The 46,857-nt window shown below is 70.4% G+C and carries 50 protein-coding genes; 29 read left to right on the forward strand and 21 right to left on the reverse strand.

From position 1 onward, the window contains the following. On the forward strand, positions 1-685 hold a 685-nt coding region (proB, locus tag VNW53_RS05340), incomplete at its 5' end, for a glutamate 5-kinase (protein ID WP_325554068.1). Positions 686-754: 69 nt separating this feature from the next. On the opposite strand, the gene VNW53_RS05345 is transcribed toward proB, so the two are convergent. Continuing rightward, a complete protein-coding gene (locus VNW53_RS05345; protein WP_325554069.1) occupies positions 755-1,315 on the reverse strand; it encodes a nucleotidyltransferase family protein in 561 nt (186 codons plus the stop codon). Positions 1,316-1,383: 68 nt separating this feature from the next. On the opposite strand from VNW53_RS05345, the gene moaA reads away from it, so the two are divergent. From moaA to glp, 6 genes are read left to right on the forward strand one after another with little or no spacing between them, the layout of a single operon-like run. Further along, a complete protein-coding gene (moaA, locus tag VNW53_RS05350) occupies positions 1,384-2,412 on the forward strand; it encodes a GTP 3',8-cyclase MoaA (protein WP_325554070.1) in 1,029 nt (342 codons plus the stop codon). A gap of 3 nt (positions 2,413-2,415) precedes the next feature. Next, positions 2,416-2,655 carry a MoaD/ThiS family protein gene (locus VNW53_RS05355; protein WP_325554071.1) on the forward strand — a complete coding sequence of 80 codons (240 nt, stop codon included), beginning with the start codon at positions 2,416-2,418 and terminating at the stop codon, positions 2,653-2,655. 11 nt (positions 2,656-2,666) lie between these two features. Beyond that, a complete protein-coding gene (locus VNW53_RS05360) occupies positions 2,667-3,122 on the forward strand; it encodes a molybdenum cofactor biosynthesis protein MoaE (protein WP_325554072.1) in 456 nt (151 codons plus the stop codon). After that, positions 3,119-3,667: a molybdenum cofactor biosynthesis protein B gene (gene moaB / locus VNW53_RS05365; RefSeq protein ID WP_325554073.1), complete on the forward strand. Its 549-nt coding sequence runs from the start codon at positions 3,119-3,121 to the stop codon at positions 3,665-3,667. Before VNW53_RS05360 ends, moaB begins: the two co-directional genes overlap by 4 nt. A 13-nt stretch (positions 3,668-3,680) precedes the next feature. Beyond that, the gene (gene moaC / locus VNW53_RS05370) at positions 3,681-4,151 is read left to right on the forward strand and encodes a cyclic pyranopterin monophosphate synthase MoaC (RefSeq protein WP_325554074.1); all 471 of its coding nucleotides are present in this window, start codon (positions 3,681-3,683) and stop codon (positions 4,149-4,151) included. Between the two features lie 26 nt (positions 4,152-4,177). Further along, positions 4,178-5,368 carry a gephyrin-like molybdotransferase Glp gene (glp, locus tag VNW53_RS05375; protein ID WP_325554075.1) on the forward strand — a complete coding sequence of 397 codons (1,191 nt, stop codon included), beginning with the start codon at positions 4,178-4,180 and terminating at the stop codon, positions 5,366-5,368. On the opposite strand, the gene VNW53_RS05380 is transcribed toward glp, so the two are convergent. After that, complete coding sequence (locus VNW53_RS05380; protein WP_325554076.1) at positions 5,314-6,297, reverse strand: XdhC family protein; 984 nt, start codon at positions 6,295-6,297, stop codon at positions 5,314-5,316. The two genes, glp and VNW53_RS05380, sit on opposite strands and share 55 nt — an antisense overlap. Positions 6,298-6,396: 99 nt before the next feature. On the opposite strand from VNW53_RS05380, the gene VNW53_RS05385 reads away from it, so the two are divergent. Then, positions 6,397-7,272, forward strand: coding sequence for a bifunctional regulator KidO (locus VNW53_RS05385; protein WP_325554077.1), 876 nt, complete (start codon positions 6,397-6,399; stop codon positions 7,270-7,272). A 188-nt stretch (positions 7,273-7,460) separates the two neighbouring features. On the opposite strand, the gene VNW53_RS05390 is transcribed toward VNW53_RS05385, so the two are convergent. Further along, positions 7,461-8,672, reverse strand: a complete 1,212-nt coding sequence (locus VNW53_RS05390; protein ID WP_325554078.1) for a Xaa-Pro peptidase family protein — start codon at positions 8,670-8,672, stop codon at positions 7,461-7,463. Positions 8,673-8,889: 217 nt separating this feature from the next. Between VNW53_RS05390 and VNW53_RS05395 the strand changes: the two genes are divergently transcribed. Continuing rightward, positions 8,890-9,801 carry an aminotransferase class IV gene (locus tag VNW53_RS05395; RefSeq protein WP_325554079.1) on the forward strand — a complete coding sequence of 304 codons (912 nt, stop codon included), beginning with the start codon at positions 8,890-8,892 and terminating at the stop codon, positions 9,799-9,801. Next, a complete protein-coding gene (locus tag VNW53_RS05400; RefSeq protein WP_325554080.1) occupies positions 9,798-10,526 on the forward strand; it encodes a hypothetical protein in 729 nt (242 codons plus the stop codon). Before VNW53_RS05395 ends, VNW53_RS05400 begins: the two co-directional genes overlap by 4 nt. A gap of 59 nt (positions 10,527-10,585) precedes the next feature. Here the strand turns inward: VNW53_RS05400 and VNW53_RS05405 are convergent, their stop codons facing one another. From VNW53_RS05405 to VNW53_RS05415, 3 genes are all read right to left on the reverse strand, one after another. After that, a complete protein-coding gene (locus VNW53_RS05405) occupies positions 10,586-11,260 on the reverse strand; it encodes a PEPxxWA-CTERM sorting domain-containing protein (RefSeq protein WP_325554081.1) in 675 nt (224 codons plus the stop codon). Positions 11,261-11,469: 209 nt separating this feature from the next. Further along, positions 11,470-12,306 carry a dienelactone hydrolase family protein gene (locus tag VNW53_RS05410; protein WP_325554082.1) on the reverse strand — a complete coding sequence of 279 codons (837 nt, stop codon included), beginning with the start codon at positions 12,304-12,306 and terminating at the stop codon, positions 11,470-11,472. Between the two features lie 226 nt (positions 12,307-12,532). Next, positions 12,533-14,032, reverse strand: a complete 1,500-nt coding sequence (locus VNW53_RS05415; protein WP_325554083.1) for a sigma-54 dependent transcriptional regulator — start codon at positions 14,030-14,032, stop codon at positions 12,533-12,535. 205 nt (positions 14,033-14,237) lie between these two features. On the opposite strand from VNW53_RS05415, the gene VNW53_RS05420 reads away from it, so the two are divergent. Then, on the forward strand, positions 14,238-16,058 hold the full coding sequence (locus VNW53_RS05420) for an alkaline phosphatase family protein (protein WP_325554084.1): 1,821 nt from the start codon (positions 14,238-14,240) through the stop codon (positions 16,056-16,058). 217 nt (positions 16,059-16,275) lie between these two features. On the opposite strand, the gene VNW53_RS05425 is transcribed toward VNW53_RS05420, so the two are convergent. The 4 genes from VNW53_RS05425 to selD all read right to left on the reverse strand — a co-directional run bounded on the left by VNW53_RS05425 (position 16,276) and on the right by selD (position 19,253). Then, positions 16,276-16,785, reverse strand: a complete 510-nt coding sequence (locus VNW53_RS05425) for a hypothetical protein (RefSeq protein WP_325554085.1) — start codon at positions 16,783-16,785, stop codon at positions 16,276-16,278. 11 nt (positions 16,786-16,796) lie between these two features. Beyond that, complete coding sequence (locus VNW53_RS05430) at positions 16,797-17,741, reverse strand: M56 family metallopeptidase (RefSeq protein ID WP_325554086.1); 945 nt, start codon at positions 17,739-17,741, stop codon at positions 16,797-16,799. Beyond that, on the reverse strand, positions 17,731-18,102 hold the full coding sequence (locus VNW53_RS05435; RefSeq protein WP_325554087.1) for a BlaI/MecI/CopY family transcriptional regulator: 372 nt from the start codon (positions 18,100-18,102) through the stop codon (positions 17,731-17,733). Before VNW53_RS05435 ends, VNW53_RS05430 begins: the two co-directional genes overlap by 11 nt. 80 nt (positions 18,103-18,182) lie before the next feature. Then, on the reverse strand, positions 18,183-19,253 hold the full coding sequence (gene selD / locus VNW53_RS05440; RefSeq protein ID WP_325554088.1) for a selenide, water dikinase SelD: 1,071 nt from the start codon (positions 19,251-19,253) through the stop codon (positions 18,183-18,185). Between the two features lie 62 nt (positions 19,254-19,315). Between selD and mnmH the strand changes: the two genes are divergently transcribed. The 4 genes from mnmH to VNW53_RS05455 all read left to right on the forward strand — a co-directional run bounded on the left by mnmH (position 19,316) and on the right by VNW53_RS05455 (position 22,989). Then, complete coding sequence (mnmH, locus tag VNW53_RS05445) at positions 19,316-20,368, forward strand: tRNA 2-selenouridine(34) synthase MnmH (RefSeq protein ID WP_325554122.1); 1,053 nt, start codon at positions 19,316-19,318, stop codon at positions 20,366-20,368. Positions 20,369-20,478: 110 nt separating this feature from the next. Further along, entirely contained in the window at positions 20,479-20,604 is a 126-nt protein-coding gene (locus VNW53_RS05450; RefSeq protein WP_325554089.1) for a hypothetical protein, read from the forward strand. Between the two features lie 23 nt (positions 20,605-20,627). After that, complete coding sequence (locus VNW53_RS19890; protein WP_414693244.1) at positions 20,628-20,738, forward strand: hypothetical protein; 111 nt, start codon at positions 20,628-20,630, stop codon at positions 20,736-20,738. Positions 20,739-20,895: 157 nt separating this feature from the next. Next, positions 20,896-22,989: a PQQ-dependent dehydrogenase, methanol/ethanol family gene (locus VNW53_RS05455; protein WP_325554090.1), complete on the forward strand. Its 2,094-nt coding sequence runs from the start codon at positions 20,896-20,898 to the stop codon at positions 22,987-22,989. Positions 22,990-23,152: 163 nt separating this feature from the next. Here the strand turns inward: VNW53_RS05455 and rocD are convergent, their stop codons facing one another. Next, complete coding sequence (gene rocD, locus VNW53_RS05460; RefSeq protein ID WP_325554091.1) at positions 23,153-24,373, reverse strand: ornithine--oxo-acid transaminase; 1,221 nt, start codon at positions 24,371-24,373, stop codon at positions 23,153-23,155. Between the two features lie 12 nt (positions 24,374-24,385). Continuing rightward, positions 24,386-25,258, reverse strand: a complete 873-nt coding sequence (locus VNW53_RS05465) for a dimethylarginine dimethylaminohydrolase family protein (protein WP_325554092.1) — start codon at positions 25,256-25,258, stop codon at positions 24,386-24,388. 124 nt (positions 25,259-25,382) lie between these two features. On the opposite strand from VNW53_RS05465, the gene VNW53_RS05470 reads away from it, so the two are divergent. Both VNW53_RS05470 and VNW53_RS05475 read left to right on the forward strand, forming a co-directional pair. Continuing rightward, a complete protein-coding gene (locus VNW53_RS05470) occupies positions 25,383-25,808 on the forward strand; it encodes an Lrp/AsnC family transcriptional regulator (protein ID WP_325554093.1) in 426 nt (141 codons plus the stop codon). A gap of 303 nt (positions 25,809-26,111) precedes the next feature. Next, a complete protein-coding gene (locus VNW53_RS05475; RefSeq protein WP_325554094.1) occupies positions 26,112-27,902 on the forward strand; it encodes a M3 family oligoendopeptidase in 1,791 nt (596 codons plus the stop codon). Positions 27,903-28,318: 416 nt separating this feature from the next. Here VNW53_RS05475 and VNW53_RS05480 read toward each other — a convergent pair whose 3' ends face one another. Next, positions 28,319-29,053: a peptidase gene (locus VNW53_RS05480; protein ID WP_325554095.1), complete on the reverse strand. Its 735-nt coding sequence runs from the start codon at positions 29,051-29,053 to the stop codon at positions 28,319-28,321. Between the two features lie 107 nt (positions 29,054-29,160). On the opposite strand from VNW53_RS05480, the gene VNW53_RS05485 reads away from it, so the two are divergent. Continuing rightward, the gene (locus tag VNW53_RS05485; protein WP_325554096.1) at positions 29,161-29,820 is read left to right on the forward strand and encodes a YceI family protein; all 660 of its coding nucleotides are present in this window, start codon (positions 29,161-29,163) and stop codon (positions 29,818-29,820) included. A 15-nt stretch (positions 29,821-29,835) separates the two neighbouring features. Here VNW53_RS05485 and VNW53_RS05490 read toward each other — a convergent pair whose 3' ends face one another. Continuing rightward, positions 29,836-30,066, reverse strand: coding sequence for a hypothetical protein (locus tag VNW53_RS05490; protein ID WP_325554097.1), 231 nt, complete (start codon positions 30,064-30,066; stop codon positions 29,836-29,838). 152 nt (positions 30,067-30,218) lie between these two features. After that, positions 30,219-30,989 (reverse strand): HpcH/HpaI aldolase family protein, encoded by a 771-nt coding sequence (locus tag VNW53_RS05495; protein ID WP_325554098.1) that lies wholly within the window; start codon positions 30,987-30,989, stop codon positions 30,219-30,221. Between the two features lie 167 nt (positions 30,990-31,156). On the opposite strand from VNW53_RS05495, the gene VNW53_RS05500 reads away from it, so the two are divergent. From VNW53_RS05500 to VNW53_RS05515, 4 genes are all read left to right on the forward strand, one after another. Beyond that, positions 31,157-31,801 (forward strand): methyltransferase family protein, encoded by a 645-nt coding sequence (locus tag VNW53_RS05500; protein WP_325554099.1) that lies wholly within the window; start codon positions 31,157-31,159, stop codon positions 31,799-31,801. 56 nt (positions 31,802-31,857) lie between these two features. After that, positions 31,858-32,280, forward strand: coding sequence for a cupin domain-containing protein (locus VNW53_RS05505; RefSeq protein WP_325554100.1), 423 nt, complete (start codon positions 31,858-31,860; stop codon positions 32,278-32,280). Between the two features lie 3 nt (positions 32,281-32,283). Further along, positions 32,284-32,604 carry a hypothetical protein gene (locus VNW53_RS05510; RefSeq protein ID WP_325554101.1) on the forward strand — a complete coding sequence of 107 codons (321 nt, stop codon included), beginning with the start codon at positions 32,284-32,286 and terminating at the stop codon, positions 32,602-32,604. Positions 32,605-32,673: 69 nt separating this feature from the next. Continuing rightward, positions 32,674-33,141, forward strand: coding sequence for a hypothetical protein (locus VNW53_RS05515; protein ID WP_325554103.1), 468 nt, complete (start codon positions 32,674-32,676; stop codon positions 33,139-33,141). Between the two features lie 590 nt (positions 33,142-33,731). Here the strand turns inward: VNW53_RS05515 and VNW53_RS05520 are convergent. Further along, positions 33,732-35,228, reverse strand: a complete 1,497-nt coding sequence (locus VNW53_RS05520; RefSeq protein ID WP_325554104.1) for an amidohydrolase family protein — start codon at positions 35,226-35,228, stop codon at positions 33,732-33,734. A gap of 145 nt (positions 35,229-35,373) precedes the next feature. On the opposite strand from VNW53_RS05520, the gene VNW53_RS05525 reads away from it, so the two are divergent. From VNW53_RS05525 to VNW53_RS05555, 7 genes are all read left to right on the forward strand, one after another. Beyond that, the gene (locus tag VNW53_RS05525) at positions 35,374-36,429 is read left to right on the forward strand and encodes an alpha/beta hydrolase (protein WP_325554106.1); all 1,056 of its coding nucleotides are present in this window, start codon (positions 35,374-35,376) and stop codon (positions 36,427-36,429) included. Between the two features lie 6 nt (positions 36,430-36,435). Beyond that, complete coding sequence (locus VNW53_RS05530; protein WP_325554107.1) at positions 36,436-36,738, forward strand: aa3-type cytochrome c oxidase subunit IV; 303 nt, start codon at positions 36,436-36,438, stop codon at positions 36,736-36,738. Between the two features lie 84 nt (positions 36,739-36,822). Continuing rightward, entirely contained in the window at positions 36,823-37,956 is a 1,134-nt protein-coding gene (locus VNW53_RS05535; protein ID WP_325554109.1) for a Re/Si-specific NAD(P)(+) transhydrogenase subunit alpha, read from the forward strand. 150 nt (positions 37,957-38,106) lie between these two features. Further along, positions 38,107-38,451 (forward strand): proton-translocating transhydrogenase family protein, encoded by a 345-nt coding sequence (locus tag VNW53_RS05540; protein ID WP_325554111.1) that lies wholly within the window; start codon positions 38,107-38,109, stop codon positions 38,449-38,451. After that, positions 38,448-39,866, forward strand: a complete 1,419-nt coding sequence (locus VNW53_RS05545) for an NAD(P)(+) transhydrogenase (Re/Si-specific) subunit beta (protein WP_325554112.1) — start codon at positions 38,448-38,450, stop codon at positions 39,864-39,866. The genes VNW53_RS05540 and VNW53_RS05545 overlap by 4 nt, the downstream gene beginning before the upstream one ends. 156 nt (positions 39,867-40,022) lie before the next feature. Continuing rightward, complete coding sequence (locus VNW53_RS05550; RefSeq protein ID WP_325554113.1) at positions 40,023-41,072, forward strand: aldo/keto reductase; 1,050 nt, start codon at positions 40,023-40,025, stop codon at positions 41,070-41,072. Between the two features lie 5 nt (positions 41,073-41,077). Then, positions 41,078-41,956 carry an alpha/beta hydrolase gene (locus tag VNW53_RS05555; protein WP_325554115.1) on the forward strand — a complete coding sequence of 293 codons (879 nt, stop codon included), beginning with the start codon at positions 41,078-41,080 and terminating at the stop codon, positions 41,954-41,956. Here the strand turns inward: VNW53_RS05555 and tilS are convergent, their stop codons facing one another. From tilS to VNW53_RS05580, 5 genes are all read right to left on the reverse strand, one after another. Continuing rightward, positions 41,957-43,144, reverse strand: a complete 1,188-nt coding sequence (tilS, locus tag VNW53_RS05560; protein ID WP_325554116.1) for a tRNA lysidine(34) synthetase TilS — start codon at positions 43,142-43,144, stop codon at positions 41,957-41,959. Further along, positions 43,135-44,013: a tol-pal system protein YbgF gene (gene ybgF, locus VNW53_RS05565; protein WP_325554117.1), complete on the reverse strand. Its 879-nt coding sequence runs from the start codon at positions 44,011-44,013 to the stop codon at positions 43,135-43,137. The genes tilS and ybgF overlap by 10 nt, the downstream gene beginning before the upstream one ends. Continuing rightward, the gene (gene pal / locus VNW53_RS05570; protein WP_325554118.1) at positions 44,013-44,585 is read right to left on the reverse strand and encodes a peptidoglycan-associated lipoprotein Pal; all 573 of its coding nucleotides are present in this window, start codon (positions 44,583-44,585) and stop codon (positions 44,013-44,015) included. Before pal ends, ybgF begins: the two co-directional genes overlap by 1 nt. A 123-nt stretch (positions 44,586-44,708) precedes the next feature. Beyond that, positions 44,709-46,013 (reverse strand): Tol-Pal system beta propeller repeat protein TolB, encoded by a 1,305-nt coding sequence (tolB, locus tag VNW53_RS05575; RefSeq protein ID WP_325554119.1) that lies wholly within the window; start codon positions 46,011-46,013, stop codon positions 44,709-44,711. After that, positions 46,013-46,810, reverse strand: coding sequence for an energy transducer TonB (locus VNW53_RS05580; RefSeq protein WP_325554121.1), 798 nt, complete (start codon positions 46,808-46,810; stop codon positions 46,013-46,015). Before VNW53_RS05580 ends, tolB begins: the two co-directional genes overlap by 1 nt. Positions 46,811-46,857 lie beyond the last annotated feature (47 nt).

Consider the following 46,857-nt stretch of genomic DNA (forward strand, 5'->3'; position numbering starts at 1 on the left):
CTACGGCGACAACGACCGCCTGGCCGCCCGGGTGGCCCAGATGATCGGCGCCGACCTGCTGGTGCTGCTCTCCGACGTGGACGGGCTCTACACCGCCGATCCGCGCATCGATCCGTCGGCGGAGCATCTGCCCCGCGTGACGCGCCTGACCCCGCAGATCGAGGCCATGGCGGGCGGCGCCAACGCCGGCGCGGGCGTCGGCACCGGCGGCATGACCACCAAGCTGGCCGCCGCCCGGATCGCCAGCGCGGCGGGCTGCGCCACGGTGATCACCCTGGGCCACCGCCCCTCGCCGCTGCAGGCGGTGGAGGACGGCGAGCGGGCCACGGTGATCGAGCCCTCGACCACGCCCGCGGCGGCCTACAAGGCCTGGATCGCGGGCTCCCTGGCGCCGGCCGGGACCCTGGTGGTGGACGAGGGCGCGGCCCAGGCCGTGCGGCGGGGCAAGAGCCTGCTGGCGGCGGGCGTACGCCGCACCGAGGGTCGCTTCGACAAGGGCGACGCCGTGGTGATCCGCGACGAGGCCGGCCATGAGATCGCCCGCGGCCTCGTCCGCTACGAGGCCGACGACGCGGCGAGGATCTGCGGCCTGAAGAGCGAGGCGATCGAAGCGACCCTGGGCTACACTTCCGGACCCCTGGTGCACGCCGACGACCTGGCGCTGGGCGCGCACGCCCCGGCGTGACTCGCTCCCACCGTTCGTCATCCCCCGGATCGGCCTGCGGCTGACCGGAGGATGGCGGTGTTTGGCAGGCTAGCGATTGAGGTCACCTGGCCGATCCACGTCGAACAGCACCCCGTCATCAGGGCTTTCGACGAGGGCCAGGCGGCCGCCCAGGGCCTGCAATACGCCGCGCGCGCCGGCGTCGCCGGTCAGGGCGAGAAGGTCGGGGAAGAGGGCGCGGCTGAGCAGCACGGGATTGCCCCGGCGGCCTTCGAACACCGGAGCGGCGGCCGCGGCGCCTCCAGCCAGGGCCTCGGCCATCCGGCGCAGGATCGCCGTCGGCACGCGCGGCATGTCGCCCAGGAAGACGAAAGCGCCGGCGGCGTCGGGCGGCAGGCTGGCGATGCCGGCGCGCAGGGACGCGCCCATGCCCTCGGCGTGGTCGGGGGCGTGCACGACCAGCACGCGGGGGTCGAAGGACCGCGCCGCGGCGGCCACCGCCTCGGCGTCCGCCCCGATCACCACGGTGACGCTGCGCACCGGCGCGGCGAAGGCGGCGGCCAGAGCGCCCTCCAGCAGCAGGCCCGCGCCCCACGACGCCAGCAGCTTTCCGCCGCCGAACCGCGAGCCGGAGCCGGCGGCCAGCACCACGGCTTCTAAGGTTTCCTCAGAGGCTTCCCCTGTCGCCAAGGCCTGTTCCCCTCTATGTTAGCGGCTGCATGACGCCCTACGACGCCTCTTCGCCGCAAGGCTCGCGTGGTTTGACCGACAGCCTCGGCCGCACGGTGACCTATCTGCGCGTCTCGGTCACCGACCGCTGCGACTTGCGCTGCGTCTATTGCATGAGCGAGCACATGACCTTCCTGCCGAAGGCGCAGGTGCTGACGCTGGAGGAGCTCGACCGGATCGCCAGCGCCTTCGTGGGCCTGGGGACCCGCAAGCTGCGGATCACCGGCGGCGAGCCGCTGGTGCGCAAGGGCGTCATGGAGCTGTTCCAGAACCTGGGGCGGCATCTGAGGTCCGGGGCCCTGGACGAGATCACCCTGACCACCAACGGCACCCAGCTCGCGCAGTTCGCCCGGGGCCTCGTCGACGCGGGGGTCAAGCGGGTCAACGTCTCGCTGGACACGCTGAAGCCCGACCTCTTCCGCACCCTGACCCGCGGCGGGGACCTGGGAAAGGTGATCGCCGGGATCGACGCGGCCCAGGCCGCGGGCTTGAAGGTGAAGATCAACGCCGTGGCGCTGAAGGACGACAACGCCGCCGAGCTGCCCGACCTGATCCGCTGGGCGCACGCCCGCGGCGCGGACATGACGCTGATCGAGACCATGCCCCTTGGCGAGGTCGAGGCGGACCGGACCGACCAGTACCTGTCGCTGACGGCGCTCCGGGCCGAGCTGGAAAGCTTCTGGACCCTGACGGACCTGGCGGTCACGACGGGAGGCCCGGCGCGCTATGTCGAGGTGGCCGAGACTGGTGGGCGACTGGGCTTCATCACCCCGCTCAGCCACAATTTCTGCGAGGCCTGCAACCGCGTGCGGCTGACCTGCACCGGCACCCTGCACACCTGCCTTGGCCAGGAGGACGCCGCCGACCTGCGCGCCGTGATCCGCGACGGGGCCGACGACGCGGGCCTCATCGAGGCGATCCGCAACGCCGTCGACGCCAAGCCCAAGGGCCACGATTTTCACATTGCCAGAGCTTCGCCCCCAGCGGTGGCGCGGCACATGTCGACGACCGGAGGCTGAGCCGTGGCCCGGGTGCTGCTGTTCGGGCGGCTCAGCGACCTGGCCGGCTGGCGCGAGCGGGAGGTGGAAAGCCCCTTTCTCTCGGCGCTGAAGGCGCGGCTGGCGGACGAGGACGCGGGCCTCGGCGAGGCGCTGGCCGGGCCCGGCGTCCAGGTGGCCCTCGACCAGGTGATCGTGCGCGGCGACGCGCCGCTGAACGCCGTCACCGAGGTCGCCTTCCTGCCGCCGATGAGCGGCGGCTAGGGGCGGGCCGCATGATCCGGCTGACGTTCGACCCCTTCGATCCGGGCGCCCTGCTCACCGAATTCTGCCGCGGACGCTCCGAAGTGGGCGCGGTGGCGAGCTTCACCGGCATCGCCCGGGCCGAAGCCGGCGCGACCGTGGCCCTGGAGCTGGAGGCCTATCCCGGCTTCACCGAGGCCGAGATCGGCAAGATCGCCGACGGGGCCAAGGCGCGCTTCGCCCTCGACGACTTCGCCATCCTGCACCGGGTGGGCAAGATCGCACCCGGCGAGCCGGTGGTCTTCGTGGCCACCGCCGCGCGCCACCGCAGGGCGGCCTTCGAGGCCTGCGACTTCCTGATGGACTACTTGAAGTCCAAGGCGCCCTTCTGGAAGAAGGAACACGGCCCCGACGGCGCCCGCTGGGTCGAGCCGCGGGCCCAGGACCACGCCGACCTCAAGCGGTGGGAGAAGGAGACCTCCAGATGAACGCGCTGACCCCCGGCGGACGTATCGACGAGAAGCTGGCCCTCAAGCCCGTGCGGATCGCCGTCCTGACCATCTCCGACACCCGCGACGAGGAGAGCGACACCTCGGGCCACGTGCTGGCCGAGCGGATCACGGGCGCGGGCCACGAACTGGCCGACCGGGCCATCGTGCGCGACAGCATCCCGGCGATCCGCGAGAAGATCGAGGCCTGGGCGGCCTCCGGCTTCATCGACGCCATCGTCACCACCGGCGGCACCGGCATCACCGGGCGCGACGTGACGCCCGAGGCGGTCGAGCCGCTGTTCGACAAGAAGCTGGACGGCTTTTCGGTGGTCTTCCACATGGTGAGCTACCAGTCGGTAGGGCTTTCGACCCTGCAGAGCCGCGCCACCGCGGGCATCGTCAAGGGCGTCTTCGTCTTCTGCCTGCCGGGCTCCAACGGAGCGGTGAAGGACGGCTGGGACAAGGTGATCTCCGCCCAGCTCGACAGCCGCCACGGCCCTTGCAACATGGTCGAGCTGATGCCGCGGCTGCTCGAGCAATGAGCCGGTCGGGGGCGTGAGCAAGCTCAGCCACATCGGCGCCGACGGCCGCGCCCGGATGGTCGACGTCTCCGACAAGGCGTCCACCGCACGCGAGGCGGTGGCGCAGGGCTTCCTGCGGATGAGCCCGGCGACCCTGGCGCTGGCCGTCTCCGGCGAAGGGGCCAAGGGCGACGTGCGCGCGGTCGCCGAGATCGCCGGCGTCATGGCCGCCAAGCAGACGTCTTCCCTGATTCCGATGTGCCATCCGCTGGCCCTGTCCAAGGTCGAGGTCCGCGTGGAGCCGGCCGACGGCGGGCTCGCGGTGACCGCTCGGGCCAAGACCACCGGGCCGACCGGCGTGGAGATGGAAGCCCTGACCGCCGTGGCGGTCGCCTGCCTGACCCTCTACGACATGCTGAAGGCCGCCCAGAAGGACATGGTCATCGAGGCCGTGCGGCTGGTCTCCAAGACCGGCGGGAAGTCTGGCGACTGGACCATCCCCTAGTCGCGCTCATCCCGCGGAGCAATTTGATGAAACTCCTCGCCGTCGATGACGCCCGCGCCCGCATCCTGGCCGAGATCGCCGCCCTGCCGGCCGAGACGGTCCCGCTGGCCCGGTCGATCGGCCGCGTGCTGGCGGAGGACGTGGCCGCGGTGCGCGACCAGCCGCCGTTCGCGGCCTCGGCGATGGACGGCTGGGCGGTGCGCTCGGCGGATTGCCCCGGAAGCCTGAAGATCGTCGGCGAGAGCGCGGCGGGGCACGGCTTCGAGGGCCGGGTCGGCGCGGGCGAGGCTGTGCGGATCTTCACCGGTGCGGCCGTGCCCGCCGGCTGCGACGCCATCGTCATCCAGGAGGATGCGACGCGGGAGGGCGAGACGGTGCTGGTTCCCGCGATCGCCGCGGGCCGTTCCGTCCGGCCGGCGGCAGGTGACTTCAAGGCCGGCGCGGTCCTGCTGACGCGCGGGACCCGGATCGACCCCTGGCGGCTGTCGCTGGCGGCCTCGGCGGGGCGGGCCGAGGTTTCGGTCGGTGGCCGGGCGCGGGTGGCGCTGCTGTCGACCGGCGAGGAGATCGTCCAGGCGCCGGCGACGCCCGGGCCGTTCCAGATCTACGACAGCGGCTCGCCCGCCCTGGCGGAGATGGTCGAGAGCTGGGGGGGGACGGCGGTTCGCGCCCGGCCGGTGCGCGACGAGCTGGACGCGGTGATCGCGGCGCTGCGGGACGCGGACGCCGAGCTGATCGTGACCGTGGGCGGCGCCTCGGTGGGCGATCACGACCTGGTGCGGGCGGCCGCCGTTGTGCTCGGGCTTTCGCTGCGGGTAGAGAGCGTCAATGTGCGGCCGGGCAAGCCCACCTTCTTCGGGGTGCTGGGCGACGGCCGGCGGCTGCTGGGCCTGCCCGGCAATCCGGCCTCGGCCTTCGTCTGCGCCGAGATGTTCCTGAAGCCCATCCTCAGCGCCTACCAGGGCGCGCCGACCGCGCCGGCGACCATGCCTGCGCGCCTGGCCGAGGCCCTGCCGGCCAACGGCTCGCGCGAGCACTGGATGCGGGCGAAGCTCACCTATGCTGACGGCGGGGTCAGCGTGCGGCCCTATCGCGACCAGGACTCCTCTCTGATCAGCGTCTTCGCCGCGTCCGACGCCCTCATGCGACGGATGCCGGGCGCTCAGGCGGCCGAGGCCGGGACGGTCGTCGAGGTGTTGCCGCTGTCGCGCGCATAGCGGAGCGCCATGATCTCGCCGATCACCGAGACGGCCACCTCCCAGGGCGCCTTGCCGCCGATGTCGAGGCCGATGGGGGCGTGCAGCTTGGCGAAGGCGCTTTCCGGCGCGCCCTCGGCCCGCAGCGGCGCGAGCCGGTCGGCGATCCGCCGCCGTGCGCCCAGGAGCCCCACGTAGCCGGCCGGCGAAGGCAGGGCGGCGCGGAGGGCCGCGCGGTCGGTCTCCAGGTCGTGGGTGGCGATGGCGATGGCGGTCCAGGGATCGACGCCGATGGCGGCGAAGGCCTGCGCGGGCTCGGCGCGGCTGTAGCCGATTCCGGGGATCGGCGGGCCGCCGGGCGGGCCCTTGGGGCGGACGAGGGTGGTCTCCAGCTCCGACTGGGCGCCGAGCTGGGCGATGGCGAGCGCGGTCGGGTCGCCGCCCACCACGATCAGCCGCGGGGTCGGCTCGTGATGGCGCACCACCTGAGCTTCCGGCCAGGGCGAGATGTCGGGGCCACACTCGCGCGCCGCCCCGTCGCTGACCCAGACCACCGGGCGGCGGTCCCGCCAGGCGGCGAGCAGTTCGCCCAGGGCGTTGTCGTCGGGCGCCACGCGCTCCAGGAAAATCTCGATCCTGGCGCCGCAGAGGAGCTGGATGTCCGGCCACGGGCTGCCCTCGCCATAGACGAGGGTGCGCGGGCTTCCGTCGGCGAGGCATTCATAGGCGTGGTCGGCCACGTCGCTTTCCACGCAGCCGCCGGAAAAGTAGCCGGACACGAAGCCCGGGGCGAAGACCATCTGGGTCCCGACGGGCCGCGGGCCGCCGCCCTCCACCGCGGTCAGGGTGGCCAGGGTGCAGGCCAGGCCCGCCTCGCGCACCTGCGCCAGCGTCGGCCGGACATCGTCGGTCATGCCGAACAGCGGCCATTCGGGGAGGGGCTCACGCACTGACAATATTTACCCCCTGGAAAGGTCCTGGATACGGCTTCTTAGGCATCATAGGCCCAACATGCCTGCTCATTGGAAGTGCCTGAGTCGTCCTCACACATGAGCTCTCCGATCAACAAGCTGGGCCTTGGCTCGGGCCAGTTCGGCCTCGACCAGCAGGCCGGCGCCCGCGGCCGGCCGCGCGATGCGGAGGCGCGCGAGATCCTGGCGATCGCCGCGCGCTCGGGCCTGGGCGTGCTCGAGGTCGGCCGCCATCCCAGTTCCGCCGAGATGACGCTCGGCCAGATCCTGCCCAAGCCGCAACCCTTTCGCCTGACCGTCACCACCGTGCGCCCCGACCGCGGCGCCGATCTGGTGGAGGCCGAGGTGCGCGCGCAACTGGCCCGCCTGGGCGTCGCCTCGGTCGACGCGATCCTGGCGCCCAGCGCCACCGACCTGTTCAGCGCCCACGGCCCGGAACTCTGGGACCGGTTGCGCAGGCTCAAGGACCAGGGCCTGACCAAGAAGATCGGCGTCTCGGTCTACGCCTCGGACGATCCGGTGGGCTTCGCCAAGCGCTTCAAGCCGGACGTGGTCCAGGCGCCGGCCTCGCTGCTCGACCAGCGCCTGCTGATCGACGGCACGCTCGGCCAACTGGCGGGCATGGGGATCGAGGTGCACCTGCGTTCGATCTTCCTGAACGGCCTGCTGTTCCTGCCGCCGGACCGGGCGCCCAACCACCTGAAGGCCGCCGCGGGGCGGATCAGCCGCGCGCGCCGGCTGATCGCCGAGGGCCGCTCCGATCCCCTGCAGGCCGCCCTGGGCTTTGCCCTGTCGCGGCCGGAAGCCTCCGCCGTCCTGGTGGGCGTGGCCTCGGCCGCGGAGATGTCTGCCGTGGCCGCCGCCGCCATGAGCCCGCCGCCGGACCTCGACTGGGACGAGATGGCGCTGGACGATCCCGACGCGCTCGACCCCCGCGCCTGGGCCGCGGCTTAAGTTGGTGATCGCCGCGCATGCGGCCTGCAGGATTCAACCACGAGCCCACACAAACACCACGAACCCGCTCCGCCGGTTGACGCGCCGCTAGCCAGGCCTTTCTGGCTCTGAGGCTTCAAGACCGGCCTGCGGCCGTCGAGCTTCCTTGGCGCGTTCCTGGTGTTTGTGTGGGTTCGTGGTTTTCCTTTTTAGTTCCTCTCGTTGAACGGCTCGTCCAGGCTGGGCTGCGGCTCGGTGAACCAGGCCGCGCCGTCGGGCGTGACGTAGAAGTGGTCTTCCAGGCGCACCCCGAAGGTCTCCGGGATCACGATCATCGGCTCGTTGGAAAAGCACATGCCGGGCGCGAGCGGGGTCTTGTCGCCGCGCACCAGATAGGGCGCCTCGTGAATCGATAGCCCGATGCCATGGCCGGTGCGGTGCGGCAGGCCGGGGAGTTCGTAGCCGGGGCCGAAGCCGGCCGCCTCCAGCACCTGGCGCGCGACGGCGTCGATCGCCTCGCAGGGCACGCCGGGTCTGACCGCGGCGAAGGCGGCGGCCTGGGCCTTCTTCTCCACCGCCCAGACGCGGCGCTGCTTGGGCGACGGCGTCCCGAAGACGTAGGTGCGGGTGATGTCGGAGTTGTAGCCCTGCACCCGGCAGCCGGTGTCGATAAGGACGATGTCGCCATCCTTGAGCTGCTGCTCGCCGGGCAGGCCGTGCGGATAGGCGGATGCGTGGCCGAACTGCACCGCGCAGAAGGACGAGCCGTCATCGGCGCCGAGCGCGCGATGCGCCTGGTCGATGAAGCGGCGCACGGCGGTGGTGGTGATCCCGGCCGCAAGGATGCGCGCGGCGCGGCGATGGACCTCCAGCGTCATGGCCTTGGCCTGGCCCATCAGGGCCAGCTCTGCCGGCGACTTGATCATCCGGCAGCCGTCGACAACGGGCGCCCCGTTGAGGGTCCGGACGTCCGGCGCGGCCAGGCGCAGGCCGTCGAAGGCGAAGAACGGCAGGGCCGGGTCGATAGCCAGGGTCGCCGCCCCCAGCTCGGCGAGGACCCGGGCGACGAGCGCGTAGGGGCTCTCGTGCTCTTCCCAAAGCACGATCTGGGCCTCGATGCCGAGGGAGGCTTCCAGGGAGCCGAGTTCGAAGCGGGGGCAGATCATGCTCGGCGCGCCTTCGCGCGGCAGGATCATCGCCACCAGCCGCTCGGTGGGGTTCCAGCCGACCCCGGCGAAATAGCGCAGCGAAGGCCCGGCCCCGACGATCAGGGCTTCGGCCCCGACCTCGGCCATCAGCGTCTGCGCGCGGGCGAGGCGCTTGGCGCGCTCGGCGGCGGTGATGGCGGGCGCGGGGCTGGGCCAGGGGCCGAGCGCCGCCAGTTCGGCTTCCGCCGTCGATCCGCCGATGCCGCTGCTCATGGATCTGCTCCCTTTCTCCGCGCAAGCGGAGGCGTCGTTATCTTAACCACCAAGAACGCCAAGGGCGCCAAGGGAGCCAAATCTTGCAAGCGCCGAGAGGCGGCCAAGCGCGGCTTCTTGGCGTACTTGGTGTTCTTGGTGGTCATTCTTCGCCGAGGATCGACCTCGCGCGCGTTGCAGGATGACAGCAGCGCTTCGCGCCGCCTAGAAGTTGACCATGCCCGGAAGCCAGGACTTCGCGGCCGACCCGCGCAATGCGGACCTGCTGATCTACGTCAACGGCGCGCTCGTCCCGCGGGCCGAGGCGAAGGTGTCGATCTTCGACGCCGGCTTCGTGCTGGGCGACGGCGTCTGGGAGGGATTGCGGCTGCACAAGGGGCGGTTGCTGTTCCTCGAGACGCACCTCGATCGGCTCTATTGGGGCCTGGAGAAGATCGGGCTCGACATCGGCCTTGGCCGGGAGGCGCTGATCGCGGAAATCCGCAAGGCGCTCGACGCCAACCGCATGACGCACGGGGCGCACCTGCGGCTGATGGTGACGCGGGGCGAGAAGGCCGCCGCCAACCAGGACCCGCGCAACTGGCTGGGCAAGCCCACCGTGGTGATCACCGCCGAGTACAAGGAGCCGGCCGCTCAGATCGCCACCCGCGGCCTGTCGCTGGCCACGTCGCAGGTGGTCTGTTCGCCGGCCGAGATGTTCGACATGCGGCTGAATTCGCACAGCCGGCTGAACCTGATCACCGCCCTCCTGGAGGCGATCAAGGCCGGAGCGGACGAGGCGGTGATGCTGGACCCCGGCGGCCACGTGTCGAGCTGCAACGCGACGAACCTGTTCTGGGTCAGGGACGGCCGCGTGCGGACGTCCTCGGGCCAGTTCTGCTTCAACGGGGTGACGCGGGCCAATGTGATCGCGCTCTGCAAGGCGAACGGGATTCCCCTGGACCAGGGGCATTTTCCCCTCGCCGACCTGCACGGGGCCGACGAGGCCTTCGTCACCGGCACCTTCGGCGGCCTGACCCCGGTGCGCGAGGTGGACGGCCATGGGCTGACGGCCGCCCTGCCGGGGCCGGTGACCGCGCGGCTTCGCGGACTCTACGAGGCGCTGAAGGACGCCGACGCGGGCGCATGACCACGGTGCGGATCGCCATGTGGTCGGGGCCGCGGAACATCTCCACGGCGATGATGCGCAGCTTCGAGAACCGGCCGGACTGCGTTGTGGTCGACGAGCCGTTCTACGCGGCCTACCTCGCCGAGACGGGACTCGAGCACCCGATGCGCGCCGAGGTCCTGGCCTCGCAGCCGCAGGACTGGCAGGTGGTGGCCGACGGGCTGGCCGGGGACGATCCCGCGCCGGTCTTCTACCAGAAGCACATGACCCACCACATGCTGCCGGGCTTCGGCCTGGACTGGACGGCGGCGTGCCGGAACGCCTTCCTGATCCGCGATCCGGCGGCGGTGCTGGCGTCCTATGTGAAGGCGCGCGCCGAGGTGACGCTGGCCGACATCGGCGTGGTGCGCCAGCGCGAGCTGTTCGACCGTGAGGCCGACCGGCTCGGCAGGGCTCCGCCGGTGGTCGAGGGCGCCGACGTGCTGGCCGATCCGCGCGGCGCCTTGAGCGCGCTCTGCGCGGCCCTGGGCGTTCCGTTCGCCGAGGAGATGCTGAGCTGGCCCGCGGGCCGCCGGGCGAGCGACGGCGTCTGGGCTCCGGCCTGGTACGCCGCGGTGGAGCGCTCCACCGGCTTCGCCGCGCCGGAGCGCCCGCCGGGCGCACCCCTCGACGACGGGCTCAGGCGGATCGCCGAGGCGGCCCGCCCGCACTACGAAGCCCTGGCGCGCTATCGCCTGCAGCCCTGAGGCCAAACGAAAGGAGGCCGCCTCACGGCGGCCTCCTCCTGGAGCCGTGTCGCGTGCGATCAGGCCGTGGCGGGCGCCGCGGTCTTGCGCGAGCGGCGCAGGCCGGCGCCGATGCCGACAAAGCCGACGATCATCAGAGCCCAACTCGCGGGCTCGGGCGCCCCCGAACCCACCTGCACGATGTTGTCCACAGACAGGGGCCCGCTGGTCAGGCCGCTGACGGTGTAGGTGATGTGGAAGGTGTCGTTGACGTTCGCATTGTAGGTCGGAAAGAGGAAACCGAAGCTGATCTTCTCGCTGTTCTGGTAGCCGCCCGCCGGGCCGCCGGTGCAATGCGCGGTCACCGCGCTGGTGCAGTCGTCGGTAATGGTCGCGGGGGAAGGATCGAAGGTCGCGACGCCGCCGGTCATCTGATCCGTGATCGTGATCAAGGCCGTCACGCCTGCGAGCGAAATCTCCGATCCGTTGATGTCCGGATTGAACGAGTAGTCGAAATTGAACGTAGCGCCGAGCGGGATGAAATAGGTGTCTTCGGTCGGGACGATCTGCGGATGGATTCCGCTGATCTTGGATCGAAGGCCGAGTTCTACGCCGTCCGCGGTGTTGGTGGTGAATTCCTGCGGCAGGACGCCATTTCCTGTGCCGAAATAGACGCCCGGAGCGGCCAGGTTCTGATTGAATTGCTCGGTGGCCCGGGCCCCGGACGCCAGCCCAAGGGCAGCGACGGCCGACAAGGCCGCCAGACAAACTGAATTCCTATGCATAAACCCCCCAAATTCGATCCATAGGCGAGCCCGGCAGCCCAAGAACTGAGCGGGGCCGCACTATGGATTTCTTATGCGGCCGGCGGACCGTTAACCTTTATGGTTGCGTTACCAAGGGGATTCCCCTTAGGCGCGAGTGCGCCCCGACGGGGGAGCCGCGTTGGCGCGCGGCGGTCAGCCTAGACCAGCTTCTTCTTGTAGAGCGCTGTTAGCTCGGACCAAGCGCGCTCGGCCCCCGCTTCGTTGTAGACGGCGCTGCCCTTGACGCACCAGCCGTGGTTGCAGCCGTCGTAGACCTCCACGCGGGCGGTCTTGCCAGCGTCGGCGAAGGCCTTCTTCAGCACGTCCTTGTCGGTGGGCGCCCGCTGGTCGTCATTGGCGGCGACGGCGGAATAGACCTCTGCCTTCATCTTGGGGATCAGCAGGTGCGGGCTGGCCTCCGTCTGGGTGACGAGGCCGCCGCCGTGGCAGGTGACGGCGCCCTTGATGCGATCGGGCAGGACCGCGGCGGTGCGGTACACCAGCGGTCCGCCCATGCAGTAGCCCTGGGTCCCGGCTCCCTTCTTCTTGTCGGTCTGCGGCTGGGCGTCGAGGAAGGCGAAGAAGGCGGGCGCGTCCGTCTCGACGGCGCCTGGGCCGGAGATGCCGCCCGCCAGCTTCATGAACTTCGGCCGGTCCTCGGCCTTGCCGAAGTCCAGGCCTTCGGTGACGCCGGGCGCGCGGCCGCCGCGGTAGAACGGGTTGGGCACCAGCACCACATAGCCCTGGGCGGCGAGCCGGCGGCCCATGTCGCGGAAGACAGGACGCAGGCCCCCGATGTCGGTCCAGATCAGCACGGCCGGCCACTTGCCCTTGCCCTGCGGATAGAAGAGCGCCGCGTCGCAGATCCCGTCGGCCGTTTTGATGTCGACGTCCTTCTCCATGACGGTGGCCTGGGCGTGCGCCATGCTCGCCGATACGGAGGCTGCCAAGCCGGCGGCCGCGGCGGCGGACAAGCCGAAGGCTCGGCGAGACATCGGAGTCTCTGCGGCGAGAATGGTGCCTTCGAACTGATGGATTTCGTCGTCGCACATGGCGGCAGCCTCCCTGGGAATGAGACCTGAAGGGTCGGCGCCAATGTTACGGCGTTATTTCCGCGGGGGAAGCGGCGGCGTCGCCGGCGCTCAGTCGGCCTTGGCCTTGCGCTCGCCGGTCTTGGCGAGGGCGATCAGGAGCGCCAGCCGCTGTTCGCGGGAGGGCGCTTCACGCGACCTGCGCGTCGGCGTCTTCGATGGCTTCATCGCCGCCTCCCTTGATCACGTCCTCCAGGCCCTGTTCGCGGACCTTGCGGTAGAGCGTCGAGCGGCCGATGCCGAGGCGGCGGGCCACCTCGCTCATGTGGCCGGCGTAGATCTCGATGGCGAGCTGGATCAGGTCGCGTTCGATCTCTTCCAGGGTGCGCAGGTGGCCGCGCTCGTCGAGGATGCGCACCGGCACCGCCTGCGGCATGTCCGGGATCATCTGGCCGACGGCCGTCGGCAGGGCGGCGAAGCTCGCCGCCATCGGCTCGGCGGCCTGGACCGGCGGCGCGACGCCGCTGATCGCCGGGAAGTCGTGCGGCTGCAGGTAGGGCGCGTCGGCAAGCACGATGGCGCGGTAGACCGCGTTCTCCAGCTGGCGGACGTTGCCCGGCCAGTCGAAGGCGGTCAGCCAGGCCATGGTCTCGGGTGTGGCGCCCACGACGGACTTGCCTTCCTCGACGTTGAACCGCTTGACGAAGGCGTCGACCAGGGCCGGCACGTCCTCCTTGCGTTCGCGGAGCGCCGGGGCCTCGATCGGGAAGACGTTCAGGCGATAGTAGAGGTCCTCGCGGAACCGGCCTTCCTTCACGGCGAGGCTGAGGTCGCGGTTGGTGGCCGAGACGATGCGAACGTCGACCTTGATCGGGCGCTTGCCGCCGACCGGGTCGATCTCGCTCTCCTGCAGGGCGCGCAGCAGCTTGACCTGGACGTCGAGGGGCAGTTCGCCGACCTCGTCGAGGAACAGGGTGCCGCCGTTGGCCTCCTGGAACTTGCCCAGGTGCTTGTCGGTGGCGCCGGTGAAGCTGCCCTTCTCGTGGCCGAACAGGATGGATTCCACGAGGTTCTCAGGGATCGCGCCGCAGTTGACCGCCACGAAGGGCTTGCCGGCGCGGTCGGACGAGCCGTGGACCGCGCGGGCGATGACTTCCTTGCCGACGCCGCTTTCGCCGGTGATCAGGATCGGGATGGCGGACTTCGCGGCCCGTTCGCCCAGCCGCTTGACCATGGTCATGGCCGGCGAGGCGCCGATCAGGTCGCCGAAGCTGGTGCGCCCGGAGGCATGTTTCTTCAGCCGGTCGACCTCGCCCTTCAGCGCGCCCATGGACAGCGCGTTGCGGATCGAGACCAGGATGCGCTCAGGCGCAGCGGGCTTGATGAAGAAGTCCATGGCGCCGGCCTGCATGGCCTGCACCACCGTGTCGATGCCGCCGGTGGCGGTGACCACGATCACCGGCTGGGGGAAGCCGCGGGCGCGCATCTCGACCAGGGTCTCCTGGCCGGAGATCCCGGGCATCACCAGGTCGAGCAGCACCACGTCGGCGCTGGCGCCCGAGGCGAGGTGGCCGATCGCCTGGTCGCCGTTCTCGGCATGCGCGACGGCGAAGCCCTCGCGCTCGAGGACCGCCTGGATCAGCCGACGCTGCGTCGGGTCGTCATCGACGACGAGGACCGTTTTGGCCATATGAAGACACCCACCATGACTGGCCGCCGCCTCGTGGACGAAGGCTCCTGTTGTCACGAATTGATACAGGGCAGGCGTAAAGACCGGGTTTCGGAGACCTGAGTCAGGGGTTAACGGCGCGGCTCCGGATGCGCCCGGCCGGCGGGGTGAAATCCAACTGTCACGATCCGTCGCCAAGGTGGCCGCCTTCGCTATAAGGCCGGTCATGCAGCTTTCCAGATTCGCCGCCGCGGGCGTGCTCGCCGCGGCTCTTTTATTTTCAGCGTCCGCCAAGGCCGCGCCGCGCAACGTGATCATCTTCGTCGCCGACGGCCTGCGTTCGCACAGCGTGACGCCGGAGACGGCGCCGGCGCTCGCGGCGGTGCGCAGCGAGGGCGTGGACTTCGCCAACAGCCATTCGCTCTATCCGACCGTGACCACGCCCAACGCCTCGGCCATCGCCACCGGCCACCTGCTGGGCGACACCGGCGACTTCGGCAACACCATCTTCGTGGGCGAGCCTCTGGCGCCGCCCTATGGATCCGCGCTGGCCGCGCTCGAAGACGACGACCTGCAGAAAATCCTGAACACGCGCTTCGGCGGCAACTACCTGGCCGAGACGACGCTGCTGGCCGCCGCCCGCGCCAAGGGCTACGCCACCGTGGCGATCGGCAAGCACGGCCCGACGGCGATCCAGGACGTGACCTCGCGCGACGGCCTGGGCACGATCGAGATCGACGACGACACCGGCGGCCGCGACGGAGGCCACGGCATACCGCTGGCCGCGCAGGTCACCGCGGCGATGAAGGCCGCGGGCCTCGAGACCCTGCCGCCGGACCGTGGCCTGAACGGCGGCGGCGGGGCCTACAACATGCCGGGCGTTCTGGTGGCCAATGTCGAGCAGCAGGACTGGATGGCCGCTGTGGCGACCAAGGTGCTGCTGCCGCGCTTCAAGGCGGAGGGCCGGCCGTTCGTACTGCTCTTCTGGTCGCGCGATCCCGACGGGACCCAGCACGGCCAGGGCGACAGCCTCAACGAGCTCACCCCCGGCATCAACGGCCCCACCTCGAAGGCCGCGATCCGCAACGCCTCGAACGACCTGCAGAAGCTGCGCGACGCGCTGAAGGCGCTGGGCCTGGACGACAACACCGACATCGTGGTCACCGCCGACCACGGCTTTTCGACCATGTCGCGGCAGAGCCCGGACAGTCCGGCGGCGAAGTTCGCCTACCGGGACGTGAAGCCGGGGTTCCTGCCGCAGGGGTTCCTGGACATCGACATGTCGATCGCCCTGAAGCTGAAGCTCAACGACGCCACCGGCGACGAGGTCCGGCCGGAGGCGGGCTTCTATCCGAAGCACGGGTCGCTGCTCGGCCCCGATCCGGCCCACCCGCTGATCGCCATCGCGCCCAACGGCGGCACGGACCTGATCTACCTGCCCGGTCCGGACGCCAAGGCGCTTGCGCCGCGGGTGGTCGAGTTCCTCACTCGCCAGACCTACGTGGGCGCGATCTTCGTCAACGACGCCCTGGGCCCGATTCCCGGCGCCCTGCCGATGAGCAAGGTGGGCCTGATCGGCGCGGCGCGGACGCCGCAACCGTCCATCGTGATCTCGTTCAAGAGCTGGTCGACCGGCTGCGAGGACCCGGAGATGTGCGGCGTCGAGTTCGCCGATTCCAGCCAGCAGCAGGGCCAGGGCATCCATGGCTCCTTCGGCCGCCAGGACACCCACAACTTCATGGCCGCGATCGGCCCCGATTTCAAAGCGGGCTTCGTCGACCCGGCGCCGGTCAGCAACGCCGACTGGGCCAATACGCTCGCCCACATCCTGGGCCTGCAGCTCTCCGACATCGGCGGGCTTCGGGGGCGGGTGATGCGCGAGGCGCTGGCCGACGGCGGGCCGCCGCCGGAGGCGCGCGCCGTGACGGTGCGATCCGAGCCGGCCGCCAACGGCTTCGTCACCGTGCTCAACACCCAGGAGGCGGGCGGCGAGACCTATTTCGACGCCGCCGGGGCGCCGGGGCGCGCGATCGGGCTGAAGCCTTAAGTTGGTGACTGAATCAATCAGGAACCTGCTTCCTTCCTGATCGTCATTCCCGGGCTTGTCCCGGGAACCCATATTCGCCGTCGCTGCAAGCCGATCACCAGGCGCCGCCGCGGCTTTCTGGCTCCCTCGGAGTTTATGGGTTCCCGGCACAAGGCCGGGAATGACGAACAATGCGCTGGAACGACAAGGAGCTGATTAGGTCTTCGGCTTAAGACTCTCAGGCCCTGTGGGGCGGCCGGCCGGGCCTGGCCTGGTCGCCGATGCCCCAGCCGGAGGGGCAGGGGCCCATGCGCAGGAAGTGGCGGACCTGGCTGGCTGTCACCGGATTCGGGTCCTCCGGCGTGCGGTAGTGGTAGAGCTCGGTCAGGGCGAACTCGAGCCGGAAGTCGCGCTGCAGGTCGCCGACCGTGGTCGCGCTGATCCCGAAGGGCCGGCCGTCCACCTGGCAGCTCAGGGCCCAGCCGTTGGGCCGCATGTACGGGCTGGTGGTGTCCCTGCAGGGCCGGCCGTTCACCTCGGCGCGGGCGCGGGCGAAGGTCTCCCGCAGATTGGTGTCGGCGCAGACGTAGGTCGCGGCCTTGACCGAGCCGTCGCGGCCGATTACCTCGACCCGCCAAAGCTGTGGCGGATCCAGCGCCTGCCGCCGGGCCAGGATTTCGCTCTGAGTGGCGCGACCGAGGTCGCAGCCGGCGAGACCGAGCAGGGCCAGGAGCGCGAGGGACCGCAAAGCGCGCGCGCCTAAGGGCGGTGGACCGGTGGGACGATGATCGCCTGCATGTGATGCACTTCGTGCACGACGAAGACCTCGTCGGGCGGCATGCCTTCGGCGGGCGCCGGCGGCTGGGCCATCCAGGCGCCGTAGGCGGCCAGCAGGATGGCGCCGCCCATGACGAAGGCGCCGATGTCCTGCCGCTGGAAGTCCGGCGCGGGCCGGCGAAGCGCGGCGATCCGCTGCTCAAGGGGATGGGCCGAACGGCCGGCCAGCCAGTGGCAACCCAGGGGCGCGGCTATGGCGCCGAGCTGGGTCTTCAGCAGGGTCTCGGCGTAGCGGCGCTTCTGGCCCGGGCGGTGGGCCAGCACCAGGGCGTCGCAGGCCAGCTCCTGGTCGAGACGCGCCTCGCGCGCCGCCAGGTGGATCAGCGGGTTCAGCCAGAACAGGCATTGGGCCAGTGCGATCAGCCCGTTGGTGCGCGGATCGCCGCGCTCGATGTGGGTGCGCTCGTGGGCGCGGATCAGGGCGCGCTCTTCGGCGGAGAAGCGCGCATCCGTGTCGGCGGGCATGACGATCCGGGGCACGACGACGCCCGCCACCGCCGGGCCGGCGAGCCCGCGGCGGGCCATGTCGAGGAACCTGAGCTGACTGATCGCGATGACCAGTCCGGCGAGGACGGCGCCGGCCATCCAGAGGCTGAGCAAGGCGCCCGCCGGGGCGTGCATCAGGCCCTGCGAGGCCTGGTAGACCGGATCGAAGTGCGGGCCGTCGCCCGGCGGGACGATGCGGGTGGCGGCCGCGGCCGGGAACAGGGCGGCGGCGGCGGCGATCGGCACGCAGACCCACAGGCGGTAGGCCATCTCGGGCCCGAAGTTCCTGCGGACCACCGGTCGGATGGCCAGCACGGCCAGGACGGCGCCGGCGGCGGCGAGGTTCAGGTGAATGAGGGCGACGAGGACGTCAGTCGCCATTGTCGAGGTCCGCAATCAGACGCTTCAGACGCGCCACCTCTTCGGACGACAGGTTGCGGTGCCTGGCGTAGTGGGCGACCAGCGGCGCCAGCTCGCCGCCGAACAGCCGGTCGAGCAGGCCCTGGCTCTCGCCCTGGACATATTCCGCGCGGCTGACCAGCGGGCGGTAGCGGGTGCGCCCCTCGCTGCGCTCCGAGGCCAGCGCCTTCTTCTTCAGCAGGCGGTTGATCAGGGTCTTGACGGTGGCCTCGCCCCAGCCCTGCGGGGCGCCGACCGCGGCCACGATCTCGTCGGCGGCCAAGGGGCCTGAGCTCCAGACCGCCTCCATCACCTGGCTTTCCGCCGCCGAAATCCGCGTCATGGCTTTACGTCCGTAATTATCCTCAGACGTTACATCCGTAAATTCTGTCGTCAAGTCACGGCGTCGCGATGGGACGGCGCTCAGGCCACCCGGACCTCGGCGGGGCCGGCCGCCAGGCGGCCGACGACGGCCGCGGCGCTGAACCCGCGGTCGCGGACCAGGGCCAGGACGGCGTCGGCGGCGTCTGGCGCCGCGGCGATCAGCAGGCCGCCGCTGGTCTGGGGGTCGGTGAGCAGGTCGCGCTTCCAGTCCGTCAGGCCGGCGGGCAGGGCGACGGAGGCGCCGTAGCTGGCCCAGTTGCGGGTCGAGGCGCCGGTGCGCAGGCCGGCGCGGGCGAGGGCCTCGACGCCGGCCAGCAGAGGCGGGTCGGCGCCGATCTCCCCAGAGAGGCCCGATCCGCGGCAGATCTCCAGGGCGTGGCCCAGCAGCCCGAAGCCGGTGACGTCGGTGACCGCGTGGACCCCCTCTACGGCGGAAAGCTCGCGCCCGACCGCGTTGAGCTGGGTCGTGGAGGCGATCAGGGCCGCATAACCCGCGGCGTCCAGCCGTTCCTGCTTGAAGGCGGCGCTCAGCACGCCGACGCCGAGCGCCTTGGTCAGGATCAGCACGTCGCCCACCTTGGCCGTGCGGTTGGTCAGCACCTTGTCCGGATGCACCAGGCCCAGGGCGACCAGGCCATAGATCGGCTCGACGCTGTCGATGGAGTGGCCGCCGGCCACCGGCACGCCGGCCGCCGCGCAGACGCTGGCGCCGCCCTCCAGGATCGCGCGGATGGTCGCCGGCGTCAGCTTGTCGATCGGCATGCCGACGATGGCCAGGGCCAGGATCGGCGTCCCGCCCATGGCGTAGACGTCGCTGAGCGCATTGGTCGCCGCGATCCGCCCGAAGTCGAAGGGATCGTCGACCACCGGCATGAAGAAGTCGGTGGTGGCCACCAGGGCCTGGGTGTCGTTCAGCCGCCAGACCGCCGCGTCGTCGGAGGTGTCGGTCCCGACCATCAGGTCGGAGAAGGCCGCCGTCGCCGGCATGCCCTTGAGAATGTCCTGCAGCACGGCGGGCGCCAGCTTGCAGCCGCATCCGCCCCCATGGGCCAGTGAGGTCAGGCGCACGGGTGCGGTCGCGGGGCTGGCTTCGGGCGAGATCACTGTCATAGGCTTCATTCTAATGCGGCCCGCCGCCTAACCCGAAGGCCATTTCCCTGTTCGGCATCCAGATCCTCGAGACCGCCGACCTCGCAACCCTCGCCGGCTACGACGCGGTGATCGATGCGCGCAGCCCCGCGGAGTTCGCGGAGGACCATGCGCCGGGGGCGATCAACCTGCCGGTGCTGTCCAACGAAGAGCGGGCCGAGGTGGGGACAATCTATGTCCAGCAGGACCGCTTCCTGGCCCGCAAGATCGGGGCGGCCTACATCGCCCGCAACGTCGCCCATCATCTGCAGACCGCGCTCGCCGACCAGCCGGGCTCGTTCCGGCCGCTGATCTACTGCTGGCGCGGCGGCCAGCGGTCGAACGCCATGGCGACCATCCTGGCCCAGGTGGGCTGGCGAACCGCCGTGCTGGCCGGCGGCTACAAGACCTGGCGGCGGCACGTCAGCGCGCGGCTCTACGACCAGACCCTGCCGTTCCGGCTGGTGCTGCTCGACGGCTACACCGGCACGGCCAAGACCGAGGTGCTGCAGCGGCTGGCGGCCCGCGGCCAGCAGGTGATCGACCTGGAGGGCCTGGCTGCGCACCGGGGTTCGCTGTTCGGCGCGATTCCGGGGCAGCCGCAGCCCAGCCAGAAGCTGTTCGAGTCCCGGCTGCTGGTCGCCCTGGAGGGCCTGGACCCGGCGCGGCCGGTGATCGTCGAGGCGGAATCGAGCAAGGTCGGCGAACGCATGGTCCCGCCGGCGCTCTGGGACGTCATGACCGCCGCGCCGCGGCTGGAGCTCAGCGCCTCGCCCGAGGCCCGCGCCCGCTACCTGGTGCGCGCCTACGGCGACATGGTGGAAGACCGCGCGGCCCTGGACGACGCGCTGCGCCGCCTGCCGACCTGGCCCGGCCGCAAGCGGCTGGAAGCCTGGGGCCGGCTCGCCGACGCCGGCGACTTCGAGGCCTTGGCCCTGGAGCTGATGACCCTGCACTACGACCCGGCCTATCTCCGCTCGAGCCGCAAGGACGCGCGGCCGAGCCTGGGCGTCCTGGACCTGGGCGCGCTGGAGCCCGCCGACCTCGACGCCGCCGCCGACGAGATCGTCCGCCGGGTCGGCGCTCTGGGCGCCTGACGAAGAATAGACGGCGGCTCAGGCCGCCCCGCGTGGTAGGATGGCGGATCAAAGACGCGCGCGGCCGGCCCACGCGCCGGCGTCGGCCGCCTCTCCCAGGGAAACCGGCCATGAAACGCTACGCAGGCACGATCACGCCCACCCGGCGCGACCTCTCCGATCCGCGCTCCTCGCGCAAGCCCGGCCCGGCGGCTCCCGCCACGCCCGTGCTCAACGACCAGCGCAGCACGCGCTGAGCCCCAGATTTCAGGAGCCCGACATGGCCAAGGGTCAGAAGAAGTCCAACAAGGAAGCGCGAAAGCCGAAGCAGCCGAAGGCCAAGCCGCCGGAGGTGATCTCGGTCCTCAACCCGGCGCACAAGAAGCGCTGAGCGCCCGCCCGCAGCCCATCGGACAGCGTATAGCCGCCGAACGTTCCTCGCCGTCGCCGCCGCGAGCCGGTTGACGTGGCGGCCTGCTTGCCCGCGACCTCAGTCCGCGCATAGTGCCTCCCAAGGCCGAGGTTACGGCCGCTTGGGAGAGGCGTTCATGAGGATCATCAAGCTCGCGCTGGCGTTCGCGCTGGCCGCCACGGTGGCGGCCTGCCAGAAGCCCGTCGCCAATGTGGACGGGGCGCGGATCGCGGCCGCCGACGGCAACGCCGAGTGGGTCTCCTACGGCAAGGGCTATTCCGAGCAGCGGTTCTCGCCGCTCGACAAGGTCAACACCGGCAACGTCGGCCAGCTCGGTCTGGCCTGGTACGCCCAGTTCGACACCGATCGCGGCCAGGAGGCGACGCCGCTGATGGTCGACGGCGTGCTCTACACCACGACGGCCTGGTCCAAGGTCTACGCCTTCGACGCCGCCACTGGGAAACAGCTCTGGGCCTATGACCCCAAGGTCGATGGCGCCAAGGGCTTCGACGCCTGCTGCGACGTGGTCAACCGCGGCGTCGCCATCTGGAAGGGCCGCGTCTACGTCGGGACCATGGACGCACGCCTGATCGCGCTCGACGCCAGGGACGGCCACGTCGTCTGGCAGGCCCAGGTCGGCGATCCCAAGAAGCCCTTCACCATCACCCAGGCCCCCCGGGTGGTGAAGGACAAGGTGCTGATCGGCGAGTCCGGCGCCGAATACGGTGTGCGCGGTTTCCTCGCCGCCTATGACGCGGCCACCGGAAAGAAGCTCTGGCGCTTCTACACCCTGCCCAACGCCGCCGGGACGCCGGACGGCGAGCCCTCCGACAAGCCGCTGAAGGACAAGGCCATGGCCACCTGGCCCGACGGCCAGTGGAAGACCGTGGGCGGCGGCGGCACGGTATGGGACGCGATCGTCTATGATCCGCAGCTCAATCTGATCTACTTCGGCGTCGACAACGGCACGCCTTGGGATCAGGAAAAGCGTTCCGGCGGCAAGGGGGACAACCTCTTCCTGTCGTCGATCGTGGCGATCAACGCCGACACCGGCGAATACGCCTGGCACTACCAGGTGAACCCCGGCGAGAGCTGGGACTACTCGGCCGTGCAGCCGATGATCCTGGCCGACCTGAAGATCGACGGCCAGGTCAGGAAGGTGCTGATGCAGGCGCCGAAGAACGGCTTCTTCTATGTCCTCGACCGCACCAACGGGAAGCTGCTCTCGGCCAAGAACTATGTGCCCGTGACCTGGGCCAAGAGCATCGACCTGGCCACCGGCCGACCGGTGGAAAACCCCGAAGCCCGCTATAAGAACGGCAGCGTCGATCTGCAGCAACCCGGGCCGCTGGGCGCCCACAACTGGCATCCGATGTCGTTCAGTCCGAAGACGGGGCTGGTCTACATTCCAGCCCAGTCGGACCCCTTCGCCTACCAGGGCGCCAAGACCTTCGGCTACAAGGCCGGCGCCTGGAACCTGGGGATCAATACCCTGGCCAACGCCGGGCCGATGACGCCGGACCAGGCCAAGGCCACAGCGGCCTCCTACAAAGGCTACCTCGTCGCCTGGGACCCGGTGCAACAGAAGGCGGTCTGGAGCGTCGAGCACCCCTATTTCTGGAACGCAGGCGTCCTGTCGACCGGCGGCGGCCTGGTGTTTCAGGGCGCGGCCGAGGGGCAGTTCTACGCCTACGACGCGACCAGCGGAAAGCAGCTCTGGTCCTATCAGACCGGCAACGGCGTGATCGCCGCGCCGATGACTTACGAGCTGAACGGAGAACAGTATGTCGCCCTGATGGTGGGCGCGGGCGGCGGCGGCCAGATTTCAGCCCCAGCCTTCATGCCCACCCGGCCGCGCCTGCCCGGCCGCCTGCTGGTCTTCAAGATCGGCGGAACGGCCAAGGCCAAGGATTTCGTCCTGCCGGCCCAGCCCACCATCGACCTGACCAAGGTCACCACCACCGGCGACAAGGCTCACGGCTACGTGGTGTTCAACGACAATTGCGGCGTCTGCCATGGAACCAACGCCACCGGCTCCTGGCTGCCGGACCTGAAGCGCTCGCCGATGATCACTACGGCGGACGATTTCAACTCGGTGGTCATCCAGGGGGTGCGCGCCCACAACGGCATGGTCAGCTTCGCGCGGTTCCTGTCGAAGCAGGACGTGGAGGACGTGCGCGCCTTCCTGATCAGTCAGGGTAAGGGCGAGCCTTTGCCGGTGGCGAAATAGTTTCCTCTCCCCCGGCGAAGCCGAGAGGGAGAGGGCGGCTCGGGGTCGGCGATCCGGCGGCATTCGGTCGAGGGCCGTCGGTTGAATTCGAGAAGGCCCGAGAGGTCCTCACCGCCCTCTCCCTACTCTCTCCCTCTCTTCGCTGCGCTCGGGGGAAAGGAGGCTACCGCAGCACCGCCGCGAATTGCTCGGCGATCCAGTCGGACTGGTCGTCGGTGAGGATCAGGGGCGGGGCGATACGGATGGTGTGGGCGTGGGTCTCCTTGGCCAGGAGGCCGCGCGCCTGCAGCGCCTCGCAGACGCGGCGCGCGCCGCCGGCTTCGGCGTGCAGCTCGACCGCCAGCATCAGGCCGCGGCCGCGCACGTCCTTGACGCTGTCGGCGCGGATCGAGGCCAGGGCCGCCTGCAGCCGGTCGCCGACGCGGGCGGCGTTCTCGACCATGCCCTCCTCGACCAGCACTTTCAGCGCCGCGCGCGCCACGGCGCAGGCCAGCGGATTGCCGCCGAAGGTCGAGCCGTGCTCGCCGGGGTGCAGGACGTCCATCACCTCCGAGTTCGAGAGCACGGCGGAGACCGGATAGAAGCCGCCCGAGAGCGCCTTGCCGATCAGGGTGAGGTCCGCCTCGACGCCCTCGTGCTCCTCGGCCAACAGCTTGCCGGTGCGGCCGAGGCCGGTCTGGATCTCGTCGAGGATCAGGATGGCGCGGCGCTCGGTGCAGAGCTCGCGGGCGCGCTTCAGGTAGCCCGCCGGCGGGATGATCACGCCGGCCTCGCCCTGGATCGGCTCCAGCAGCACGGCCACGGTGTTGGGCCCGATGGCGGCGTCCAGGGCCTCGGTGTCGCCGTAGGGGACGACTTTGAAGCCCGGCGCGAAGGGCCCGAAGCCGCCGCGGGACTGCGGGTCGGTGGAGAAGCCCACGATGGCCACCGTGCGGCCGTGGAAGTTGTCGGCGGCGACCACGATCTCGGCCTGGTCGGCCGGGACGCCCTTCACCTCGTAGCCCCACTTGCGGGCCACCTTGATGGCGCTTTCCACGGCCTCGGCGCCGGAGTTCATCGGCAGGACCTTGTGGCTGCCGGTCAGCGCGCAGAGCTCCTCGTAGAAGGGCGCGAGCTGGTCGTTGCGGAAGGCGCGGCTGGTCAGCGTCAGGCGGCCCGCCTGCGCCACCATGGCCTCTAGGATCTTCGGATGGCAGTGGCCCTGGTTCACCGCCGAATAGGCGGACAGGCAGTCGAGGTAGCGATTGCCATCCACGTCCCAGACATGGACCCCCTGGCCGCGGGTCAGGACCACGTCCAGCGGCTTGTAGTTCTTCGCGCCGTAAAGGCCTTCCAGCGCGATCAGGTCGGCGGTGAGCGAGCGGGTGAGGGCGATGTCGTTCATGGCGAGGGACCTCTATTCGGCGGCGAGGATGGCGGGCCGGGCGGCGCTGGTCCGGTCGAGGCGGAGCGTCATGCAGTAGGCCGCGCCGCCGGAGCGGATGAAGGGCGCCAGGTCGACCTCCACGAGGCTATAGCCGTGGGCCTGCAGCTTGCCGCGCAGGCTTTCGGGGGCACGCGCCATGACCAGGGTCTCGCCCAGGTTCACGGCGTTGACGCAGAAGGCGGCGGCTTCCTCGGCCGTCGCCTCGATGCGGTCGCCCGGCGCCAGGCGGGCGCGGATCTCGGCCAGGGCGGCGGGCGTGAAGGCGTCGGGATGGTAGAGGACTTGGCCGCCCGACAGCGGGCAGAAGCAGGTGTCGAGGTGGTAGAACCGCTCGGAGACCAGCTCCAGGCCCACGACCTCCTGGCCGAAGGTCTTGCGGATCACGCCCAGGGAGGCGCGGTTCGAGCGGGGGCCGAAGCCGGCCCAGAACCAGCCGCGGCCGGCGTCCCAGATGGCGTCGCCGGCGCCCTCCTGGAGCACGCCCTCGGGCAGGTCGACGAGTTCGCTCACCACGCCGCGCGCCTTCAGCCGGGCGAAGACCGCGCGGAACACCGTCTCCTCGCCCTGCCGCTCCGGATGGCGGAAGCGGGCCAGCAGCACCCGGCCGTCCAGCACCACCGCGGCGTTGGCGGGGAACACCAGGTCGGGCAGGCCGCGCACGGCCTCGATGGTCTCGACGCGGGCGCCCAGCCCTTGCAGGGCGGCGCGCAGCTCGCCCGACGCGGCCGTGGCGGCCGCAGCGCAGTCGGCGGTCCAGGCGCCGGGATCCATCCAGGGGTTGATCCGGTAGCTGACGTCGAAGGCGCTGGGGTCGGTCATCAGGAAACGCGGTGGGGCGTCCATGCAGGGGTCCTCGGCGGCGATCTCGGGCCTTGAGGGTCACCCTTCCGCGCGCTAGCGAAAAGCGGGAAAGATGCTACATTTCGCGCTAAATACTGGCGATATGTGGCATGGTGCTGGCGATATGATGGATGATCTGGACCGCAGGCTCCTGGCCTTGCTGAGGGCCGATTCGCGCGAGCCGGTAGCGTCCCTGGCCGCCCGGCTGAAGGTCTCCCGCGGCACGGTGCAGAACCGCATCGCCAGGATGCTGAAACCCGGCGGCGCCATCCAGGCCTTCACCGTCCGCACGCGCCCGGAGATGGAGGCCACGCGCGTGCGCGCCATCATGTGCATCGCCATCGAGGGCGAGCGGTCCGGCGCGGTGGTCAGGGCGCTGCGCGGCTTTCCGGAGGTGGACAAGGTGCACACCACCAACGGCCGCTGGGACCTGGTGGCCGAGCTGGACACCGAGACGCTGGCCGCCTTCAGCCACACCCTCGACCAGATCCGCCTGATCGACGGCATCGCCGCCACCGAGACCTCGATCCTGCTGGCCACGCAGAAGATGTGAGGCCCGTCACCGGCAGGGACCTGTCCACGAACCCCACGAACGGGTTGGATCCCGAGAGGCCCGCGCAGCGGCCAGTCCTTTCTTGAACCACCAAGGACACCAAGATCACCAAGGACTCGAAGCAGGCCAAGGCGATTGCAGCTCGGGTAGCCTTTTGGTGGTCTTGGTGACCTTGGTGGTTGAAATGACTGAGCCTCCGCTCTCGCGGAGCCTCGGAAACGCGTTCGCGGGGTTCGTGGACATTTTCCTCCGCTTCGCGGGATCGCCTCCCGCTTGCGGGGCGGATGGACTATGTGAAGGCCCATGAACGCCCCCTTCAAGACCGACGCCCTGCCGCAATGGAACCTGGGCGACCTCTACGCCGGCCGCGACGACCCGAAGATCGAGGCCGACCTCGCCAAGGCCAAGGCCGCCAACGACGCCCTGGTGGCGCTGAAGGGCCGTTTCGTGGCCAGCCGGGCCGATGCGCGCCTGCTGGGCGAGCTGCTGGACAACGGCATCGGCCTCTACGAGGCGGCGACCAACGGCCTGTGGGGCGTGGGCGCCTATGCGGCGCTGGCCGCCTCCACGGCCCGCAACGACCCGGCCTGGTCGAAGTTCGAGGGCGACCTGCGCGCCCGCTCGGCCCAGATCGCCGCGGAGAGCCTGTTCTTCACGCTCGAGCTCAACGAGCTGGACGACAACGAAATCGAGGCGGCCTTCCGCGCCCACAAGCCGGCCGCGAAGTGGCGGCCGTGGATCCGCCGCGTGCGCCTGTCGCGGCCGCACGAGCTGTCGCCCGACCTGGAGCGGATGCTGATCGACCGCGGCCCGGCGGTCGCCAACTGGAGCCGGCTGTCGGAGGAGACCCTGGCCGCGCTCACGGCCAAGGTGGGCCGCGAGACCCTGACCCTGTCGGAGACCCTCAACCGCCTGTCGGACCCTGACGGGACCCGGCGCAAGCAGGCCGCCCAGGCGCTCTCCAAGTCCCTGGCCGAGCGGACGCCGACTCTGGCGCTCTGCCTCAACACTCTGGCCTTCGAAAAGCAGGTGGAGGACCGCTGGCGGAAATATCCGGACCCGGCCGCCTCGCGCCACATCGCCAACGAGGTGCACGCCGACGCCGTGGCCGCCCTGGAGGCCGCCGTGGTCGAGGGCTACGGCCCGGTCAGCCACCGCTACTATCGCCTCAAGGCCAAGGCCATGGGCCGCGACGTGCTGGACCAGTGGGACCGCAACGCGCCGCTCGATACGGCCCAGCCCAAGACCTACGGCTGGGACGAGGCCAAGGGCATGGTGCTGGAGAGCTTCGCCGCGCTCGCGCCCAAGTTTGCCGACACGGCCCAGACCTTCTTCACCCACCCCTGGATCGACGCCAGGCCTCGGCCCGGCAAGCAGTCGGGCGCCTATTCGCATCCGGTCACCGCCGACCGGCACCCCTACGTCTTCCTGAACTACATGGGCGAGCGGCGGGATGTGCTGACCCTGGCCCACGAGCTGGGGCACGCGGTGCATCAGACGCTGTGTTCGCCGCTCGGGACGCTGCTGGCCGACACCCCGCTGACGCTGGCCGAGACCGCCTCGATCTTCGGCGAGGGGCTGGTGTTCGAGCGCCTGCTGGCCAACGCCTCCAAGGCCGAACGCAAGGGGCTCCTTGCGGGGAAGATCGAGGACGGGCTCAACACCGTCGTCCGCCAGATCGCTTTCCACCGCTTCGAGACCCGCTTCCACGCCGCGCGGATGGACGGCGAGGTCTCGGCCGACCAGATCGGGACCATGTGGCTGGAGGCGATGGGCGAGAGCCTCGGCCCGGCGGTTAGGCTGAACAAGGGTTACGAGCACTACTGGGCCTATGTCAGCCACTTCGTCCACGCGCCGTTCTACGTCTACGCCTACGCCTTTGGGGACCTGCTGGTGCGGGGCCTGATGGAGAAGCGCCGCGAGGACCCGGCGGCCTTCGCGCCCCTGTACGAGGACCTGCTGGCCGCCGGTGGAACGCGGACATATGTCGAAGCGCTGGCGCCCTTCGGGCTCAACCCTCGGGAGAAGGCTTTCTGGGCGGCGGGGATGAAGCAACTCGAGCGGCTGGTGGACGAGTTCGAGGCCTTGGTTTGAGGGGGAGCCGCCCCTTCTAACTCGTCATCCCCCGGAACGCGTCTTCGCGCGACCGGAGGATGATGAGCTTTGGCGAGCCGCCAAACCCCAGCTTAAATCTCATGCCGGCCAGTCTGCCTTTGGGCCTGGGCAACTCAAGGTCCGCCACAGGCGGCCGCTCCGCGGCGGCGCAGGGCGCCGACCTTGACTTGCCCAGGCCCAAAGGCTCGCATCATCCATGAGATCTAACGGCAGGACCGTCCCGGTGGGACGTCACCTCAACCGCTCATCCCGGCAAAAGCGGGGACCCAGGCTTTTTTCTCCTGCGGCGTCACGTCCGGCCGCGCCCCAAATAATCGATCTCGGAAAACCCAAAACACCTGGGTCCCCGCTTTCGCGGGGATGAGCGGAATTGAGAGAGGACCGCTTGGCGCCCCTCAGACCCCCCAAGCGCTCGGCGGCGGCGGCAGGCCCGCGACCAGCGCCGCGAGCCCTTCGCTGTAGGCCAGGCGCAGGGCGTTCCAGTACGGGTCGTCCTCCTCGATGGTGACCAGGTTCCCCGCGAAGCTGTCGGCGCGATAGACGAGCAGGTCGATGGGCAGGCCGACGGAGAGGTTGCTGCGGATGGTGGCGTCGAAGGACAGCAGGGTGAGCTTGGCGGCCTCATCCAGCGGGCATTGCGGCGTGAGGGATCGGTCGAGGATCGGCTTGCCGTACTTGGTCTCGCCGATCTGCAGGAACGGCGAGCGGCTGGAGGCCTCGACGAAATTGCCCGCAGCGTAGATCTGGAACAGCCGGGGCGGTTCGCCCGCGATCTGGCCGCCGACCAGGAAGCTTCCCGCCGCGTCGCCATAGGGTTCGACGAACTTGGCGTCGGCTTCGGTCTTGCTGCGGAGCTGGCCGCCGACGATGCCGGCCGCCTCGAACATGGTCCGCGCCAGGCCCAGGTCGCAGGCCGGGTCGCCGGAGCCCACGGCCTCGTGCAGCCGGGTGACCACGGCCTGGGTGGTCGCCAGGTTGCCGGAGGACTGGATGGAGATCACCCGGTCCCTGGCGGTCGGCATCAGGTTCAGCTTCGAGACGCGCACCACCTGGTCGACGCCGGCGTTGGAGCGGGAGTCCGAGGCCAGCACCAGGCCCTGCGGCAAGAGGATTCCGAGGCAATAGGTCATGGGGGAGCCTACCGCGAAACGTCGTGACGTGCTTCCTTCCCGGTCCCGATGTCGGATCGCCGCCGGGCCGATCGTCCTTCGGGCGAACACCTGGGGAAAGAGAGACCATGAAGACCCTTCACGTCCTGGCCGCGGCCAAGGCCGCCTCCGTCCTGCTGATCGCGGGGCCGGCCATCGCCGCCACGGCGCCCGCCGCGCCGCAGCCGCCGGCCGGGTCCTATGCCATCGACAAGGCCCACACCTCGGTGACCTTCCGGGTCGTGCACCTGGGCTTCTCGCACTACACGGCGCGGTTCTCGAAGATCGACGGCAAGCTGAGATTCGACCCGGCCGCGCCTGCCACCATGGCCGTCGAGGCCACCATCGACCCGACCTCGCTGGAGCTGAACACGCCGCCGGCCGGCTTCCATGACGAGCTGATGGGCAAGAACTGGTTCAACGCGGCGGCCTTCCCGGCGATCGCCTATCGGTCGACCAAGGTGGAGGTGACCGGCCCCAACACGGCCCGGGTGACCGGCGACTTCACCCTGCACGGGGTCACCAAGCCGGTCGTGCTGGAGGTGACCTACAACGGCGGCTATCCGCCCAATTCCTTCGATCCGGGCGGCGCCCGCATCGGCTTCTCGGCGCACGGGGTCTTCAAGCGCTCGGCCTTCGGGATGGGGGCCGGCGTTCCCGCGCCGGGCTCGACCATGGGCGTGAGCGACGAGGTCGAGGTGGCGATCGAGACGGAGTTCTCGGGCGGCAAGCCGGCGGCGAAGAAGTAGCGCCGTTCCTGGCCCCTATTCGTGGGCCAGGACGTAGCGGACGCCGCGCGCGCCCATGGCCATGGCCACCGCGATCGCCGAGAGCCAGATTGCGTCCGAGGTCGACCAGCCGTCGGCGGCGAAGCCCAGGGCGACGAGCAGGAAGGCCACCGCCAGGAGGACGCCGAGCCAGTGGATCGTACGGCCGATCAGGCCGGAGGCTCCGATTTCCGGGCTGAGCACGCGCGGCCAGATCAGGTTCGGCATCTTGTCCTCCCGCAACGACTGGGTCGGCCAAGCTTAGCTTTCGCATGCGCCGGGCGAGCCTTGGGCGCCGCCACTCTGCGCCCCTTAGCCTTTCGAACCCGTTGCCGCCGATTGATGCAGATTCGCGCGCAAAACGCCCAAAGGCGCGGCCGTCAGCGGCTTTCCATCCAGGCGCGCATCTCCGAGGCCTCGCGCCGGCCGGCCCCCATATAGCGGGTGTCGCTGCCCACGGTGACCAGGTCGAAGCCGCGGTCGATCATTTTCTGCGAGTAGGCCATGCTGTTGGTGTGGACCCCGATCCGGACGCCCGCGGCCTTGCATGCGGCGAGGATCCGGTCGAAGGCCGCCATCAGGGCCGGGGCGTCGGAATCCTGGCCGGGCGGGCCGCCGATGGAGAGCGAAAGGTCCGAGGGGCCGATGTAGACCCCGTCCAGCCCCGGGGTGGCGACGATCGCCTCCACATTGGCCAGGCCCTGGGCGGTCTCGATCATGGCGATGGCCAGCATCTCGCCGTTGGCCTTCGCGTGGTAATCGGGGCCGCCGTAGACGATGGCCCGGGTGGGGCCGGAGCTGCGGAATCCCTCCGGCGGATAGCGGCAGGCCTGGACGAAGGCGGCGCACTCGACGGCGTCGTTGATCATCGGGCAGATCACGCCATAGGCCCCGGCGTCCAGGGCCCGCATGATCTTGCCGGGCTGGTTCCAGGACACGCGGACCAGGGGCGTCACCGGCGTGGTCGAGACCGCCTGCAACATGGCCAGCATCTCCGAATAGCCGATCAGCCCGTGCTGGGTGTCGACGGTGACGGCGTCCCAGCCCATGGACGCCATCAGCTCGGCCGAGAAGCCGCCCGGCATGGAGCACCAACCGTTGATCGCGGGCTTTCCCGAGGCCCACAGCTCCTTGAGGCGGTTGGCGCGCATATGGACTATTCTCCCTGACTGGAACCGGGGCTGAGATTGGGCGCCGCGCGTCGGCTTTGCAGCCCCGGCGGCGCGCGGGCTGCGACATCGCGCGCCAGCCATAGCGCCGACGATTATCCTCGTCTTCATTTCGTTCTGGAATTCTGCCGGCCAGAACGAGGCCGACCTTGACCGCATACAGCAGCCCAGACCGCCCGATCCGCGCGCCCGCCGGGTCGCTGACCCCGCGCTTGATCGACCTGGCCGAGCGCGTCACCGTGCTCGCGACCTTCGCCTATTACGTCACGATGAACTACGACCCGCAGCATTGGCTGAACCTCGCCATCGCCTCGACCGACGCCGTCACCGTCTGGTTCATCCTGGTCCGTCGGCCGGCCACCAGCGTCAGCCTCGATCCGCAGGACTGGCTGCTGGCCTGGGGCGGCACCCTGCTGGCCATGCTGGCGCGGCCGGGCGGAACGGCGCTGATCCCGCCGGGCGCGGCAGTCTGCCTGGTCGTCGCCGGCACGATCATCACCCTGGCGGCCAAGTTCAGCCTCGCGCGCAGCTTCGGCCTGGCGCCGGCCAACCGCGGCGTGCGCATGCGCGGCGCCTATGTCTTCGTGCGCCACCCCATGTACCTGGGCTATGCGGTGACCCACACCGCATACCTGCTGATCAACCCGACACTGATCAACGCCCTGTTGATCGGCGCCACCTGGCTCTTCCAGTTCGGCCGGGTGATGCGCGAGGAGCGCTGGCTCAAGCAGGACCGCGCCTATCGGCGCTATTCGCGCATCGTGCGCTTCCGGCTGATACCCGGCGTTTTCTAGGTCTATGCTGAAGCCCGAGCGCGCCCGCCACGGGGGCTTTCGGGAGGACTTTGGCGATGAAGATGGCCCTGACGGCCGCCCTGGCCTGCGCCGTCGCGCTGGCCGCCCCGGCGCGGGCTGAGCCCGACCCCAAGGCGCTCGCCTACAAGCTGCCCGACCAGATCGCCTGGCAGGGCGACCCGGTCAAAGGCCCGCTGACCTACGCGCTTTGGGGCGACCCCACCAAGCCCGGACCCTACGCCATCCTGGTGAAATGGCCGCCGCACCAGATGAGCCGGCCGCACACCCACCCCAACGACCGGCACGTCTATGTCATCAGCGGGACCTGGTGGGTCGGTACCGGCCAGACCTTCGCGCCCGAGACCACGACGCCGATCCCGGCGGGCTCGGTGGTCACCCATTTCGCGCACCAGTTCCACTACGACGGCGCCAAGGACGAGGCGGCAGTCCTGGAGATCACCGGCGAGGGGCCGCAGTAGGCGATGGGCGCGCGCCTGGCGCTCGGCGGGCTCATCTCGGCGGTGGCGCTGCTCGCGGCGCCTGTGGCGCTCGCCGCGCCGAGCTGCCTCGACCGGCAGGGCGGGACGGTCCGCTGCGGGACGGCCGGCGCCATGCCGGTGGGCTGGACCCTGCCGCCCGACCGGGCCCGCGCGCGCCTGGCGGCCATGGACGACGAGGTGGGCGCGGGGCGGCTGATCGGCCTCGCCTGCGTGATCGGCGGCCTCTTCGCCCTCCTCGCGCTCTTGCCCGATTTCGACGGCGGCTGGGACCGGCAGGAGGACGACCGCGAGCGGCGGGGCTAGCGCGCCAGGGCTAGCGCGCGGACGCAAGCTGGGGTCAAACGGACAAGAGTCGTGCGTCGGGAGGCAGGGATGAGGCTTGGACTTATGGGCCTGGCGGCGGGGGCGGCCCTGATCGCGCCGGGCGGTGCGCGGGCGGAGCCGCAGGTCATCGTCAAGTGCGACACGCCGGCGGCTGAGGCCATGCGCTTCACCAACGCCGGCGGCTGGAAGCCCATGCCGAACCCCGACCGCGCCGTCACCATCACCCGCGACAAGGGCAAGTTCGCGATCCAGCTCGAGGGCGAGGGCGGCTATGCTTCCAGCTCGGTCTTTGCGCTACCCATGGACCACATCGAGCGGTTCCGGGTGCTGCGCATCGACGGGACGGAGATCTTCCACCTGGAGGCCGGCGCGGACGGCCAGCCGACCCTGAAGCGCACCATCCGCGGCGGCCGCGACGGCACCCACGTCTACAACATCCGCGAGATGACCCTGACCCACTGCCCGACGGTGTCGGCCGACGTGGTGGTGGGTAAGCCGGGCGCGGCGGGGGGCTAGGACGCGGAGGAACCCAATACCGCTCATCCCCGCCGAAGCGGGGACCCAGGTGTTTTTCGTTCGGTCGGGATAGGTCAGCCACCAAGGACACCAAGACCACCAAGAGGCCCTCGCGGGCTCCGCCGTCTGCCTCACCTCGGAGGCCTTGCGGTCTTGGTGTGCTTGGTGGTTCAAAAAGCCTGGGTCCCCGCTTTCGCGGGGATGAGCGGAGTGTGGAGTGGGTTTCCGGCGCGACCGCGCGAAGCGGTCCTTAAATCTTACGGGGGATGCAGGCAGAATGCTGGCCATGAGGTTTAAGCGGTAGCTTAGCCGCGGGCTTTCGAGGGGACGAGCGGTGCGGCATCCGATATTGAAAGGAATAGGCTTTTCGCTTCTTGCGTTTGTCTTCATCGGCCTTGGCGCAAGCGTGGTCGGAGCCATGTTGCAAGGCAAAGCTGTCCTCTGGAACAACTACTATGGCCTTCCGGTGGGGACCTATTCCACCGCAGCGGTGCTCGTCGTGGCGGTTGCGGCTGGCATCATCTGGCTCGTCCAACGTGCACGGCGATTTCTCGGGAGCCGTATCCCCAAGAGCTGAGCGGTCGGCCCCCTCAATACTGCCCATACCGCCCCTTCACCGACTCCAGCAGTTTCGGCGCGTCGTAGCCGACCCCGTCCTTGAACACGATTTCGACGTTCTCGATGTCGGCGATGGCCTTGGACGGGTCGCCCTTCACCACCACCAGGTCGGCGTCCTTGCCGGGCGCGATGGAGCCGATGCGGTCGGCTAGCCCTAGATAGGTCGCGCCATTCAGGGTGGCGATCTTGATGGCCTCGACCGGGGTGAAGCCGGCCTCGACCAGCAACTCGACCTCGCGCTGGTCGCCGAAGCCGGGGATGACGCCGCCGTTGCCGGTGGGGTCGGGGCCGGCGATCAAGAGGCCGCCGGCGGCCACGAACTTCCGCTCCAGGCCGAGGTCGTTCTGGAATTCCTTCGCCGCATCGGCATAGCGGTCGCGCGGCGCCTGGTTGGTCAGGTTGCGGGCGTAGAGATAGGCCTCCCGGGCCTCGACGGTCAGCACGGCCATGGCCTTCGGGTTCAGCGGCGAATGCATCGGCACGCGCTGCTCGAACACCGGCAGGGTCGAGGTGACCGCCACATGGTGATCGACCAGCAGCCTGATCAGCCTGTCGGCTTCCGGGCTCTCCGGCGTCATGGCCAGCAGGGTCGGATCGCCCGCGGTGCGGGGGCAGACGTCCGGCTGCTTGCCGGGGTCGAGCTGGGTGTTGACGAAGAAGCCGTGCTCCAGGTTGTCGATGCCGAGCGCCACGGCCTCCGGATAGGTCACCGAGCAGAGGTGGCCGGTGAGCTTCAGGCCGCGTTTGTGGGCTTCCTGGATCGCCGCGCCCAGCTCCGCGCGGGTGATGTTCATATAGGCCTTGAAGGAAGTCGCCCCCATGTCGGCCCAGTAGGCGACGGTGCGGGTTGCGTCGGCGGCGTCCCTCAGCGCGTGCATCTGGATGAACGGGCTGCTCGAGCCTTCCAGGTAGGGGCCGGTGACGTCCATGTGCGGCCCGACCATGCCGCCCGCGTCGATCAGGCTTTTGACGTTGAGGTCGACGTAAGGCTCGACGGAGCCGGTGGTCCGCATGGTGGTGACGCCCGCCGCCAGGTAGAGGCGCGGCGACGAGAACGTCATCTGCGGCACCATCAACGGCGGCTCGGAATGGCCGGCGGCGTCCATGTTGGGCCGGGCGATGTAGTACATGTGGTCGTGCATGCCGACGATGCCGGGCAGGACCGTGCGGCCGGTGAGGTCCAGCACCTGGGCGCCGGCCGGCGCGGCGAGGTTCGGCCCGCCCACCGCGGCGATCCTGCCGTTCGTGACAATGACGGTGCGGTCGTCCTGGGCCGTCGCGCCGGTCCCGTCGATCAGCCCGACGTGGCGCAGGACCACGGTCTTGCCGTCCACCTTCACGTAGGGCCGCACCGAGGCGTTGGGCGGGACCGGCGGGGCCAGGATCTGTGGGGCGGCCTGGGCCGGAATGGGGGCCGCCGTCAGGGTGGCGAGCGCCGCGACGCTCCCCAGGATCAAACACTTCAGCACCGAACGCCCCTCCGCGACCTGCACGCGCGCCGACCCTAGCGCCCGGACGAACCGCTTGCCATTTTTCAAACGCCCGTTAGTCACCTAACCCCATATTGCCGGGCCCTTCTCCCCGATTGCAGGCCCCAGACATTCCGAGGACCCGATGGCGCAAGACGTGAAGCCGGCGGCGGAGACCCCCGAGCGCGCCTATGACGACCGCCCGGTTCACACCGAGCCGACCCTGCCGCCGGAGGTCCAGGCGCCGCTGGCGGCGTTCCACGGCGCGGAGCCGCCGTCGCCGCAATGGTTCAAGGACGCCATCGCCCGCGAGCCGGAACGGACCTTCGTGGAGAGCCTGGGGTCGAAGCTCGAGGTCTTGACCTGGGGCGAGGTCGGCAAGCCGGGCCTCCTGTTCGTGCATGGCAACTCCGCCCACGCCGACTGGTGGAGCTTCATCGCCCCGTTCTTCGCCGACGACTATCGGGTGGCCTCGATGTCGCTGGCCGGCATGGGCGCTTCGGACTGGCGCGAGCGCTATTCCTTCACCGACTTCGCCGACGACGCGGAGGCCGTGGCGCGGGCGACCGGGCTCTACGAGGGCGGGCGCAAGCCGATCTACATCGGCCACTCGTTCGGCGGCGGCCAGGTGTTCTTCGCCGCCGTGCGCAACCCCGAGCGAATGCATGCGGCGATCATGGTCGACACCGGCTTCGGCCCGCCGCCGGAGGAGCTGGCCAAGCGCATGGCGCAGATGGAGGCGGTGCGCAACATCCCCACCGCCGACCGCCCGAGCCGGATCTATCCGAGCCTGGAGGCGGCGCTGCTGCGCTTCCGCCTGATGCCGCCGCAGCCGGCGGGCAACCCCTACATCGCCGACTTCATCGCGCGGCGATCCCTGAAGACGGTCCCGATGCCCGACGGGTCCGGCGAGGGCTTCACCTGGCGGTTCGACCCGAACATGTGGGCCAAGCTCGACCGCGAGCGAGCCATGGGCGGTGACCCGATGGCCGCGGTGACGGTCACGACGCCCATGGTGCACATCTACGGCGCCAAGAGCCGCATCGTGGAGCACCGCAAGGCCGGCGCGCCCTCGCCCTTCCCGGCGGGCATGATCGAGATCGAGATCCCCGACGCCCACCACCACATCATGATCGACCAGCCCCTGGCCCTGGTGGCGGCGATCCGGGCGCTGCTGGCCGCCTGGCCGCCGAAGTCTTAGGGGCGCTTGAGCGGGACGCCCGTCTCGTGTAGCACCCGCCTGGAGCGCTTCGAGCAGAAGAGAGACGAGATGGCCGGCCAGGCGTCCGAATATCACCGCGGCGAGATGGATATCCACGAGCAGGTCTCGACCTTCCATCTGGTGATGAACATCACCAAGTGGGGCGCACTGCTGGTGGCCGTGGGCGTGCTGACGGCGACCCTGTGGTTCTGCACCGGCGCGGGCTTCATGGGCGGCGCCATCACCGGGGCCGTCGTGCTGGCCCTGGGCATCGTCTTCCTGCGCGAGAAGCCCGCCGAGGGCCACTAACCTCGACTGGACAGCGTCCGCCGCCAGCCCCTAAGGTCGGCGGCTGTCGCGGCGCATCGCCGTTCTTTGGGGATCTCCCGAACCATGGCCGTCATCGCCGTCACCAGGGAGCGCCGCGCCGGCGAGACGCGCGTCGCCGCTACGCCCGAGACGGTGAAGAAGCTGGTCGCCGCGGGGTTCTCCGTGACGGTCGAGGCCGGGGCCGGCGCCACCGCCTCCTATCCCGACGCCGACTACGCTGCGGCCGGTGCGACCATGGCCAAGACCGCCAAGGACGCGCTCGCCAAGGCCGACATCCTGTTCAAGGTCCGCGGCCCCGAGGCCGAGGAGACCGCCGCGCTCAAGCCGGGCACGATCGTCGTCGCGACGCTCAATCCGTACCAGGACAAGGCCGGGCTGGCGGGCCTGGCCAAGGCCAAGGCCACCGCCTTCGCCATGGAGTTCGTGCCCAGGATCACCCGCGCCCAGGTGATGGACGTGCTGTCCTCCCAGGCCAACCTCGCCGGCTACCGCGCGGTGATCGAGGGCGCGGAGGCCTATGGCCGGGTCATGCCGATGATGATGACCGCCGCCGGCACCGTGGCCGCGGCCAAGGTGTTCATCATGGGCGTCGGCGTCGCGGGCCTGCAGGCCATCGCCACGGCGAGGCGCCTGGGTGCTGTGGTGACGGCGACGGACGTGCGCCCCGCCACCAAGGAGCAGGTGGAGAGCCTGGGCGCCAAGTTCCTGGCGGTCGAGGACGAGGAGTTCAAGAACGCCCAGACCGCCGGCGGCTACGCCAAGGAGATGAGCCCGGAGTATCAGGCCAAGCAGGCCGAGCTGGTCTCCAGCCATATCGCCAAGCAGGACATGGTGATCACCACCGCCCTGATCCCGGGCCGCCCGGCGCCCAAGCTGGTGAGCGCCGCCCAGGTCGCCTCGATGAAGCCCGGCTCGGTGATCGTCGACCTGGCCATCGAGCAAGGCGGCAATGTCGAGGGCGCCAAGCTGGGCGAAGTCGCGGTCACCAAGAACGGCGTGAAGATCCTGGGCGTCGCCAACCTGCCCGGCCGCATCGCCGCCGACGCCTCGGCGCTCTACGCCCGCAACCTCTTCGCCTTCGCCGGCCTGTTCCTCGACAAGGAGGGCAAGTTCGCCCCCGACTACGAGGACGAGATCCTGAAGGCCGCGCTGGTCACCCAGGGCGGCGCGGTCGTGCATCCCAATTTGAAAGGGTGAGCAGAATGCGCACCCTTTCACGTGTCATCGCGGAATGGGCGCAGCCCATGTCCGGGACCCATAGACACAGCCCCATCCGGATGAAATCGCGCGTATGGGTCCCGGCTCTCCGCTTCGCTGCGGCCGGGATGACAGCGGGAGAAAGCTGACATGGAAGCCGTCGATCCCACCGTCTTCCGCCTGGCCATCTTCGTGCTGGCGATCTTCGTCGGCTACTATGTGGTCTGGAGCGTGACGCCGGCCCTGCACACGCCCCTGATGGCGGTGACCAACGCCATCTCCTCGGTGATCATCGTCGGCGCCCTGCTGGCCGTCGCGGCGCACCCGCCGGCCGGCGGCGCGCTGACCGGCAATGTGATGATCTCCAAGGGGGCCGGCGCGGTGGCCGCCACCTTCGCCTCGGTCAACATCTTCGGCGGCTTCCTGGTCGTGCGACGAATGCTGGCCATGTACAAGAAGAAGGCCCCGGCGCCGAAGAAGGAGGGCGCCGCGTGAACGCCAACCTCGCGGCCATCCTCTACCTGGTCTCTGGCGTCCTGTTCATCCTGGCGCTGCGCGGCCTTTCCTCGCCCACCACCAGCCAGGCCGGCAACCGCAACGGCATGATCGGCATGGCCATCGCCGTGGGGACGACCCTGGCGACGCTGTGGAGACAGGGCGCGCTCGATCCGCTGACCCTGGGCCTGGTCGCGGGCGGGGTCGCCATCGGCGGAACGGTGGGCGCGGTGATCGCCCGGCGCGTCGCCATGACCGCCATGCCGCAACTGGTGGCGGCGTTCCACAGCCTGGTCGGCATGGCCGCCTGCCTGGTGGCCGTGGCCGCGATCCACACGCCCGCCGCCTACGGCATCGTCGGCCCCGACGGCGGCGTGCAGTTGGAGTCGCTGATCGAGCTGTCGCTGGGCCTGGCGATCGGCGCCATCACCTTCACCGGCTCGGTGATCGCCTTCGCCAAGCTGAACGGCAACATGAGCGGTGCGCCGATCCTGCTGCCGGCGCGGCACCTGCTCAACCTCGCCCTGGCGCTGGCCATCGCCGCCCTGATCGTCGTGCTGGTGATGAGCGGCGGGGCCGCGCTCTGGGCCTTCTGGGCGATCTTCGCGCTCAGCCTGATCGTCGGCGTCACCCTGATCATCCCGATCGGCGGGGCCGACATGCCGGTCGTCGTCTCGATGCTGAACAGCTACTCCGGCTGGGCGGCGGCGGCGCTGGGCTTCACGCTCGAGAACACCACCCTGATCATCACCGGCGCCCTGGTGGGCTCGTCCGGCGCGATCCTCAGCTACATCATGTGCAAGGCCATGAACCGCGGGTTCATCTCGGTGATCCTGGGCGGCTTCGGGGCCGATCCGGCGGCGGCTGCCGCGGGCGCCAAGGTCGAGACCCGGCCCGTGAAGCAGGGCTCCGCGGAGGACGCGGCCTTCATCATGAAGAATGCGAGCAAGGTGATCATCGTCCCCGGCTACGGGATGGCGGTCAGCCAGGCGCAGCACGCCCTTCGCGAGATGGCCGACAAGCTGAAGGCCGAGGGCGTCGAGGTAAAGTACGCCATCCACCCGGTCGCCGGCCGCATGCCGGGCCACATGAACGTGCTGCTGGCCGAGGCCAACGTCCCCTACGACGAGGTCTTCGAGCTGGAGGACATCAACGCCGAGTTCGCGACCGCCGACGTGGCCTTCGTGATCGGCGCCAACGACGTGACCAACCCGGCCGCCAAGACCGACACCGCCAGCCCGATCTACGGCATGCCGGTGCTCGACGTGGAGAAGGCCCGCACGGTGCTGTTCGTGAAGCGCGGCATGAGCTCGGGCTATGCGGGCGTGGAGAACGAGCTCTTCTTCCGCGACAACACCATGATGCTGTTCGGCGACGCCAAGAAGATGGTCGAAGGTATTCTGAAGAGCCTCTGACCCGACGCCCTGCCGACGACCGGCGGCGATCCGAGGACTGGGTCTGCCCATCCGCAGGTCATTTCGAGTTTATTGCGCCGCGGGCGCCGGACGGACCTTCCAGCGTCACATGCGCCTGACCATATGGCAGGGCGTTCCCAGCACTGGAGGCGCTCCATGAAGTACAACCAGCTTGGCCGCACGGGCCTGTTCGTCTCCGAGATCTGCCTGGGGACCATGACCTTCGGCGGGTCCGAAAGCGCCGGCATCTGGAAGGCCATCGGCGACCTGAAGCAGGGCGACGTGGACGCCATCGTGAACCGCGCCCTGGAGGCCGGGGTCAATTTCTTCGATACGGCGGACGTCTATTCCTTCGGCGAGTCCGAGAGGCTGCTGGGCCAGGCGTTCAAGAACCTGGGGACCGCGCGCAAGGACGTGGTCATCGCCACCAAGGTGTTCGGCGAGATGGGCCCGCGGCCCAATGACCGCGGCGCCTCGCGCGGCCACATCATGGACTCGGTGAAGACCAGCCTGGAGCGGCTGCAGACGGACCACATCGACCTCTACCAGATCCACGGCAACGACACGGTCACGCCGATCGACGAGACCCTGCGCGCGCTGGACGACCTCGTGAGCCAGGGCCTGGTCCGCTACATCGGCGTCTCCAACTGGTCCGCCTGGAAGATCGCCAAGGCGCTCGGCTTGTCGGAGGCCAAGGGCTACGCCCGCTTCGAGACCCTGCAGGCCTACTACTCCATCGCCGGGCGCGACCTGGAGCGCGAGCTGGTCCCGATGCTGAGCGAGGAGAAGCTCGGCCTGATGGTCTGGTCGCCGCTGGCCGGGGGGCTGCTCAGCGGCAAGTTCGGGCCGGGCTCCAACAATCCGGAAGGCTCGCGCCGCACCACCTTCGACTTCCCGCCGGTGGACAAGGACCGCGCCTGGAAGTGCGTCGCGGCGATGCGCGAGGTGGGCGACGCCCATGACGCCTCGGTGGCCCGGGTGGCGCTGGCCTGGCTGCTGCACAAGGCCTCGGTGATGAGCATCATCATCGGCGCCAAGACGATTGAGCAGCTCGACGACAACCTGGCCGCCGTCGACCTCGAGCTGACCCCGGAAGAGGTGGCCCGGCTGGACGAGGTGTCCGAACTGCCCAGCGAATATCCCGGCTGGATGTTCGCCCGCCAGGGCGGCGGCCGGCGGCCCAAGCCCTTCGTCAAGGCGAGCTAGGCGCCATGTCCGTCGCCCTCTCCGCGCCCCCGTCGAGGCCGCCCCGCGGGGAGATGGTGGACGTGGGCGGGCGGCGGCTGCGGATGGTCCGCGCCGGGCCGGCGAGCGACCGGCCGACCGTGGTGCTGGAGCACGGCGCCTTCGGCTGCGCCACCGACTGGACCGTGGTGCAGGCGCGGCTGGCGGCCAAGGGGCTGTCCAGCCTGGCCTACGACCGCGCCGGCCTCGGCCATTCCGAGCCTGGGCCCAAGCCGCGCGACGGCATGGCGATCGTCTCCGACCTCGCGGCGCTGCTGCGCGAGGCGGGTGTGGAGGGGCCCTTCGTGCTGGCCGGCCACTCCATGGGCGGATTGATGGTGCGGCTCTTCGCGCTCACCCACCCGGAGCAGGTGTTGGGCGTGGTGCTGGTGGACGCGGTGACGCCGGACGTCGTCTCGCACCCGGTCGGCGGCAAGGGCGTCGACGCCTTCAGCCGCATCCTGGGCTGGACCAGCGAGGGGGCGAAATACGGCATGATGCTGCCGGTGGCGGCGGTGGCCGGCGATCGCATCGGCCTGCCGCCCGAAGCCTCGGCGGAGAAACGCCAAATCTATGGCCTGGCGTCGCACGCCCACTGGGCGGCGCAGGAGGTCAGCCAGTGGCGGGCCACCTCCGACCAGGCCCGCGCGGCCGACTTCCCGCCGGCCATGCCGATCGCGGTGATCACCGCCGGCGCGCGGACCGTAACCGCGCTGAAGGAGATCCAGTCGGTCCCGGCCCTGGCCTCGCTGAACGGCTACATCGAGCACGTTGCCGGCGCCGGCCACGCCAACCTGCTCGGCCGCCGGTTCGCCGACCCCATCGTGCGCGGTGTCGAGCACGTGCTGGCGACCGCGCGCCGCTAGCTAGAGAGGCTCGGCCTCCACGGCGCCGCAGGCGGCCAGCAGCCGCTCGTGCGTGAGGGATCGGGCGGCCAGGGTGACGGACCGGTCAAGCGCCACCGGCGTGGTCCCCCGCGGCGCGGCGGCGACGTCGCAAGGCCCGTCGGCGGCGACCTCGAAGCGGCCGTCCCAAACGCCGATTTCGCCGGCGCCCAGGCGGATCGGCGCCAGGCCGCCGCGGGCTGTCTCGCCGGGTTCGCGCCGGAACCGGACGGTCTCGCCGTCGGCCTCGATGCGCGCGCCCGCCAGGGTGACGGCGAAGCCCGCCTCCGCGCCCGCCAGCCGAGCCGCCAGCCGTTGCGCCTTGGCGCGGTCCGGCGGCCGCGTCGTTCCCGCCGCGCAGAGGCAGGCGGCGGCGGCGAAGCGCGCGAGCGCCTCCGGCGCAGCGGCGCGAAGGGCGGGGCGGTCGATCTCGAAGCCCGCCTCGCCGTCAGGCCGGGCGGCGCGCGCCAGGGCCTTGGCGGAGGCCGGGGGTTCGGCCGCGGACGGCGTCGCGCCGGCCGCCAGGGCCTGCCGCGCCCGGGGCCGGGCGTAGGCGGCGTCCGCGTTGGCCGGGTCGTCGATCCAGCGCTCGCCGCGGGCCGCCAGCCAGGCGCGGATCTCGGCGCGCCGCACGGCCAGCAGCGGACGCAGCACGAAGAGCCCACGGCCCTGCGGCCAGGCCGGCGATGGCGACCATTCGCGAGGTTCCGGCGTCGTGGAGCCGGCCTGGCGCATCAGCCGCGCCTCCAGGACGTCGTCGGCGGTGTGCCCGAGCAGGATCACTCTCGCCCCGGACTCGCGCGCGGCGTCGGCCAGCAGGGCGTGCCGCGCGGCGCGAGCGGCGGCCGGCAGGCCGGTCGTGGGCTTGTCGGCGGCCCAGGCCAGGCCCCGAAAGGCAAGGCCCAGGCGCTCGGCGCGAGCCTCGCAGACGTCCGTCCACGCCGCGCTCTCCGGCCGCAGTCTGTGATCAACGGTGAGCACGATCAGCCGCCGGTCGGCCCGCGCGGCCCAGTCGGCGGCGGCCAGCAGCAGGGCCAGGGAGTCGCCGCCCCCGGACAGGGCCACGGCGACGGGCCTGGCATGGCCGGCCCGCAGCCGGCGGTCGAGGACCTCTCCGGCCGCCAGTTCGAGGCCGGGCGAAGGGGGTGGGCTGACGGCCCCTAGCCGCACTTCGCCTGCAGGCGGACGGTCGCCGCCCGCGCGGTCACCGCCGGCGGCGCCTTGGGGTATTTGCGGCCGAGCTCGGTGAGGGTCTGGCAGGCGTCGGCGGGCTTCTTGAGCTGCACGAGGGCGCGGCCGAGCTCGACCACGGCGTCGGGCGCCCAGGCCGTCTGCGGCCAGCCGCGGATGGCGCCGATGAAGGCGCTGGCGGCCTTCACATAGTCGCCGCGCACGGCCAGCGTCTTGCCCCACCAGTAGCGCGCCTCGGGGGTGCGCGGCGTGTCCGGATAGGTGGTGACGTAGTCGCTGAAGGCGGCTTCGGCGGTGTCGTAGTCGCCGCTTAGCATCAACTGCCGGGCCTTAGTGAAGGCCTGGCCGGCGTCGGCCGCCGCGGCCCTGGGATCGGGCGGCGGCGGCGGCGCGGGCGGCCCGGCCTGGGCGACGGCCGCGGTGGCGGCGGCCTTGGCCGCGTCGTCCATCTTCTGCTCGTCGGCCGCCACGCGGTCGCTCAGCGCCTTGACCTGGGCCCGCAGCGCGGTGTTCTCGCGACGCGCCTGATCGAGATCGTGCGCGGTCGCCTCCAGCGACCCGTTGAGTTTGGTCAGCGACTGCTCCAGGTCGCCCACCTTGGTGGCGACGTCCGCCAGGCGGGCGTCCGTGTCGGCCGGCTCGACAACCACGGGCGCCCCGGTCTTCTGAGCCTTGAAGACGATGTCGCGCAGCTCCCGGACCACCTTCTCCATCCGGTCCAGCCGCTTGGCGTCCCGCGCGTCCAGCGGGTCGTCCATCGGCGTCTGGGCGAACGCCGAGGCTAACGGGGCGGCGATCAGGCCGATCGCCGCCGCCGCGCCAAGCAGACGCAGGCGGCGGGCGCGCATCATTGCATCCGGGCGCCGCTGACGATGGCGGTGTGGCCGTTGCGGTTATGGCTTTCGGCCACTTCGCCGACGCCCGGATCGATCGGCTTTTCCTTGCCGAAGGAAACGGTGGTGATCCGGCCGGCGGCGACCCCATGGGCCACCAGATATTCCCGCACCGCGTTGGCGCGCCGCGCGCCGAGCGCGAGGTTGTATTCCTCGGTGCCGCGTTCGTCGGCGTTGCCCTCGATCCGCACCTGAACGGCCGGGTAGCGCTTCAGCCAGTCCGCCTGGGCGTCCAGCAGCGGGGCGGCGTCGTTGCGCACCGAATACTGGTCGTAGTCGAAATAGACCCGGTCGCCGACGTTGACGGTGAAGTCGCGTTCGGAGCCCGGCAGGGCGTTCTGGGTCACCGGCTCGGGCCGCGACGGCCCCGTGGGACCGCGGGGCGGTTCCGGCGGCCGCTGGGCCGGCGCTTCGCTGGTCGTCGGATAAGCCGGCTTCGGCTGGTGCGCGCAGGCCGCGAGCGACAGGGCTGTGCCGACGACGAGCGTCAGTCGCAGGGCGCTCCCGGTGTTGCGGGTGATGACCATGGAAAGCGTCTCCTTCGAAAGCGCGTCACCCGATCCGTATCGGGCGCGCGAGGCTAAGAATCGATCCGTCCCGCTTTGCGGCGTAGCGCCGGAGCTTCCCTGTGGAAAGACCCCAAACGGCACTCAGTTCAACAAGGGTGACCAGGCGGGGTCCGATGCGCCGCCGGGATAGGGCATGGGTTGCAGGATGCGGCCGGTGACGTCGACGCTCCACAGCTTGGATCCGCCGCCGCCCTGGCGGCTGAACAGGATCACCCGGCCGTTGGGCGCCCAGGCGGGACCCTCGTCGAAAGCGTTGGTGGTGAGAATCCGCTCGTCCGTGCCGTCGGGCTTCATGACGCCGATCTGGAATTCGCCGCCGACCTGCTTGGTGAAGGCGATGAACTCGCCCGTCGGGCTCCACACCGGGGTGGTGTAGCGGCCCTTGCCGAAGCTGATCCGGCGCGGGTTCGAGCCGTCGGCGCCCATGATGTAGAGCTGGGGCGTTCCGGAGCGGTCGGAGTTGAAGGCGATCTGCCCGCCGTCCGGCGAGAACGACGGCGAGGTGTCGATGGCCGGATCGACGGTCAGCCGCACGGTGGCGCGGTTCTTCAGGTCCATGACGAAGATGTCGCTGTTGCCCGCGCGCTCGACAGAGAACGCCACCTTGCTGCCGTCCGGCGAGAAGCGCGGCGCGAAGACCATGCCCTTGAAGTCGCCCAGGCTCTCGCGCCGCGTGGTTTCCAGGTTCAGCAGGTAGATCTTCGACCCCTCTGGCCGAAGCTCCATGTAGGTGATCTCCTGGCTGTTGGAGGAGAACCGCGGCGTCATGATCGTCGCCGAGCCGTCGGTCAGGTAGCTGGGGTTGGCGCCGTCCTGGTCCATGATCGCCAGGCGCTTGGTCTTGGACCCGCGTCCCCCCGTCTCGGCCACGAACACCACGCGGGTGTCGAAATAGCCCTTCTCGCCGGTCAGGCGCTCATAGACCGCGTCGCTGATCTTGTGGGCGACACGACGCCAGTTCTCCGGGCTGGAGGCGAACTGGAGGCCGAGCAACTGCTTCTCGGCGAAGACGTCCCAGAGGCGGAAATCCACCTGCAGGCGCGCGCCGACCACGGTCACCTGGCCGTTGACCAGGGCCTGGGCCTTGATCTGCTGCCATGCGGGGAAGCGCGGCTCGACCGCGGCGTTCAGGTCCCTCTCGATGAAGCTCGCCGGGTCCAGCGGCCGGAACAGGCCGGAGCGTTGCAGGTTGGCCCCGATCACGCCGGCGATGTCGCCGCCCACCTGGCCGCCGCCGAAGGCCGGGATGGCGATGGGCAGGGGCTGGACGTCGCCCCGGTTGACGTTGACCTCGATGTCGGCGCGGGCGGCGGCGGGCGCCAGCAGGGCCGTGGCCGGCAGGGCCGCCATCGCCGTCAGCAGCGTCCGTTTGGAAAAGGAGGACATCAGGTGCAGGCCTCGCGCGCGTTGAAGTTGACCGCGATCTTATCTCCGTAGAACTCGCGCGGCAGGTTTCTGAAGGGCGCGGCCGCATAGACCGCGCTCACCGCCCGCTCGGCGGCGGTCCGCGCGACCGGCGTGGCGGCGCCCTTGATCTGCGGGACCACGTCGCCGACCACCTGGCCGCCGGCCCCCAGGGTGAAGACCACACGCACCTGAACGTCGCGGCCGCCCTCGACGTTGCAGTTGGGGTTCCAGCGGCGCTGGAGTTCGTCGGTGAGGCCGGTGAGCGCGGCGGCCGAAAGGCCGGTTCCGAGGGTCTGGCGGGCAACCGGGGCGGTCTCGGCGCGGGCGGGTCCCTGGGCCGCGGAGGACGGCTTGGGCGGGATGGGCTTGGACATCTTGGAGATGCTGGCGGAGAGCGCGTCGAGGTCGAGGTTCTTCTCCGGCTTGGGGGTCGGCGCAGGCTTGGGAACGGGCTTCGGCGCCGGGGTCGGCGGCAGCGGCTTCGGCGTGGGTTGCGGCTTCGGCGGCGGGGCGGCGGCCTTGGGCGTCGGGACCGGCGGCGTGGCTTGCGGCGGCGCCTCGGGCGCGGGCGCCTCGGTCTGGGCCACCTGCTCGACCGGCGCCTGCTCGGCGGGGCGGACGTCCATGTCTGGGGCCCGAGAGACAATGGTCACGGGCACGACGGAGCCCACCTTCAGGTCGCGGGTGAAGCTCCAGGAGATCAGCAAAGCCGTGGCCACGGTCGCGTGCAGCAGCACCGACCCCAGCATCGCAGGCGAGAGCTCCCGGCGGGTCACTGGGTGGCGGTCTCCGCAGGCTTGGGTTGGTCACCCGGCCGGCCACC

Source organism: Phenylobacterium sp., assembly GCF_035569475.1.
GTDB lineage: Bacteria > Pseudomonadota > Alphaproteobacteria > Caulobacterales > Caulobacteraceae > Phenylobacterium.

Bases quoted from the DNA above. Each gene is read 5' to 3' on its own strand.
- VNW53_RS05510 (WP_325554101.1), top strand. From the start codon at position 32,284: ATGGGCGCGCGCCTGGCGCTCGGCGGGCTCATCTCGGCGGTGGCGCTG.
- VNW53_RS05550 (WP_325554113.1), top strand. From the start codon at position 40,023: ATGAAGTACAACCAGCTTGGCCGCACGGGCCTGTTCGTCTCCGAGATC.
- VNW53_RS05435 (WP_325554087.1), bottom strand. From the start codon at position 18,102: ATGACGCGGATTTCGGCGGCGGAAAGCCAGGTGATGGAGGCGGTCTGG.
- VNW53_RS05480 (WP_325554095.1), bottom strand. From the start codon at position 29,053: ATGACCTATTGCCTCGGAATCCTCTTGCCGCAGGGCCTGGTGCTGGCC.
- VNW53_RS05505 (WP_325554100.1), top strand. From the start codon at position 31,858: ATGAAGATGGCCCTGACGGCCGCCCTGGCCTGCGCCGTCGCGCTGGCC.
- VNW53_RS05410 (WP_325554082.1), bottom strand. From the start codon at position 12,306: ATGTCTCGCCGAGCCTTCGGCTTGTCCGCCGCCGCGGCCGCCGGCTTG.
- VNW53_RS05490 (WP_325554097.1), bottom strand. From the start codon at position 30,066: ATGCCGAACCTGATCTGGCCGCGCGTGCTCAGCCCGGAAATCGGAGCC.
- VNW53_RS05395 (WP_325554079.1), top strand. From the start codon at position 8,890: ATGCCCGGAAGCCAGGACTTCGCGGCCGACCCGCGCAATGCGGACCTG.
- selD (WP_325554088.1), bottom strand. From the start codon at position 19,253: ATGACAGTGATCTCGCCCGAAGCCAGCCCCGCGACCGCACCCGTGCGC.
- VNW53_RS05555 (WP_325554115.1), top strand. From the start codon at position 41,078: ATGTCCGTCGCCCTCTCCGCGCCCCCGTCGAGGCCGCCCCGCGGGGAG.
- ybgF (WP_325554117.1), bottom strand. From the start codon at position 44,013: ATGCGCGCCCGCCGCCTGCGTCTGCTTGGCGCGGCGGCGGCGATCGGC.
- VNW53_RS19890 (WP_414693244.1), top strand. From the start codon at position 20,628: ATGGCCAAGGGTCAGAAGAAGTCCAACAAGGAAGCGCGAAAGCCGAAG.
- tolB (WP_325554119.1), bottom strand. From the start codon at position 46,013: ATGTCCTCCTTTTCCAAACGGACGCTGCTGACGGCGATGGCGGCCCTG.
- VNW53_RS05360 (WP_325554072.1), top strand. From the start codon at position 2,667: ATGATCCGGCTGACGTTCGACCCCTTCGATCCGGGCGCCCTGCTCACC.
- moaB (WP_325554073.1), top strand. From the start codon at position 3,119: ATGAACGCGCTGACCCCCGGCGGACGTATCGACGAGAAGCTGGCCCTC.
- VNW53_RS05450 (WP_325554089.1), top strand. From the start codon at position 20,479: ATGAAACGCTACGCAGGCACGATCACGCCCACCCGGCGCGACCTCTCC.
- VNW53_RS05415 (WP_325554083.1), bottom strand. From the start codon at position 14,032: ATGGCCAAAACGGTCCTCGTCGTCGATGACGACCCGACGCAGCGTCGG.
- VNW53_RS05385 (WP_325554077.1), top strand. From the start codon at position 6,397: ATGAGCTCTCCGATCAACAAGCTGGGCCTTGGCTCGGGCCAGTTCGGC.
- VNW53_RS05475 (WP_325554094.1), top strand. From the start codon at position 26,112: ATGAACGCCCCCTTCAAGACCGACGCCCTGCCGCAATGGAACCTGGGC.
- VNW53_RS05535 (WP_325554109.1), top strand. From the start codon at position 36,823: ATGGCCGTCATCGCCGTCACCAGGGAGCGCCGCGCCGGCGAGACGCGC.
- VNW53_RS05485 (WP_325554096.1), top strand. From the start codon at position 29,161: ATGAAGACCCTTCACGTCCTGGCCGCGGCCAAGGCCGCCTCCGTCCTG.
- VNW53_RS05465 (WP_325554092.1), bottom strand. From the start codon at position 25,258: ATGGACGCCCCACCGCGTTTCCTGATGACCGACCCCAGCGCCTTCGAC.
- VNW53_RS05400 (WP_325554080.1), top strand. From the start codon at position 9,798: ATGACCACGGTGCGGATCGCCATGTGGTCGGGGCCGCGGAACATCTCC.
- VNW53_RS05455 (WP_325554090.1), top strand. From the start codon at position 20,896: ATGAGGATCATCAAGCTCGCGCTGGCGTTCGCGCTGGCCGCCACGGTG.
- VNW53_RS05420 (WP_325554084.1), top strand. From the start codon at position 14,238: ATGCAGCTTTCCAGATTCGCCGCCGCGGGCGTGCTCGCCGCGGCTCTT.
- VNW53_RS05515 (WP_325554103.1), top strand. From the start codon at position 32,674: ATGAGGCTTGGACTTATGGGCCTGGCGGCGGGGGCGGCCCTGATCGCG.
- glp (WP_325554075.1), top strand. From the start codon at position 4,178: ATGAAACTCCTCGCCGTCGATGACGCCCGCGCCCGCATCCTGGCCGAG.
- pal (WP_325554118.1), bottom strand. From the start codon at position 44,585: ATGGTCATCACCCGCAACACCGGGAGCGCCCTGCGACTGACGCTCGTC.
- VNW53_RS05390 (WP_325554078.1), bottom strand. From the start codon at position 8,672: ATGAGCAGCGGCATCGGCGGATCGACGGCGGAAGCCGAACTGGCGGCG.
- moaA (WP_325554070.1), top strand. From the start codon at position 1,384: ATGACGCCCTACGACGCCTCTTCGCCGCAAGGCTCGCGTGGTTTGACC.
- rocD (WP_325554091.1), bottom strand. From the start codon at position 24,373: ATGAACGACATCGCCCTCACCCGCTCGCTCACCGCCGACCTGATCGCG.
- VNW53_RS05470 (WP_325554093.1), top strand. From the start codon at position 25,383: ATGGATGATCTGGACCGCAGGCTCCTGGCCTTGCTGAGGGCCGATTCG.
- VNW53_RS05430 (WP_325554086.1), bottom strand. From the start codon at position 17,741: ATGGCGACTGACGTCCTCGTCGCCCTCATTCACCTGAACCTCGCCGCC.
- VNW53_RS05495 (WP_325554098.1), bottom strand. From the start codon at position 30,989: ATGCGCGCCAACCGCCTCAAGGAGCTGTGGGCCTCGGGAAAGCCCGCG.
- VNW53_RS05525 (WP_325554106.1), top strand. From the start codon at position 35,374: ATGGCGCAAGACGTGAAGCCGGCGGCGGAGACCCCCGAGCGCGCCTAT.
- VNW53_RS05540 (WP_325554111.1), top strand. From the start codon at position 38,107: ATGGAAGCCGTCGATCCCACCGTCTTCCGCCTGGCCATCTTCGTGCTG.